This is a genomic window from Psychroserpens sp. Hel_I_66, from assembly GCF_000799465.1.
Taxonomy (GTDB): domain Bacteria; phylum Bacteroidota; class Bacteroidia; order Flavobacteriales; family Flavobacteriaceae; genus Psychroserpens.
In genome coordinates this window covers 1,153,429-1,211,099 of record NZ_JUGU01000001.1, presented here as the reverse complement: position 1 = coordinate 1,211,099, position 57,671 = coordinate 1,153,429, and the positions used below count along the sequence as shown (strand labels likewise).

Annotated in this window: 61 protein-coding genes (2 of these 61 only partly in view); 37 read left to right on the top strand and 24 right to left on the bottom strand. The window is 33.7% G+C overall.

What is annotated here, in order from left to right; genetic code table 11:
- A protein-coding gene (gene bshA, locus GQ40_RS05450; RefSeq protein WP_047546457.1) for an N-acetyl-alpha-D-glucosaminyl L-malate synthase BshA crosses the window boundary here: on the top strand, positions 1–476 show its 3' end. The gene continues 649 nt to the left of window position 1, outside the view; the window shows 476 of its 1,125 coding nt (coding positions 650–1,125); the start codon falls outside the window, past its left edge; the stop codon is at positions 474–476.
- 8 nt (positions 477–484) lie between these two features.
- Here the strand turns inward: bshA and GQ40_RS05445 are convergent, their stop codons facing one another.
- From GQ40_RS05445 to GQ40_RS05435, 3 genes are read right to left on the bottom strand one after another with little or no spacing between them, the layout of a single operon-like run.
- Complete coding sequence (locus GQ40_RS05445; protein WP_047546455.1) at positions 485–1,111, bottom strand: LysE family translocator; 627 nt, start codon at positions 1,109–1,111, stop codon at positions 485–487.
- 56 nt (positions 1,112–1,167) lie between these two features.
- Entirely contained in the window at positions 1,168–1,677 is a 510-nt protein-coding gene (locus GQ40_RS05440) for a DUF421 domain-containing protein (protein ID WP_047546453.1), read from the bottom strand.
- A complete protein-coding gene (locus GQ40_RS05435) occupies positions 1,674–2,750 on the bottom strand; it encodes an endonuclease/exonuclease/phosphatase family protein (protein WP_047546450.1) in 1,077 nt (358 codons plus the stop codon). Before GQ40_RS05435 ends, GQ40_RS05440 begins: the two co-directional genes overlap by 4 nt.
- 296 nt (positions 2,751–3,046) lie before the next feature.
- Between GQ40_RS05435 and GQ40_RS05430 the strand changes: the two genes are divergently transcribed.
- From GQ40_RS05430 to GQ40_RS05420, 3 genes are read left to right on the top strand one after another with little or no spacing between them, the layout of a single operon-like run.
- The gene (locus GQ40_RS05430; RefSeq protein ID WP_047546448.1) at positions 3,047–3,364 is read left to right on the top strand and encodes a four-helix bundle copper-binding protein; all 318 of its coding nucleotides are present in this window, start codon (positions 3,047–3,049) and stop codon (positions 3,362–3,364) included.
- Between the two features lie 23 nt (positions 3,365–3,387).
- Positions 3,388–3,891, top strand: a complete 504-nt coding sequence (locus tag GQ40_RS05425) for a pyridoxamine 5'-phosphate oxidase family protein (RefSeq protein ID WP_047546446.1) — start codon at positions 3,388–3,390, stop codon at positions 3,889–3,891.
- 2 nt (positions 3,892–3,893) lie between these two features.
- Entirely contained in the window at positions 3,894–5,423 is a 1,530-nt protein-coding gene (locus GQ40_RS05420) for a GH3 auxin-responsive promoter family protein (RefSeq protein ID WP_047546444.1), read from the top strand.
- A 1-nt stretch (position 5,424) separates the two neighbouring features.
- Here the strand turns inward: GQ40_RS05420 and GQ40_RS05415 are convergent, their stop codons facing one another.
- Positions 5,425–5,988: a hypothetical protein gene (locus GQ40_RS05415; protein ID WP_156115518.1), complete on the bottom strand. Its 564-nt coding sequence runs from the start codon at positions 5,986–5,988 to the stop codon at positions 5,425–5,427.
- A 201-nt stretch (positions 5,989–6,189) separates the two neighbouring features.
- Between GQ40_RS05415 and GQ40_RS05410 the strand changes: the two genes are divergently transcribed.
- Positions 6,190–7,452 (top strand): putative DNA modification/repair radical SAM protein, encoded by a 1,263-nt coding sequence (locus GQ40_RS05410; RefSeq protein ID WP_047546441.1) that lies wholly within the window; start codon positions 6,190–6,192, stop codon positions 7,450–7,452.
- Positions 7,452–8,225, top strand: a complete 774-nt coding sequence (locus tag GQ40_RS05405; RefSeq protein ID WP_047546439.1) for a TIGR03915 family putative DNA repair protein — start codon at positions 7,452–7,454, stop codon at positions 8,223–8,225. The genes GQ40_RS05410 and GQ40_RS05405 overlap by 1 nt, the downstream gene beginning before the upstream one ends.
- Here GQ40_RS05405 and GQ40_RS05400 read toward each other — a convergent pair whose 3' ends face one another.
- Positions 8,226–9,935, bottom strand: a complete 1,710-nt coding sequence (locus GQ40_RS05400; protein ID WP_047546436.1) for an FAD/NAD(P)-binding protein — start codon at positions 9,933–9,935, stop codon at positions 8,226–8,228.
- Between the two features lie 85 nt (positions 9,936–10,020).
- A complete protein-coding gene (locus GQ40_RS05395; protein WP_047546434.1) occupies positions 10,021–10,833 on the bottom strand; it encodes a DUF1853 family protein in 813 nt (270 codons plus the stop codon).
- An 83-nt stretch (positions 10,834–10,916) separates the two neighbouring features.
- On the opposite strand from GQ40_RS05395, the gene GQ40_RS05390 reads away from it, so the two are divergent.
- The 3 genes from GQ40_RS05390 (at position 10,917) to GQ40_RS05380 (ending at position 14,553) form a co-directional block, all read left to right on the top strand.
- The gene (locus tag GQ40_RS05390; protein ID WP_047546432.1) at positions 10,917–12,038 is read left to right on the top strand and encodes a DEAD/DEAH box helicase; all 1,122 of its coding nucleotides are present in this window, start codon (positions 10,917–10,919) and stop codon (positions 12,036–12,038) included.
- A gap of 232 nt (positions 12,039–12,270) precedes the next feature.
- Entirely contained in the window at positions 12,271–13,824 is a 1,554-nt protein-coding gene (locus GQ40_RS05385; protein WP_047546430.1) for a DEAD/DEAH box helicase, read from the top strand.
- A gap of 105 nt (positions 13,825–13,929) precedes the next feature.
- Positions 13,930–14,553 (top strand): NADPH-dependent F420 reductase, encoded by a 624-nt coding sequence (locus GQ40_RS05380; protein WP_047546428.1) that lies wholly within the window; start codon positions 13,930–13,932, stop codon positions 14,551–14,553.
- A gap of 75 nt (positions 14,554–14,628) precedes the next feature.
- On the opposite strand, the gene GQ40_RS05375 is transcribed toward GQ40_RS05380, so the two are convergent.
- The 3 genes from GQ40_RS05375 to GQ40_RS05370 form a co-directional block, all read right to left on the bottom strand.
- Positions 14,629–14,931, bottom strand: a complete 303-nt coding sequence (locus GQ40_RS05375) for a hypothetical protein (RefSeq protein ID WP_047546426.1) — start codon at positions 14,929–14,931, stop codon at positions 14,629–14,631.
- Between the two features lie 11 nt (positions 14,932–14,942).
- The gene (locus GQ40_RS17415) at positions 14,943–15,095 is read right to left on the bottom strand and encodes a YqaE/Pmp3 family membrane protein (protein WP_081990177.1); all 153 of its coding nucleotides are present in this window, start codon (positions 15,093–15,095) and stop codon (positions 14,943–14,945) included.
- A 95-nt stretch (positions 15,096–15,190) separates the two neighbouring features.
- The gene (locus GQ40_RS05370; protein WP_047546424.1) at positions 15,191–16,093 is read right to left on the bottom strand and encodes a mechanosensitive ion channel family protein; all 903 of its coding nucleotides are present in this window, start codon (positions 16,091–16,093) and stop codon (positions 15,191–15,193) included.
- A 176-nt stretch (positions 16,094–16,269) separates the two neighbouring features.
- On the opposite strand from GQ40_RS05370, the gene GQ40_RS05365 reads away from it, so the two are divergent.
- The 4 genes from GQ40_RS05365 to GQ40_RS05355 all read left to right on the top strand — a co-directional run bounded on the left by GQ40_RS05365 (position 16,270) and on the right by GQ40_RS05355 (position 18,757).
- Positions 16,270–16,704: a PepSY-like domain-containing protein gene (locus tag GQ40_RS05365; RefSeq protein ID WP_047546422.1), complete on the top strand. Its 435-nt coding sequence runs from the start codon at positions 16,270–16,272 to the stop codon at positions 16,702–16,704.
- 149 nt (positions 16,705–16,853) lie between these two features.
- Entirely contained in the window at positions 16,854–17,948 is a 1,095-nt protein-coding gene (gene ychF / locus GQ40_RS05360) for a redox-regulated ATPase YchF (protein ID WP_047546420.1), read from the top strand.
- A 143-nt stretch (positions 17,949–18,091) separates the two neighbouring features.
- Complete coding sequence (locus tag GQ40_RS17560; protein WP_156115517.1) at positions 18,092–18,256, top strand: hypothetical protein; 165 nt, start codon at positions 18,092–18,094, stop codon at positions 18,254–18,256.
- Positions 18,257–18,265: 9 nt separating this feature from the next.
- Complete coding sequence (locus tag GQ40_RS05355; RefSeq protein ID WP_316931459.1) at positions 18,266–18,757, top strand: SRPBCC family protein; 492 nt, start codon at positions 18,266–18,268, stop codon at positions 18,755–18,757.
- Positions 18,758–18,869: 112 nt separating this feature from the next.
- Here the strand turns inward: GQ40_RS05355 and GQ40_RS05350 are convergent, their stop codons facing one another.
- Positions 18,870–19,595, bottom strand: a complete 726-nt coding sequence (locus tag GQ40_RS05350) for a phosphatase PAP2 family protein (protein WP_052184158.1) — start codon at positions 19,593–19,595, stop codon at positions 18,870–18,872.
- 199 nt (positions 19,596–19,794) lie between these two features.
- On the opposite strand from GQ40_RS05350, the gene GQ40_RS05345 reads away from it, so the two are divergent.
- The 7 genes from GQ40_RS05345 to GQ40_RS05315 all read left to right on the top strand — a co-directional run bounded on the left by GQ40_RS05345 (position 19,795) and on the right by GQ40_RS05315 (position 27,892).
- Positions 19,795–21,648, top strand: coding sequence for a DNA topoisomerase IV subunit B (locus GQ40_RS05345; RefSeq protein ID WP_047546418.1), 1,854 nt, complete (start codon positions 19,795–19,797; stop codon positions 21,646–21,648).
- A complete protein-coding gene (locus GQ40_RS05340; protein WP_047546416.1) occupies positions 21,648–22,127 on the top strand; it encodes a hypothetical protein in 480 nt (159 codons plus the stop codon). Before GQ40_RS05345 ends, GQ40_RS05340 begins: the two co-directional genes overlap by 1 nt.
- A gap of 4 nt (positions 22,128–22,131) precedes the next feature.
- On the top strand, positions 22,132–24,813 hold the full coding sequence (locus GQ40_RS05335; protein WP_047546415.1) for a DNA gyrase/topoisomerase IV subunit A: 2,682 nt from the start codon (positions 22,132–22,134) through the stop codon (positions 24,811–24,813).
- A gap of 111 nt (positions 24,814–24,924) precedes the next feature.
- The gene (locus tag GQ40_RS05330) at positions 24,925–25,356 is read left to right on the top strand and encodes a thioredoxin family protein (RefSeq protein ID WP_047546413.1); all 432 of its coding nucleotides are present in this window, start codon (positions 24,925–24,927) and stop codon (positions 25,354–25,356) included.
- 23 nt (positions 25,357–25,379) lie between these two features.
- A complete protein-coding gene (locus tag GQ40_RS05325; RefSeq protein ID WP_410523952.1) occupies positions 25,380–26,348 on the top strand; it encodes an FAD:protein FMN transferase in 969 nt (322 codons plus the stop codon).
- Complete coding sequence (locus GQ40_RS05320) at positions 26,345–26,557, top strand: DUF4266 domain-containing protein (RefSeq protein WP_047546411.1); 213 nt, start codon at positions 26,345–26,347, stop codon at positions 26,555–26,557. The genes GQ40_RS05325 and GQ40_RS05320 overlap by 4 nt, the downstream gene beginning before the upstream one ends.
- Before the next feature lie 18 nt (positions 26,558–26,575).
- The gene (locus GQ40_RS05315; protein ID WP_047546409.1) at positions 26,576–27,892 is read left to right on the top strand and encodes a DUF3570 domain-containing protein; all 1,317 of its coding nucleotides are present in this window, start codon (positions 26,576–26,578) and stop codon (positions 27,890–27,892) included.
- Positions 27,893–27,926: 34 nt separating this feature from the next.
- On the opposite strand, the gene GQ40_RS05310 is transcribed toward GQ40_RS05315, so the two are convergent.
- The 3 genes from GQ40_RS05310 to GQ40_RS05300 form a co-directional block, all read right to left on the bottom strand.
- A complete protein-coding gene (locus GQ40_RS05310) occupies positions 27,927–28,715 on the bottom strand; it encodes a TerC family protein (protein ID WP_047546407.1) in 789 nt (262 codons plus the stop codon).
- A 2-nt stretch (positions 28,716–28,717) separates the two neighbouring features.
- Positions 28,718–29,104 carry a hypothetical protein gene (locus tag GQ40_RS05305; protein WP_047546404.1) on the bottom strand — a complete coding sequence of 129 codons (387 nt, stop codon included), beginning with the start codon at positions 29,102–29,104 and terminating at the stop codon, positions 28,718–28,720.
- Positions 29,105–29,190: 86 nt separating this feature from the next.
- Complete coding sequence (locus tag GQ40_RS05300) at positions 29,191–29,574, bottom strand: helix-turn-helix domain-containing protein (RefSeq protein WP_047546401.1); 384 nt, start codon at positions 29,572–29,574, stop codon at positions 29,191–29,193.
- A 305-nt stretch (positions 29,575–29,879) separates the two neighbouring features.
- On the opposite strand from GQ40_RS05300, the gene GQ40_RS05295 reads away from it, so the two are divergent.
- From GQ40_RS05295 to GQ40_RS05285, 3 genes are all read left to right on the top strand, one after another.
- Positions 29,880–31,010, top strand: coding sequence for a M14 family zinc carboxypeptidase (locus tag GQ40_RS05295; RefSeq protein WP_047546399.1), 1,131 nt, complete (start codon positions 29,880–29,882; stop codon positions 31,008–31,010).
- 73 nt (positions 31,011–31,083) lie between these two features.
- Positions 31,084–31,563, top strand: a complete 480-nt coding sequence (locus tag GQ40_RS05290) for an Lrp/AsnC family transcriptional regulator (RefSeq protein WP_047546397.1) — start codon at positions 31,084–31,086, stop codon at positions 31,561–31,563.
- A gap of 83 nt (positions 31,564–31,646) precedes the next feature.
- On the top strand, positions 31,647–32,162 hold the full coding sequence (locus GQ40_RS05285) for a DinB family protein (protein ID WP_047546395.1): 516 nt from the start codon (positions 31,647–31,649) through the stop codon (positions 32,160–32,162).
- A 51-nt stretch (positions 32,163–32,213) separates the two neighbouring features.
- Here the strand turns inward: GQ40_RS05285 and GQ40_RS05280 are convergent, their stop codons facing one another.
- Positions 32,214–32,702: a hypothetical protein gene (locus tag GQ40_RS05280; RefSeq protein WP_047546393.1), complete on the bottom strand. Its 489-nt coding sequence runs from the start codon at positions 32,700–32,702 to the stop codon at positions 32,214–32,216.
- Positions 32,703–32,830: 128 nt separating this feature from the next.
- Here GQ40_RS05280 and GQ40_RS05275 point away from each other — a divergent pair, with 128 nt between their 5' ends.
- Entirely contained in the window at positions 32,831–35,773 is a 2,943-nt protein-coding gene (locus GQ40_RS05275; RefSeq protein ID WP_231565546.1) for an FAD-binding and (Fe-S)-binding domain-containing protein, read from the top strand.
- Here the strand turns inward: GQ40_RS05275 and GQ40_RS05270 are convergent.
- Complete coding sequence (locus GQ40_RS05270; protein WP_047546389.1) at positions 35,765–36,622, bottom strand: UDP-2,3-diacylglucosamine diphosphatase; 858 nt, start codon at positions 36,620–36,622, stop codon at positions 35,765–35,767. The genes GQ40_RS05275 and GQ40_RS05270 overlap by 9 nt on opposite strands.
- A 188-nt stretch (positions 36,623–36,810) precedes the next feature.
- On the opposite strand from GQ40_RS05270, the gene aroC reads away from it, so the two are divergent.
- The 8 genes from aroC to GQ40_RS05230 are packed head-to-tail and all read left to right on the top strand — an operon-like array spanning position 36,811 to position 45,360.
- Positions 36,811–37,872, top strand: a complete 1,062-nt coding sequence (gene aroC, locus GQ40_RS05265) for a chorismate synthase (protein ID WP_047546387.1) — start codon at positions 36,811–36,813, stop codon at positions 37,870–37,872.
- A 53-nt stretch (positions 37,873–37,925) separates the two neighbouring features.
- A complete protein-coding gene (locus GQ40_RS05260; RefSeq protein WP_047546385.1) occupies positions 37,926–39,371 on the top strand; it encodes a dicarboxylate/amino acid:cation symporter in 1,446 nt (481 codons plus the stop codon).
- Positions 39,372–39,431: 60 nt separating this feature from the next.
- Positions 39,432–40,469 (top strand): glutathione synthase, encoded by a 1,038-nt coding sequence (gene gshB / locus GQ40_RS05255; RefSeq protein ID WP_081990176.1) that lies wholly within the window; start codon positions 39,432–39,434, stop codon positions 40,467–40,469.
- The gene (locus tag GQ40_RS05250; RefSeq protein ID WP_081990175.1) at positions 40,462–41,304 is read left to right on the top strand and encodes a sulfurtransferase; all 843 of its coding nucleotides are present in this window, start codon (positions 40,462–40,464) and stop codon (positions 41,302–41,304) included. Before gshB ends, GQ40_RS05250 begins: the two co-directional genes overlap by 8 nt.
- Before the next feature lie 2 nt (positions 41,305–41,306).
- Positions 41,307–41,636, top strand: coding sequence for a hypothetical protein (locus tag GQ40_RS17040; RefSeq protein ID WP_052184157.1), 330 nt, complete (start codon positions 41,307–41,309; stop codon positions 41,634–41,636).
- A 3-nt stretch (positions 41,637–41,639) separates the two neighbouring features.
- The gene (locus tag GQ40_RS05240) at positions 41,640–42,467 is read left to right on the top strand and encodes an N-formylglutamate amidohydrolase (RefSeq protein ID WP_047551513.1); all 828 of its coding nucleotides are present in this window, start codon (positions 41,640–41,642) and stop codon (positions 42,465–42,467) included.
- A 2-nt stretch (positions 42,468–42,469) separates the two neighbouring features.
- Entirely contained in the window at positions 42,470–44,311 is a 1,842-nt protein-coding gene (locus tag GQ40_RS05235; protein ID WP_052184156.1) for a flavohemoglobin expression-modulating QEGLA motif protein, read from the top strand.
- Positions 44,312–44,319: 8 nt separating this feature from the next.
- Complete coding sequence (locus GQ40_RS05230) at positions 44,320–45,360, top strand: glutathione synthetase (protein ID WP_047546381.1); 1,041 nt, start codon at positions 44,320–44,322, stop codon at positions 45,358–45,360.
- A 498-nt stretch (positions 45,361–45,858) separates the two neighbouring features.
- On the opposite strand, the gene GQ40_RS05225 is transcribed toward GQ40_RS05230, so the two are convergent.
- Positions 45,859–46,278 (bottom strand): thiol-disulfide oxidoreductase DCC family protein, encoded by a 420-nt coding sequence (locus tag GQ40_RS05225; RefSeq protein WP_047546379.1) that lies wholly within the window; start codon positions 46,276–46,278, stop codon positions 45,859–45,861.
- A gap of 34 nt (positions 46,279–46,312) precedes the next feature.
- Entirely contained in the window at positions 46,313–48,481 is a 2,169-nt protein-coding gene (locus GQ40_RS05220) for an endonuclease MutS2 (RefSeq protein ID WP_047546377.1), read from the bottom strand.
- 170 nt (positions 48,482–48,651) lie between these two features.
- Here GQ40_RS05220 and GQ40_RS05215 point away from each other — a divergent pair, with 170 nt between their 5' ends.
- Positions 48,652–49,317: a uracil-DNA glycosylase gene (locus tag GQ40_RS05215; protein ID WP_047546375.1), complete on the top strand. Its 666-nt coding sequence runs from the start codon at positions 48,652–48,654 to the stop codon at positions 49,315–49,317.
- A gap of 3 nt (positions 49,318–49,320) precedes the next feature.
- On the opposite strand, the gene GQ40_RS05210 is transcribed toward GQ40_RS05215, so the two are convergent.
- The 6 genes from GQ40_RS05210 to GQ40_RS05185 all read right to left on the bottom strand — a co-directional run bounded on the left by GQ40_RS05210 (position 49,321) and on the right by GQ40_RS05185 (position 53,720).
- Positions 49,321–49,506, bottom strand: coding sequence for a hypothetical protein (locus tag GQ40_RS05210; RefSeq protein WP_047546373.1), 186 nt, complete (start codon positions 49,504–49,506; stop codon positions 49,321–49,323).
- Positions 49,507–49,673: 167 nt separating this feature from the next.
- On the bottom strand, positions 49,674–50,531 hold the full coding sequence (locus tag GQ40_RS05205; RefSeq protein ID WP_047546371.1) for a substrate-binding domain-containing protein: 858 nt from the start codon (positions 50,529–50,531) through the stop codon (positions 49,674–49,676).
- Between the two features lie 17 nt (positions 50,532–50,548).
- Positions 50,549–51,424, bottom strand: coding sequence for a nucleoside phosphorylase (locus tag GQ40_RS05200; protein ID WP_047546369.1), 876 nt, complete (start codon positions 51,422–51,424; stop codon positions 50,549–50,551).
- Entirely contained in the window at positions 51,414–52,361 is a 948-nt protein-coding gene (locus GQ40_RS05195; RefSeq protein WP_047546368.1) for a DUF1835 domain-containing protein, read from the bottom strand. The genes GQ40_RS05200 and GQ40_RS05195 overlap by 11 nt, the downstream gene beginning before the upstream one ends.
- Entirely contained in the window at positions 52,358–52,690 is a 333-nt protein-coding gene (locus tag GQ40_RS05190) for a translation initiation factor (protein WP_047546366.1), read from the bottom strand. The genes GQ40_RS05195 and GQ40_RS05190 overlap by 4 nt, the downstream gene beginning before the upstream one ends.
- 82 nt (positions 52,691–52,772) lie before the next feature.
- Positions 52,773–53,720 (bottom strand): isopenicillin N synthase family dioxygenase, encoded by a 948-nt coding sequence (locus GQ40_RS05185; RefSeq protein WP_047546364.1) that lies wholly within the window; start codon positions 53,718–53,720, stop codon positions 52,773–52,775.
- 153 nt (positions 53,721–53,873) lie between these two features.
- Here GQ40_RS05185 and GQ40_RS05180 point away from each other — a divergent pair, with 153 nt between their 5' ends.
- Genes GQ40_RS05180 through GQ40_RS05165 form a run of 4 tightly spaced genes read left to right on the top strand, consistent with a single transcriptional unit; the run spans position 53,874 to position 57,574 of the window.
- Positions 53,874–55,874 carry a thiamine pyrophosphate-dependent enzyme gene (locus GQ40_RS05180; protein WP_047546362.1) on the top strand — a complete coding sequence of 667 codons (2,001 nt, stop codon included), beginning with the start codon at positions 53,874–53,876 and terminating at the stop codon, positions 55,872–55,874.
- A gap of 16 nt (positions 55,875–55,890) precedes the next feature.
- Positions 55,891–56,838: a tetratricopeptide repeat protein gene (locus tag GQ40_RS05175; RefSeq protein ID WP_047546360.1), complete on the top strand. Its 948-nt coding sequence runs from the start codon at positions 55,891–55,893 to the stop codon at positions 56,836–56,838.
- Between the two features lies 1 nt (position 56,839).
- Positions 56,840–57,151, top strand: coding sequence for a hypothetical protein (locus tag GQ40_RS05170; RefSeq protein WP_156115516.1), 312 nt, complete (start codon positions 56,840–56,842; stop codon positions 57,149–57,151).
- Positions 57,152–57,163: 12 nt separating this feature from the next.
- Positions 57,164–57,574: a 3D domain-containing protein gene (locus tag GQ40_RS05165; protein ID WP_047546355.1), complete on the top strand. Its 411-nt coding sequence runs from the start codon at positions 57,164–57,166 to the stop codon at positions 57,572–57,574.
- A gap of 84 nt (positions 57,575–57,658) precedes the next feature.
- On the opposite strand, the gene GQ40_RS05160 is transcribed toward GQ40_RS05165, so the two are convergent.
- Positions 57,659–57,671, bottom strand: the end of a protein-coding gene (locus GQ40_RS05160; protein WP_047546353.1) for an ExbD/TolR family protein. It continues 554 nt past the right edge of the window; only the last 13 of its 567 coding nucleotides appear in the window; its start codon lies off the right edge, out of view — the gene reads right to left on this strand; the stop codon is at positions 57,659–57,661.

Below are 57,671 nucleotides of genomic sequence, written 5' to 3'. Positions count from 1 at the left end.
TTAAGATTTTTGATAAGATCCAAAAACAAATTCCTGCAAAACTTATGATGGTTGGTGAAGGACCTGAGCGTGAGCCAGCAGAGCGTCTCTGTAAAAAATTGGGAATTAGTGATAAAGTGGTTTTCTTCGGAAACAGTAACGAAATAGATAAAATACTCTGTTTTAGTGATTTGTTTCTATTACCATCATTAACCGAAAGTTTTGGGCTTTCAGCGTTAGAAGCCATGGCATCTGGAGTACCTGTTATTTCAAGTAATACAGGTGGAATACCAGAAGTTAACGTACATGGTGTTTCTGGGTTTTTAAGCGAAATCAATGATGTTGATGATATGGCAAAAAATGCACTTCATATTTTAAGTGACAACGATCGATTGAATACATTCAAGGCTGGAGCTGTTACCATTTCAAAACATTTTGGAATTCATGAGGTAGTACCTCAATACGAAGCTATTTATGAGCAGACTTTAAAGAAATGAATGACGTTTTAAGAGCCTTGTAATAAATATATTAAATTACCAATTCCAACAATACCAGTTAAGCATCCAATTATAAAATTCATTTTATTGGCTATAAAGGTTAATTTATGTTCGATTTTACTGGCAACTATGGCGTACAATCCATATAGCGTAAATGAACCAATTGTGGAGCCAATTGAAAAATAAAAACCATTCAAAAAAGAATATTCAAAATACTCTAAGCCAATTAAAAATGATATGGCTGTGAAATAGAAAGGAATGGCTATTGTATTGAGTAAAGACAATCCAATACCTTGAAAATAGGCTTTGGATTTTTTGATTTCAATTTTCTTTAATTGCTTTTTTGACTTAAAATGTAATCTAAAAAAATTGATAGATAGTAGAATAAGAATACCTGTCCCAATTTTTTGAATTGTTGTAATATATTCCGAGTTTTCCATCAACACATTTGATAGATACGCGCCAATATTGGCTTGAAAAAACAGCACTGTAGCAAAACCTCCAATCAAATAAAAAGCAGATTTCCTACTTGATTTTAAACTGAATTTCACAACCGTCATATTTAAATAACTTGGCGTGATACTGCCAGAGGCAGCAATAACAAATCCTAAAAGTATACAGATAAGAAAATTCATAGTTATTTTTGTTCAAAAAATGATAAACCCTTTAGTTGGTAAAGTTATGGTAAGTTTTAAAAGTCCATAATCCAATCATCTAAAACTTTATCACTAGAACCATGAAGTACAGAAATATCTCCAGTAGATTCAAAAACAACAGCTTTAACCTCGCTTAATTGGATAACATTGGCTTCTCGTAATTTTGCTTTTAAGTCAGATTCGGTAACCTTACATTTTTTAAGACTGCCTTCAATAATCTTCCCGTCTTTCATAAGTAGTGTAGGTTTGTTATCCATTATTTTTCTTACGAACTCCCATCTTCTGGCATACGCTACAATCATTTGTATCACATAAAGTATAAACAACCCGATGATGCCTTGTAGTAACGATACAGATTTTGATATGATTACAGTAGCCATAATAGAACCTATAGCTACAGTGATGGCAAAGTCAAAACTGGATAATTTAGAGAAACTTCGTTTCCCGCTTATTCTTGTGACTATTACTAATGCTATATATATCCCGATGCCTGTAAGTATAATGGCTATTAAACTTTCCGAAGTAATTGTAAACCATTCTTTCATCTGTTATCTTTTTCTTTAAATTTTTGTATTTGGTCTTCTGCAGATTTTAAATCTTCTTTTGAAGGATAAGGTGGTTTTTGACTGTCACGATCTCTGGGTTCAAAACTTAAATCTGTAAATAATGGAAAATGATCAGAATTCATATCCTCACAAAGTTCTACGTTATTAAGTTTAAAATCACTTGAAATAAAAATATGGTCTAAAGGCCATCGCATCAAATAACTATCTGCATTGTAGGTATTGTATAATCCTCTCCCTTTTCTTAGGTCTAACAATCTGCTCACACGCTGAAATAGTTTTGAGGTTTGTGACCAGGCTACATCATTAAAATCCCCAATAACGACAACTGGATATTTTGAGTCCAGCGCTAATTTTGCAATCATCATCATCTCCGCATCCCTATCTGTAGATTTCGGGTTTTCCTGAGGCATTGGTGGAGTAGGGTGAATGGCGTATAATTGTATGGTGTCATTGCTGCTCAATTTGACTTTTGTATGAATTGAGGGCACGCTATCACTAACCATATATTTGACCTCTGTGTCAAACAACTCTAATTTAGAATATAAAAGCATCCCGTAAGTGTTGCTTAAGGGCACTTCTACTTGGCTTTTGTAAGATGGATCTAAAGCGTTTTTTATCGCTCTCATCCAATCTCTGTGAGTTTCTGTAAAAAGCATGATGTCAGCATCCTTATCATTGAACATTGATGTTAAAAGATCAAATTCGTCATTTTTTTGTAACACATTAGACGTGAAAATGGTGAGCTGAGATTCTTTTTTTTCTGAATTTAGAACCTCAAAATCAGCAAACTTGGTGTAAGGATAAATTTTGCTAAACTGAAAAATTGAACATAAAATCAAGATTCCTATAAATATATAATCTTTCCAGGCTTTAAAATCAAATTTGAAGATGTAGAATAAAATAGCAGCAAAAGTAATAAACGTAAGCTGTAAATGAGGAAAATCAAACATGCGAATCCACCAATAATCAAAAGGTACAAAAGGCATTAATGTTAAGATAATGGCTATAATGCCAAAAATAATTAAGGCGGTTTTTAATTTTGATTTTTTCAAGTTGGTTGGTTTTGAGGTTCCAAGATACGGTTATTATCTTATTTTTCTTAAAATATAAACAATTGGGTTAAAGGTTTTTTGTTTAGAAACCTTATTTTTTAGTTCGTTTCTTTTATTAGAAATTAAAATTCAAAAAATCACTACTTCGGAAATTTTAGTCATCAAAAATATACCATAAAAACATGAAATGATAAAAGGGTTTTATAACTAAACGAGTTAATTTTTTTTGTTTTCGCATCATATAAATCAATTAGATTTTTAGACCTTCAAAAAGTATAATTTAAACACAATTAATTATGAATATCAAATATGAATCATGTATAGAAGCATGTCAAACCTGCTTAGTAGAATGTCAAAATTGCTCAACCCAAATGGCAGGAAAAGAAAGCATGAATGATTGTCCAAAATGTTGTGTACAATGTATTGATGCTTGCTATATCTGTATTAAAATGATGGCTTGCGATAGTGCTTTTGTAAAACAATATGCGCTATTATGTGCCGAGTTATGCGATTACTGCGCAGACCATTGTGAAGCTCACGATCATGACCATTGTAAAGCTTGTGCAGAATCTTGCAGAAAATGTGCAGATGAGTGCCGAAAAATAGCAGCATAATAAAATCAAAAAAAATAAAATATATGGAAAAACAACAAAATTTAATAGGACAAGAAGCTATCGAAAAAATTAGAGGGTTTTTAGACAATAATAAACTGGCAATGATGGCAACAAAATTGGACAGTCGGCCATTTTCAGTATGTCCAATGACCACACAAGAAATTGACGAAGATGGTAAGCTATGGTTTTTCACGGGAAAAAATAGCGAGCATTACAGACAATTAGAAAAAGATAACAGACTTCATTTGACCTATGCAAATCAAGGTGATCAAGAATATTTATCGGTATATGGTGTCGCTCATATTTTAGAAGACAAACAAAAAATTGACGAGCTTTGGTCATCCATCTTAAAAGTGTGGTTTAGCGGTAAAGATGATCCAAATTTAGCCCTACTTTGCGTCACCATTAAAGATGCATACTATTGGGACCAAAAATACAACAAAGCGGTTACCATATTTAAAATGGCTAAAGCAGCAATTATTGGAGAACAGGATGACACTAACGATCAAGGAGAATTAAAAGTATAACTATGGCAATTTTAGGGAATATCATTAAAGGATTTATCCAATTAAAAGATACATTTTCTTCGGAAATATCTCATATTGAGGCTCAAGCAGAAGTCTTAGAGAACATGCTTGAAAAAGCAAAAGACACACAATTTGGAAAACATTATAAATTTTCAGAATTATTAGATTCCGAAGACATTCAAAAAAGATTTTCTAATACTATTCCCTATTTTGATTACAATAAAATCAATGATGAATGGTGGTACAAACTTCATGAAGATGAGAGTGATGTGACATGGCCTGGACAGCCTTCTTATTTTGCATTAAGTTCTGGCACAACAGGTAAAACCAGCAAGAGAATTCCTGTAACAGATGATATGATCGAGTCTATTAGACAAGAAGGAATCAAACAGGTTTTTGCTTTAAATAATTTTGACTTACCAGCAGATTTCTTTGAAAAAGAAATCATGATGTTGGGAAGTTCTACAGATTTAGTTGAAAAAGAAGACCACAAAGAAGGTGAAATTAGCGGTATTACAGCTAGTAATATCCCAACTTGGTTTAGAAGTTATTATAAGCCAGGAGAGGAAATCGCAAAAATTGATGATTGGGACGATCGCGTTCAGCGTATTGCAGAGCGAGCAAGAGATTGGGATATTGGAGCCTTAAGCGGTATTCCTTCTTGGATAGAACTTATGATCAAAAAAGTAATTGAACACCACAATCTTAATAATATCCATGAAATCTGGCCAAATTTACAGGTTTATACTTCTGGTGGTGTGGCTTTTGGTCCTTACGAAAAAAGTTTTCAAGCGCTAATGGGTAAACCGGTTACTGTAATTGATACTTATTTGGCTTCCGAAGGATATATTGCAACCCAAGTTCGTCCAGAAACCGACGCTATGCAACTTAATACAGATAATGGTATTTATTTTGAGTTTGTCTCATTCAAACCTGAATATATCAATGAAGATGGATCACTCACAAAAGATGCTCCAGCATTGACCTTAAGTGAAGTACAGTTAGATCAAGATTATGCTCTGGTTATAAGTACAGTAAGTGGTGCTTGGCGTTATTTGATTGGTGATACCATTGAATTTAAGGATATTGAGCGTGCAGAAATTAAGATTACAGGACGCACAAAATTTTTCTTGAATACCGTTGGGTCACAATTATCTGTGAACAAAATGGATGATGCGATGAGCGATTTGGAAGAGAAATTTGGGATTAAAATTCCAGAATATACCATTTGCGCAAAACGTGCAGAAGACAATGAGTTCTATCATTTTTGGTACATTGGATCTGACGATAAGGGTCTGGATGAATCTAAAATTGCAGATGCCTTGGATGAAAGTCTTAAAAATGCCAATAAAAATTATAAAGTGGCACGAAGTAAGGCTCTAAATGGCGTAAAAGTTAAAATAATTTCTCCGGAAACCTTTTATGACTGGAACGCTAGAAATAAGAAAAAAGGTGGACAGGTTAAAATGGAGCGCGTGATGAACGAAGAAAAATTTGCAGATTGGGAAGGTTTTGTTTCCGAGAACTCGTAGATTAATCTAATATAAGTTTCTCTTCACGTTCTTTTACCAACTCCATAATTTCCTCTGGAGACAGATAATATTTCTGAATCCTATTTTTATAAGAGGGTGTGATTTTGGCGTGATTTAAAATAAAATCCTTGGTTTTTAAAATATAATCTTCCATACCGTGTGTCACTGCAAATCCATCTGCAGCACGCTCTGCTTCAATAATATGATTATCAGATAAAAGATATTTTATTCCAAACCAAATTAAATTCAATTTGCCTCGATCTTGGTAATCCATGATATGACCGAGCTCGTGACCAATCCATCCAATAAAAATATCTGACGGGATATGCCTTGTCAAAAAAGTCGTATCAGAAATTTTAAACGTTTCACTAATTAAAATAATATACCGACGATTTTTCTGTCTTCGGAAAAAACTTCCAAACGTTGGTCGAGCCTGCATGGTCGATTTCTTTATGTTTTTCTTGAATTTGAATGTAATATTTATAGAATCTAATTCAGGATAAAAACTTAAAGCTCTATTGACTTCTGTCTCTATAGATTCTGGTATAATATGTTGTGAATTCATAAATAGGCTAGATATAAAAATTAAAATTTGAAACGGTAATTTCATGAATTATAAGTTTACCAAAATTTATTCATAGTTATTAGAATATTTAATGCAATTGTTACCTCATATCAAAACAAATTAAATTTTATAACATATGTTTAAATTTTGTTAGTATTATGTTTAATTATTTACGAAATTTGTAATCAATCCATTCTACTTATGTCTTTTGAACGTACCCAAGAAAAATTAAAGATCTTAGCAGACGCTGCAAAATATGATGTGTCCTGTTCGTCGAGCGGAAGTAGCAGAACTAATAAAAATAAAGGCTTAGGTGATTCTTCGGGTATGGGAATTTGTCATTCTTATACTGAAGATGGTCGTTGTGTCTCACTTTTAAAGATATTATTGACCAATCACTGCATTTTTGATTGTGCGTATTGTGTTACCAGAAAAAGCAATGACATTAAACGTGCAGCCTTTAAAGTTCAAGAAGTTGTGGATTTGACCATTAATTTTTACAGAAGAAATTATATTGAAGGTCTGTTTTTAAGTTCTGGTATTTTTAAAAATGCCGATTATACTATGGAAAGGCTCGTTTCCGTAGCAAAAAAATTGCGTTTAGAAGAGAATTTTAACGGTTACATTCATTTAAAATCAATTCCGGGAGCGTCAGACGAATTAATGCGGGAAGCGGGATTATATGCAGACCGATTAAGCGTTAATATTGAAATTCCTACGGAAGCAGGCCTCAAAAAATTAGCGCCAGATAAAAACCGTGCAGACTTTATAAAACCAATGTTGAAAGTCAAAAATGAGATTGTTCAATATAAAGCGGAAAAGAAAATCATCAAAAGCACACCAAAATATGCACCTGCTGGTCAAAGTACCCAAATGATCATTGGCGCAAGTGGTGAAAATGATTTTCAAATTATGCAAACCTCCAATTATTTCTATAAATCCTATAATTTAAAACGAGTATACTATTCGGGTTATGTGCCAATTAGCTATGATGAGCGTTTGCCACAAATAGGTAGTGCGGTCCCAATGATGCGAGAAAATAGATTATATCAAACCGATTGGTTGATGCGTTTTTACGGTTTTGATGTGAGTGAAATTTTGAACTTACAGCACCAAAATCTGGATTTGGATATTGATCCTAAATTGAGTTGGGCATTGCGTAACCTTCATGAGTTTCCTGTAGATGTCAATACAGCAGATAAGAGGATGTTAGCCAGAATACCTGGATTGGGTATGAAATCGGTTTATAAGATTTTAAATGCAAGACGCTTTAAAAGATTAAATTGGGAGCATCTCAAAAAAATTGGTATTGCATTAAATAGAGCCCAATATTTTATGGTTTGTGACAGTAATCAATTTGAGCGACGGGATCTTTCCGCAGAAAAAATCAAAGGATTGATTTTGCAAAATTCTACAAGTAAATACACAAAAACATTAAGTAATCAATTGAGTTTATTTGGATGATGAGTGATAAAAAATTGATTTATGATGGGACTTTTGATGGATTTCTAAGTTCAGTTTTTTATGTATTTGAAAATAAAATCAAAGCTGCAACTATTGAGAACGAGTTTGTGGCTCAAAGTGGTTTATTTTCTAAAGAGATAAACATTATTACTGAAGAAGAAAAAGCAAATCGAGTGTGGGCAGGTTTGAAATCGAAACTATCTGCTAGAGGTAGTTATCAATTATACTATGCCTTTTTGAGTGAGCAAAATGGTGTGGAGAATGTGCTTTTGGATTATATAAGATATGCGTTTTCAAATGCTTTAAACGTAGATAAGGATTTTTCCCATCCTTCGGTTTTAAAAATTGCCCAAATTGCAAAAATGGTTGGGAGGGAAAAGCATCGTATGGAAGCTTTTGTACGTTTTAGATTAACTAAGGATGCTATTTATTTTGCTAGTGTAGAACCAGATTTTAATGTGCTACCATTAATCTCAAAACATTTTAAAGGCAGGTATGCAGATCAAAAATGGATCATTTACGATATTAAGCGCAATTACGGATTGAGTTATGATCTAAAAAAGGTTGAAATTATAAATCTCGACTTTCCAGCAAAATTTGATTTTACAAAAACTGATGATAACTTTTTTGCAGAACAGGAGTTTGAGTTTCAAAAACTGTGGCAAGATTACTTTAAAAGCACAAATATTAAATCACGCAAAAATATGAGACTTCATATTAGGCACGTACCAAAGCGCTATTGGAAATATTTGAGCGAGAAGCAGCCAGATTGATCAATCGAGCTGACGTACAAATTCATCTGCCCAATATTCTATGCGCTCACCAAAACATTCTAAAATAGCATCAACGCCAATAACACTGCCTTTTACAAGACGACCTAAAACGTAAATTGGCACTTCTTTGTTTTGAGAAATGACTTTTCCGTCTTTTGAGGTTTCAATCCCTAGCTTAGAATGTACGGGCTGTATCAAATCATCATTTAATAATTCTTTAATGAGCTTAGAATTTATTTCGGTAACATTAGGTGAAGCTAAAACGGAATTAATCATCACTGTTGCCACATGAGATTCGTGATCACGATTTTTAAGTTCCCAGCCTTTTTTTGTGAGTTCAATTTCAGGATCATTAATAAAGTCAAGCGTTAAAATGTTGGCGTCTACCAAAGCCAAAACTTGTTGCATGCTCTCAACTGGAGGCCCATACGTATAACGTTTACTGCTGTCGTCTAACGAAATAATATCTTTTATGATGTCATCATCTAATGTAGAATGCGATAATGATTTATATAATGTGGGTTGGCAATGTCTCCAGACTTGACCAATACAAAAATCTAAAGTTATAGCTCTTTTGCCCAATGCCATTTCAATATTCACCTTGATGAGTTCGTAGGTTGGTATTGTATTATCTTGTATAAGTTGATGTTTAAATTCATCGCTTTTAAGCCAAATTAAAATAATAGTTTCCAGATGATCTTTCTCCAGATCGTGCTCTAATGCTTTATCCTTTAAATCGAGGAATATTCTAGAAATAATTTTAGATATTGGTTTTAATAAAAAATCTAAATTTTTCACAGATTTTTCACCATTTGCTGTACGCTCAATTTTGCTTTTAAAATTTTTTATTTCTTCGGAGGTAGGCTCAAACCAAGAATCAATTTCCGGAGTCAACGGTTTTGGGACCAATGGCAATCCGTCGAGTGAGAAGGGAATGAGTTTTAAATGCTGTTGCTTTTTCTGCTCATATTTACTTTTAAAGGTTGAAGTGTCTAGAATTTTAAAGTTTCCGAAGTTATTAATTACCAGAGCTCGCATCACGTCAATCATCGCCAATCCAAACCCTCTCATGCCAATATTTAAATGGGTTTGATTTTTAATATCATCAAATTTTGAAACGGGATAAGCATTGTCAAATACGATGAAATCTTCATTTTTTTCTTCATGTTTATGCCATGAAATAAGTTGTTTTGACCGTTTTGTAGGTTGGTGGCCAATGGTTAATAATACGTAATCCACTTTAATGTTTTTAGGTTTTGTAAGTAGATTTAGCTGTCTATTTTTAAAACTTATTTCATTTACTTTCGAGGTTATAAATGTGAAGTAATCTTGAGTTCTTAAAATTTTGACAATAGAATTAAATCGCTCGTTCAAGTAAGTCCCGATTTTGTGACGAGGCGGAAAAGTATCGGGTTGTGATGGGCTCTGTTCAAAATGGGACCATTTATGATAAGATGGAAAGGATGGAAACCTCACGCCTAAATATTCAATTTCCGGTCTTCCGTTTAGGTCTTTGAGCGCGCGCTCAGTGATGTTTATCCAATTAGAATCGGGCTGTTTGGTGTCCCAAACGGTACCTGCTCCTGGCGTTGATGACGACTCAAAAATGATGATATTAAGCTCTTTTTTGGAAGTTGCCAAGTTGAAAATTAAATTTTCCAGTGCATATAATCCTCTGGGACCAATCCCAATTATGGCGAGTGTTTTCAAGTGTTATTATTTATTTATGTGTAGCAAAAATAGGTTCTTATAAAATGGTTTCTTGACTTAAAATACATTTTTACTAGCCTAAAGTCTACCACCAAACCAAAAAACATTTAATTGGAAGTTCTCTTTTATTCTTCATCCAAAAAAGTGGTGATTGCTTATTGTTCAAAAATGTATTTGATTCACTTCGGAAATTTAAAAAATCCAACCACTCCACATCGTCGTGAGGATTCAGAAACCAATCCAGTTTTGGTGGAATATAAAATTGATTCTGTTTAAAATCATCAATTTGTTTTAAGTTGAAATAAAATCCTAAAACACATGTTTTATTTAATTGTTTAAATTCTATAGTTTCTTTATATGGTACAAATAGTTGCGCTTTAAATATAACCCTTTGCTTGAAACTGTAATGATCTAATTGTAGCTGTTGCAAAGTGTTCTTACAATCTTGAGTGTAGAGCAGTGGTAGCTGTTTTGTTTTTAGCTTCGTGAGTTTTTCTACGAGACTATCCTTTCGGTTTGGCCCAATCCATCGCTCGATTGCTTTGTCGCCTAAAGACTTATCGTACACATAAAATTTGTAAACAATTTCTAAATGCACAGGTTCATTATTTTGGATAATTAAAGTGTCGAGCTCTCCTAGGGTGATTCTGTTTTTTTGTACTTGAATGTTTTCTGCTAAGATTTCGGTTGCAGGATGTGCTTCTAATTGGTTAAACACAAATTGTTCTGCCAATTGACCTAAACGGAGTTTACGGTTCAATTTCCGAAGAAAAAAAGTAGGTTCTAAAACTTCTAAATGTAATTGGTAGATATCAAATAATGTAGTGTCCTCCCATAAAGCAGGAGTGTTGCAATAGCCCTGGTAAAGGTCTTGAAGGTGTTTTTGGTTATAAATCATTACAAAACTAAATTACAAATATCTTTTTGGATAATTCTTGAAAACCTACGGAATAACAATACCTTTGCAAATATTTAATTATTATGGAGACTACATTTTTTGACTTAGGAATTTCTAAATCTTTAATAAAAGGATTGAAGGAACTCAATATAAAAACACCAACCCAAATACAGGAGCAGGCAATCCCGGTTTTGCTAAAAAACGATAATGATTTTATTGGTTTAGCGCAAACGGGTACTGGAAAAACCGCTGCTTTTGGGTTGCCAATTCTTCAGAATATCAATCCTAAAAAAGAACACGTACAAGCTTTGATTTTGGCACCTACGCGAGAACTGGTGCAACAAATTCAAAAACAGCTTTTTAAATTCACTAAGTATTGTGATGATGCTATTTTTGCTGAAGGTGTTTACGGAGGGGAGAAAATGGATATCCAATTAAAACGTTTACAGCGTAAAACACACATTATTGTTGCGACTCCCGGACGCTTACTTGATTTTATTGAACGTGGGGAAGTGGATATCAAACAAATTAATACACTCGTTTTAGATGAGGCAGATGAAATGTTGAGTATGGGCTTTAAGGAGGATTTAAATAAAATCTTGAAGTACACAAAAGGGTCTAGACATACTTGGTTGTTCTCTGCAACCATGCCTGAGGAAATCCAAAAAATAGTAAAAACCTATATGTCCCCAAATGCCATTCAAATTGAAATAGATAAAAATAGCTTGGTAAATGCCAATATAAGTCATCATTATATTGTAACGTCCATTAAAGAAAAAGTGAATATGATTACGCGATTGTTGGATAAATGCAATGATGATCGTGGGATTATTTTTGTAAGAACAAAAGCTGGAGCAATGCAACTCACCGAAACCTTAAAAGGTGAAGGTTTTTCTATTGATTGTCTGCAAGGCGATATGCAGCAAAAAGAGCGTGATAAAGTCATGAGAGCTTTTAAAAATGAGTCTTTACAGTATCTTATTTCTACAGATGTGTCTGCTAGAGGCATCGATGTTAATAATTTAGCGTTTGTGATCCATCATCAACTACCAGACCAGATGGAATATTACACACACCGTAGCGGAAGAACCGCAAGAGCAGGCAAAACGGGAGCTTCTATTGCTTTGATAATTTCTGGTGAAGAGCAAGACATTCAAAAAATGCAAAAAGATTTAGATATTAAGTTTAAACAAATGACACTTTAAAATATAATCTATAAAATCAATCAAGTAATCATTTAATTAGGTTACTTTTGCAGCCACTTAAGTAAGTAGCAATACTTGTTTAGGTATTACACAAATAGAACTCCTTAGTATGGTCACTAAGGAGTTCGCTTTTTTATAATAGTTTGTGTTTTTTACTTTTATTCAAAATTCTATAAAATTTATTCGCTAAAAAAAGCCAAAGGCTTTAATTTTGCAATTCTTAAAACAAACTATGAGCAACAATAATTTAGCACTTCAAGACAAAAAAACCGACAAAGAATTATACAGTTATCAAAAAGGGGCAATTGATCAAATATTCGAAAAATTTGAAACAGCACCAGACGATTATCACTTACTCTACCAATTGCCAACAGGAGGTGGTAAAACGGTTATTTTTTCTGAAATGGTGCGTCAATACCTAAAAACACACAAAAAGAAAGTGTTGGTAATGACCCATAGGATTGAACTTTGCAAGCAAACATCTGTCATGCTTACAAGTTTTGGAGTTACAAATAAAGTTGTTGATAGTAAGGCAAATCTTGACGATCAAGAAGATTATAGTTGCTACGTAGCAATGGTTGAAACGTTAAACAACCGACTCAATGATGATAAATTGGATATTTCAGATGTTGGTTTAGTGATTATTGATGAGGCGCACTATAATTCATTTACTAAACTCTTTAAGTTTTTTGAGAACTCTTTTATTTTGGGTGTTACCGCAACCCCTTTGAGTTCTAATAAGGATTTGCCAATGAAAGGCAATTATAATGAGCTTATTGCTGGAGAATCTATAGAGTCACTCATAGAAAATGAGTTTTTGGCAAGGGCAGAAGTGTACCAATATGATATGGGACTAACGTCTTTAGAGGTTGGTAGTAATGGTGATTATACGGTAAAATCTTCCGAAGACTTATACTCAAGTCCTGCCATGCTGGACAAGTTGCTAGAAGCATATAAAAAACACTCAAACGGTAAAAAAACCTTGATTTTCAATAACGGAATCAATACGTCTATAATGGTTTATCATACGTTCAGGGAAGCAGGTTTCCCAATAATGCACCTCGATAACACAGCAACAAAAAAGCAGCGAAAACAAATTTTAAAATGGTTTAAGGATACGCCAGATGCTATTTTAACATCGGTAAGTATCTTGACCACTGGTTTTGATGAGCCAACTATCGATACCATTATTTTAAATAGAGCCACCAAATCGCTTACACTATATTACCAGATGATTGGTCGTGGTTCTCGTATTTTGAATAACAAATCAAAATTTACGGTCATTGATTTAGGAAATAATAATTACCGTTTTGGACCTTGGGGAGCAGATTTGGATTGGAATACGATTTTTAGATCTCCAGATTATTATATGGATAAATTGATGGATGATGAAGCCATCGAAGACCAGTTTAAACATGAAATGCCCGAAGAGATTAGAAAAGAATTCTCAAAATCTGAGGATGTTTATTTTGATGTCAAGCAGGTCTATAAGGATGCGACCTTTGGAGGCGAATCTTCAAAAGTAGTGTTAGAGCGCTCTATAGAGCAACATGCAAAAATTTGTATTGAGAATAGTGAAGATGTTTACGATGCACTTGCTCTGGCTAAATTATTAGGTGATGACATTGATGTGAGAATTGATGTTTATGCTAAATGTATTAGCAAGAGTACCTATAATTTTCTAAAATGGCTTAGAGATGACTATCGTAAAAAACTCAATAGTTATTTGCGCTCTAATTTTGACGAGGTCTATGAGCAAATTCACGGACATCCACCAGAGGAATAAACCAATTTCATTTGAGTTAAGACTTTTTTTATTTGAGTTGACAAGTGTCGTTTTATTTATTGATTTTTATTCTGAAATAAGAGTTTAACATTAAAACGAAATAAAATGAAAATAGGAGTAATAGGAAGTGGAAACATTGGAGGAAATTTAGGAAAACATTGGGCAAAGGCAGGCCATGAGGTATTATTTAGCTCAAGACATCCAAATGAGCTTAATGATTTGGTGAGAGACGCTGGAGGGCAATCAAAAGCAGTAAGTCTTGATGAAGCCTTTGAGGCAAAAGCAGATGTGTATTTATTGGCAACCCCATATATGGCCATTGATCGACTATCAGAATTATATGCTGGAGAATATGGTAATAAAGTTATCATTGATGCTACAAACCCATATCCAGAACGTGATGGTGAAATGGCAAAAGAAGTAAAAGAAAGTAATAGAAATGCTTCGGAATATACTGCTATGAAATTCAATACAGCAAAAACAGCTAAAGCTTTTAACACTATTAAAGCAGAACATTTAAAAGATAGGGCTTGGAGAGATCAAGATAAATTGGCAATTCCATATGCAGCTCAAGATCAAGACAGTAAGGATATTACCCAAAAGCTTATAGAAGATATTGGTTTTGATGCGGTTTACGTTGGTGACTTAACCAAAACTAGTATAATGGATCCAGACCAGAAATTATATGGAAAATCTGTAAATAGAAAAGAATTGGAATCATTAATGTAATTAATGAAAATAGTATAATACAAAAAATGGCTGCTATTTTAATAGCAGCCATTTTTTTCAGAAGTAAAATTTAATTTATTTCTTAAGATGTTCCGTTGTTTGTTCTAAATCTTCATTAGACTCACCGCCTTGACTGTAAAGTTGATTTTCCTCATCCTTTAAATTGAGTTTAGTTCGGTTTTTTGGTAAATCCCTTCCAGGTACGTCTAAATCTTTTCCTGTAAAATCTACAGGTTTTTCCCTGTTCTTTAAAAGCTCATCATCAGTTAGATCTGTTTTTAAATTTCCTGCTTTATCTCCTAAAGCTTTTTTATCTTCTTTGGTTATTTCAGGATTATAATCGAGTTTCTCTTTTTTATTATCATTTGTCTTTTTCATAATCTTTATTTTTAGTTATTAACAATAAGTGCATGTATCACTCCAGGGACCCATCCTAATATGGTAAGAATGACACTTATTAAAAATTGCTTTCCTATACCATGTTGTAAAAAAACTGCGAGTGGTGGTAAAAGCACACTCAATATTATTGTAAGAATTGACATATTTTGGTTTTTATGATTATACTCTCAATATAAGTTGTAATAAGAGAAGATGTTATCGATATTGAATGAACTATTAATGCATATCAAAAATACTCTTATTCTTTAGGTTTAACTTGTTGTGCAAGACGAACAGGAAATTCTTTCTCATCACCGCCATATAACTTAATTTCCTGAATATCTGCAGGCATATAATACCCAGCATCTTCAAGCGCTTCTTTTACGTTACGTACGACGTTACCTTTTGTGATCAATGCCATGCGTCTAAAATCTTTTGTATCTACCCAAAAGAATACTTTAAGATTTACGGTACTCGTTGCCAATTCATCCTCAATGACGAAGTTTTCATGTTCTTCATCTTCAATTACATTGGGTTCTTTCTTTAAAGCTTCCATAACAGTTGCTTTGGCACCATCAATGTTATCTTCATAGGCAATACCAATTATAAACGTCCAACGGTAAAAACCATCTTCGGTATAATTTGTAACCGGTTTTGTTAAAACATCACTATTTGGGATGTAAACATCCTTTCCATCAAAGGTTTTTAATTTTGTATAACGAAACTCCATGGTTTTTACTTTTCCGAAGTTCTCACCTATTTCTACGGTATCGTTCACATTAAAAGGTCTGTTAAACGCGAGAATAATTCCCGCAATAAAGTTCTCTCCAATATCTTTAAAAGCAAATCCAAGAACCACAGCACTGGCACCTGCAGCAGTGAGTATTCCTGTTGCTATAGAACCCAATCCAGCAGCATTGAGGGCAAGCATAATGGCGATAATTATTAGGATGTATTTAATAGATTGACCTAAAAACCGACTCATTAGAGGGTCTTCGGTTTGTGCTGAAATTCGCCTGCGGGCAAACTGTCCTATCCAGGAAGCTATTAGAAAACCTAAGATTATTATTAATAAACCAATCCCTATACCAGGTAATTGTTCTATTAATGAATCGTAGAAATTAGTGAAAGATTCAGATACTGTTGTTGGGTCGTTATCCATTAATGTAAAATTTTAGTCCTCAAAATAGGGTTTTCATATAATGATTATTATCTCAAAAGCATTAAAAACTAGCCTTTTCAAAATAGCTGAGATATGAATTACGCTATATTTTTTATTTATTAAGATAAAGTTTAAGGTACACGTAGTCTAAATTGCGGTAAATTAAAAAAGATAATATGAAATCATTTAAAATAAGTTACTTAATAATTATATCTGTAATTTTCTTTAGCTGCGGAAAAAAAGCAAAGGCCCAAGCTCCAGATGCTGTAAAGGCTACTTTTCAAAACATGTATCCTGGTGAGGATGATCCTGATTGGCATAAGGACGATCATGGTAATTACGAATCTAATTTTAAGATCGACGGAATTAAATATAGAGCAGACTTTTCCGAAGATGGGAAATGGATAGAGACAGAAACCAGTATCGATGTAAAGGATTTGCCAAAAGTGATTAGAGATCGTATAAAAGAAGATTATGGAAGTGAGGACATTACCGAAGTGGAGAAAGTGGAGCATCACTCAAAAGGATTGTTCTATGATGTGGAGTTCAAACAAAAAGGAAAAAATATGGATGTTGAATTTAAGGCATCTGGCGAGATCATAAACAAATAATAATTAGCACATATATTTTAAAAATCCTGAGCTTTAGCTCGGGATTTTTTTTGTTAAGAACTGTTTAATCTATTGAACTAATTAACTACATTTGCACTCGCAAAAAAGAGGTTTCCGTCACTTCGGAACTATCAAAATAAAATTACTCGATGAAAGCTGGAATTGTAGGATTACCAAACGTAGGAAAATCAACCTTATTTAATTGTCTGTCTAACGCAAAAGCGCAGAGTGCAAACTTTCCGTTTTGTACAATTGAGCCTAACATTGGTGTGGTTAATGTGCCAGATCCAAGACTTCAAAAACTAGAATCTTTGGTAAACCCAGAGCGTGTGATACCTGCAACTGTAGAGATTGTGGATATTGCTGGGTTGGTAAAAGGAGCGAGTAAAGGAGAAGGTTTAGGAAATCAATTTTTAGGTAATATTCGGGAGACAGATGCAATACTTCATGTATTGCGTTGTTTTGACAATGATAATATCGTGCATGTTGACGGTAGCGTAAACCCTATTAGAGATAAGGAAACCATCGATATGGAATTACAGCTTAAAGACCTTGAAACAGTAGAAAAGAAACTGGATAAAGTCAAGCGCGCGGCAAAAACGGGAAATAAGGACGCTCAAAAAGAAGAAGCGGTTTTATTAAAACTCAAGTCAGGACTGGAAGCTGGAAAATCTGTTAGAGCCTTAGAATTTAGTGAAGAGGAACAAGAGGAATTTGTAAGACCAGCACAATTGATTACAGCAAAACCGGTAATGTATGTTTGCAACGTAGATGAGGATAGTGCAGTTTCTGGTAACAAGTATGTAGATCAAGTAAAAGAAAATGTAAAAGATGAAAATGCAGAAGTACTTGTTTTAGCAGTAGGTACAGAAGCAGATATTACAGAACTGGATGATTACGAAGAACGCCAAATGTTTCTTCAGGATATTGGTTTGGATGAACCAGGATCTGCAAAATTGATTCGTTCTGCTTATAAATTATTAAATCAACAAACGTATTTCACTGCAGGTGTTAAAGAAGTTCGTGCTTGGACGGTTAATGTTGGAGCAACAGGACCTCAGGCAGCTGGCGTAATTCATACCGATTTTGAAAAAGGGTTTATTAGAGCAGAAGTAATTGCTTATGATGATTATGTAAATTTTGGTAGTGAATCCAAAGTCAAGGAAGCTGGTAAAATGCGTGTTGAAGGAAAGAATTATATCGTAAAAGATGGCGATGTGATGCATTTCTTATTTAATGTGTAAAAGGTAATGATCTTCGGTTATATTAAGATAAAAATTGTGATCGAAACTTTTTTAGCAATAGATTTTACAGAATTTATTTTGCTGATTTTTGATTAAAATCTCAAATAAAAAAACTAACTTTAATTATAAATCACAGTATTACCATGGGAAAAAAATTGATACTTTTTATAGTTATTGCAATTGTAGCATTTGTTGTTTTATTCTACGTATTTAAATTTGTACTTATCACAGCTTTGATTATTGCTGGAGTAATCGTAATTGCACCCTTACTTTATTTTGCATTTCTTGCAGGAAAAGCTCGGGATTAACTGGTTTAATTGGCTAGAATTTTATTGATTATCCTCAAATTAGCCATGCCAACACTACAGATCAAAACCCAAATCAATGCAGATATCCAAACGTGTTTTGACTTAGCCCGCAATATAGATTTCCATAAACTATCCATGACCGATTCCAATGAAAAGGCAGTCGCAGGAAAAACCTCGGGATTGATCAATATTGGAGAGTGGGTAACTTGGGAAGCGACTCACTTTGGTGTAAAACAGCAACTGACTTCAAAAATTACAGAATTTGAGAACCCTAACCGCTTTGTTGACGAACAGGTGAAAGGAGCGTTAAAAAGCTTTAGACATGAGCATATTTTTATTTCCGAAGAAAAAGAAAAAACGCTTATGATTGATATTTTCGACTTTAAATCACCTTTTGGTATCTTCGGAAAAGTAGCCAATCAATTGTTCTTAAAACGTTACATGACAAATTTACTTAATGAAAGAAATGCAATACTTAAGCAAGAGGCCGAAGCTATTTAAGTTTCCGAAGTATTAAAACGTATATCGTAAACTAAATCCGTCATAACGTTCACCAATTGGTGTAAATCCTGACGTTGTAGAAAAGCCAATTTGAGTGTCTCCAGATTTCTTTTTATGCAATTCTGGGATATAATAACCAGCCAATGCCCCCTAAAGTATACCCTAAAAGTACATCGGTCAAAAAATGTTGACCAGCTTCTATTCTATAATATCCCACAGCTGCAGGTAGTAAAGCTGCACCAGCCCAAACGTAAGGAATGGCTCTGGAGTCTGGGTTAAAATCCTGAAACACTTTCGCTGCAAAAAACGTAGCTGTTGAAGTCGCAGCAACATGACCTGAGTAAAATGATCGTGTTGCAGATGTGCTTAAGCGTCTATTAAGTGGTGCCTCTTCGCTATATGCATAAGGTCTGGCTCTATTGGTCAATCCTGCGGAAATTGTAAATAGTGTTGACGTTGTTGCAAGACTCTCTATATAAATACCAAATAATTGTCCTGCGTGATCATTAGCCTTACCATCCAGCAAAAGTGCAAAAGGTGCAGCAAAGGATATTGCAAAAGGGATATCACTTATTTTACTGGCATCTTCTGAGAAGTTTCCTGCAGCCCAACGGTCAATACCGTTTATATCATCAATATTATTTCTAAAATTTTCAAGTTCAAGTTCGGTAAACGGTTCTTTATTTTGAATAATCAAAAAACCACCAGCACTACCTGCTAAAGCAGCACCTGTCCAAATACCATCACGCGTCCAATCCCATTCATAAGGAGAGGTACTTTGTTGCGCATTAATATTTAATGATAATAAGATTAAGATTATAACAAGTATTCTTTGCATAACTTTTTTCGCAAAAATATGTACAGATTGTATTAATGATTAATCTTTTTAAAGAATAAGTTAACTCAATTGAAACATTTTAAAAGGTTAGGTAATCAACAATATTGGGCATTTATTGTTAATTACTTTATACAAACCCTATTTCATTTTTTGATACCTTATGTTATATTAGCGTACTATCTAAATTATTCACTTATTTATGTCTCAAGAAACCAAATATACCGAAGAAAACATACGCTCGCTCGATTGGAAAGAACACATTCGTATGCGTCCAGGTATGTATATTGGTAAATTGGGTGATGGCTCATCTCCAGATGACGGGATTTATATTCTTGTTAAAGAAGTACTTGACAATTCTATTGACGAATACGTCATGGGAGCAGGGAAAACGATAGAGATTTCCATTCAAGGCAATAAAGTGATTGTAAGAGATTATGGTCGTGGTATCCCGTTAGGGAAAGTGGTAGATGTCGTTTCTAAGATGAACACGGGTGGAAAGTACGATTCTCGAGCGTTTAAAAAATCGGTAGGTTTAAATGGTGTTGGTACCAAAGCGGTAAATGCATTATCCAATTATTTTAGAGTAGAATCTACAAGAGATGGTAAATCGGCTTCTGCGGAATTTGAGCAAGGAAACCTTACCCACGAAGAATTGCTCGACGATACATCCCGAAGAAAAGGAACAAAAGTCTCTTTCATACCAGACGAAGCCATTTTTAAAAATTACAAGTACCGAAACGAGTATGTCTCCAAAATGCTCAAAAACTATGTGTATTTAAATCCCGGATTAACCATTGTTTTTAACGGTGAGAAATATTTTAGTGAAAATGGACTTAAAGATTTATTATCAGATAATATTAATGAAAGCGATCGCCTTTACGACATCATCCATCTCAAAGGAGAAGACATTGAAGTAGCGTTAACACACAGTAAAACACAATATAGCGAAGAATATCACAGTTTTGTAAACGGTCAGAACACAACCCAAGGAGGAACACATCTAGCAGCCTATAGAGAAGCATTGGTCAAAACCATTCGTGATTTCTACGGAAAAAACTACGAAGCGTCTGATATTAGGAAATCTGTCGTATCTGCGATTTCGATAAAGGTCATGGAGCCCGTTTTTGAAAGTCAGACGAAAACAAAACTTGGTTCTACAGATATGGGAGGTGAATTGCCTACCGTACGAACGTATATCAATGATTTTTTAAAGCGCTATCTCGATAATTATTTACATAAGAATCCTATTGCTGCGGAAAAAATCCAGCGTAAGATCCTGCAGGCAGAACGCGAGCGTAAAGAACTTTCAGGAATTAGAAAATTGGCAAAGGACAGGGCTAAAAAAGCCAGTCTTCACAATAAAAAATTAAGAGATTGCAGAGTTCATTTTGGTGATACAAAAAACGAACGTAATCTTGAGACTACATTGTTTATAACAGAGGGAGATTCCGCATCTGGTAGTATTACAAAATCTAGGGATGTCAACACCCAGGCGGTTTTCAGTTTAAAGGGAAAACCTTTAAATTGCTATGGTTTGAGCAAAAAAATAGTCTATGAAAATGAAGAATTTAATTTGCTTCAAGCAGCATTGAACATTGAAGATTCAATGGAAGATTTGCGCTACAACAATGTCGTTATAGCCACAGATGCAGATGTTGATGGGATGCACATTAGGTTATTGTTGATTACATTTTTTCTTCAGTTTTTTCCAGAAGTGATTAAAGAAGGTCATTTGTATATTTTACAAACCCCATTGTTTAGGGTGCGTAATAAAAAGGAGACGATCTATTGTTATTCCGAAGAAGAAAGAAGGGACGCCATTGAGAAATTAAAACCTAAACCAGAAATTACACGATTTAAAGGTCTAGGAGAAATTTCTCCAGATGAGTTTGTTCATTTTATTGGTGAAGATATTAGATTAGATCCAGTAATGTTGGATAAAGATATGTCTATAGAGGAGTTGTTGTCTTTCTATATGGGAAAAAACACACCAACACGTCAGGAATTTATTATTGATAATTTAAAAGTTGAATTAGATATCATTGAGGAATAATGAGAATCGATAATTCAAAAGTTAAAAATACGATCGTATCAATTTATTTCATTTTGATTGTTTCTGCAGTATCATTTTTAGCTGTTTTCAAAACGTTTACTAATGAGAATTCAAATCTTTTATTGATATCAATTGCCATAATAATAACTTTTGCTGCCTTATTTTTTATTGTTCACTATATTTCTAAATATTTTGAATATGATAGTGACGGAGTTAAAGTCGTTGTTAGAAACAAAGGTTTATTACTTTCAGACAAGATAAATTACAGGGAAAACATTTTAGAATTTGATAAAAAGAATTTCTCTGCCTATAAATTTAAGAACTACTTTTTTTATAAAACATTAACCTTCTATATAAAAGATAGAAAGGGAAAGACCAAAAAGCATACCTTTAATGTGACATTGGTAACAAAAAAAAAGAGACGGTATATTAAACAATCATTGAATAAAATGATTAAAATGAATAGAAAATCAGAATAGATTAATGAGTGAAGACAAAACGGATTTTATAGAAAATCAAGACGAACCGCAAGAAAGCATTACCAGAGTTACTGGTATGTATAAAGATTGGTTTCTTGATTACGCTTCTTATGTGATTTTAGAACGTGCAGTGCCAGCTATAGAAGACGGTTTTAAACCCGTACAACGACGTATCATGCATTCTATGAAAGATCTAGACGATGGTCGTTACAATAAAGTGGCGAACATTGTTGGTCATACGATGCAGTATCATCCGCATGGAGATGCAAGTATTGCAGATGCCATGGTACAAATTGGCCAAAAAGATTTGTTGATTGACACACAAGGTAACTGGGGAAATATTCTAACGGGAGATAGCGCAGCAGCATCGAGATATATCGAGGCTCGTATTTCTAAATTTGGTTTGGATGTGGTGTATAATCCCAAAATTACAGAGTGGCAAGCAAGTTATGATGGCAGGCGTAAAGAACCAGTAAATCTTCCTGTGATGTTTCCTTTGCTTTTGGCGCAAGGAGGAGAAGGAATTGCTGTAGGTTTGTCAACTAAAATACTACCTCATAATTTTATAGAGCTTATAGATGCCTCTGTAAAGCATCTCAACGGAAAACGTTTTACCATTTACCCCGATTTCCCGACAGCAGGTATTGCAGATATCTCTAATTATAATGACGGATTAAGAGGTGGAAAAGTAAGAGTTCGCGCCAAGATCTCACAATTAGATAAAAACACGCTAGTTATTACTGAAATTCCCTTCGGAACAAATACCTCTTCATTAATTGATTCTATCCTAAAAGCGAACGATAAAGGGAAAATTAAGATTAAAAAAATTGAAGATAACACTGCTGCAGATGTAGAAATATTAGTGCATTTACCTGGCGGAATTTCTCCAGACAAAACCATTGATGCACTCTATGCATTCACAAATTGTGAGTCTTCAATATCACCTTTAGGATGTGTGATTGAAGATAATAAACCCCTATTTGTGGGCGTAACCGAAATGTTGAGACGCTCAACAGACCATACAGTTGAGCTACTTAAAAGTGAATTGGAAATTAAATTAGGCGAGTTTGAAGAACAATGGCATTTCGCATCTCTTGAGCGAATTTTTATTGAAAAACGAATCTATCGAGATATTGAGGAAGAAGAAACTTGGGATGGCGTAATCAATGCAATTGATAAAGGTCTACAACCACACATCAAGCACTTAAAACGTGAGATTACAGTTGATGACATTACAAGACTTACCGAAATTAGGATAAAACGTATTTCTAAATTTGATATCGATAAGGCCCAACAAAAAATTGACGCTTTAGAAGATCAAATTGCTGAGGTGAAACATCACTTGGCAAACTTAATTGCATATGCGATTGCTTATTTTCAACGTCTCAAAAAAGATTATGGAGCAGGAAGAGAACGCAAGACAGAGTTAAGAGCTTTTGAAGATGTTGATGCAACAAAAGTGATTATTAGAAACACTAAACTTTATGTCAACAGAGCCGAAGGTTTTATTGGCACCTCTCTTAAAAGAGATGAATATGTTTGTGATTGCAGTGACATTGATGACATTATCGTATTTACCAACGATGGTAAAATGATGGTGACCAAAGTAGATAGCAAAACCTTTATTGGCAAGGATATTATTCATGTTGCAGTCTTTAAAAAGAAAGACAAGCGTACAATTTATAATATGATTTATCGTGATGGCTCTAAAGGAGCGACTTATGTTAAGCGTTTTGCGGTGACATCAATGACAAGGGATAAAGAATACGATTTGACCAATGGCACCAAAGGTTCTAAGCTATGGTATTTTTCTGCGAATCCTAATGGAGAAGCAGAGGTTATTACAATTTATCTGCGTCAAGTTGGAAGTATTAAAAAATTAAAATGGGATTTGGATTTTGCTGAGGTCTTGATTAAGGGACGAACATCAAAAGGAAACCGAGTCACAAAACATCCAGTTAAAAAAATCGAACTTAAGGAAAAAGGGGTTTCTACTTTAAAACCTCGTAAAATATGGTTTGACGATACAGTTCAACGACTTAATGTTGATGAAAGAGGTGATTTAATAGGAGAGTTTAGAGGAGAAGACCGATTGCTAATTATTTTACAGTCTGGTGTTGTAAAAACAATTTTACCAGAGCTAACGACACATTTTGATGATGACATGATTGTTTTAGAAAAATGGATTCCTAAAAAACCAATATCTGTAATCTATTATAATGGAGAAAAGGAAATGTATTATGTGAAACGTTTCTTAATAGATAATGAAGGTAAAGAAGAATTATTCATTTCTGAACATCCAGATTCCCAACTGGAAATCGTATCTACAGATTGGAAGCCAATGGCAGAGATTGAATATAAAAAGGAGCGTGGTAAAGACCGTAAGGAAAACGAAACGGTAAATCTTGAAGAATTTATTGCAATTAAAGGGATTACTGCTTTAGGTAACCAATTAACTAAAGATAAAATAAACCAAGTGAGCTTATTAGACCCTTTACCTCATGAAGAGCCTGAAGAGGTGCCAGCAGAAGAAATTGAAGTAGTTGACGAGACTGTTGAAGGCGAAACCGAGGACACTGAAAAAAGCTCAATTTCCGAAGTGAATAAAAACAAATCAACTTCATCAAATAATGAGGATGATGACGATTTGGATATTGATGACAAAGGACAAGTCACTTTATTTTAATACTTCTGAAGAATACAAAAGATATGACTATTAATTTAATAGTATTTTAACTTAGTAAAGGTAAGTTTTAAGTCGATTTAGCGTTTACTTTGAATAGAAAATAGATTTATTATGAAAAAAGGACTTCTTGTTTTGTTTTTATTAATTTCTGTAACAGGATTCTCTCAAAATTGGCTTACAGATTTCGAAATGGCAAAAAAAAATGCCAAAAATGATGATCTAAATATAATTTTAGTTTTTCAGGGATCAGACTGGTGCGCACCTTGCATCAAATTAGACAAAGAAATTTGGGATACTGAAGAGTTTAAAACATATTCCAAAAATCATTTTGTTATGCTTAAAGCAGATTTTCCGAAGAGAAAAAAAAATGCATTATCTGTTGATCAACAAGCACATAATGATAAATTGGCAGAGGCTTACAATAAAAACGGATATTTCCCTTACGTTGTTGTTTTAGATGAAAATGGAAACGTTTTGGGATCTACCGGTTATAAAAAATCATCTCCCAAAGAGTACATAAAAATATTAGAATCATTTAAATAAAAGTGATCGTGAAAGTCTTTTCAATCCACTTGCTTGTTTTATTGATTTGTGCTCAAGTAAGTGCGCAAATTACCCATAAGCGAACTTTAAAACTTATGGGAAGTAGATTTGATATCACAGTTGTGGCAAAAGATACAACGCAAGCAAATGTAGATATTGATATAGCAGTTTCAGAAATTACAAGAATAGAAAAATTGATTTCTTCTTGGGACCCAAATTCACAGACTTCAGAAATCAATAGAAATGCTGGTATAAAGCCAGTGGTTGTTGATAAAGAGCTTTTTGATTTAATCGCTAGAGCGATTTCAATCTCTAAATTAACAGATGGTGCTTTTGATATTTCATACGCTTCAATGGATAAGATTTGGAAGTTTGATGGGAGTATGAAAGAGATGCCTTCCGAAGAAACCATAAAAGCTTCCGTAGAAAAAGTAGGCTATCAAAATATAGTGCTTGATGTTGCTAATTCTTCGGTTTTTCTTCGGAAAAAAGAAATGAAAATCGGTTTTGGAGCCATTGGTAAGGGTTATGCAGCAGATAAAGCTAAATCACTTTTAATCGAAAAAGGAGTCGTTTCAGGAATTATAAATGCTTCTGGCGATATGAATACCTGGGGAAAACAGGTTAATGGTGAAGAATGGAAAGTGGCAATTACCAATCCGTTAAACAAAAATAAAGCATTTGCATTGTTACCAATTACAAATGGAGCTGTTGTGACTTCTGGTAATTATGAAAAACAAGTCACTTTTAATGGTATAAGATATACACACATTATTGATCCCAGAACTGGTTATCCTTCTTCTGGGCTTATAAGTGTTACTGTTTTTGCTCCAAAAGCAGAACTGGCAGATGCTTTGGCAACATCTGTTTTTGTAATGGGCAAAGAGGTTGGCTTAAATAGAATTAATCAGTTACCAAATATAGAATGTATAATAATTGACGAAAAAGGAGATCTATTTACGTCTAACAATATTGAAATCAATAAAATATGATCAAGCAAATAATAGTATTAATCATGGTTTTGTCATTGGCGACATCATGTGTAGCGGTGAAAGAGTACGAAAAAGTGAACTTAAATGATCCAGATATGGTGTTGGCAGATAAAAAATCTGACCGAAATATTTCAACTGCACACTCTTACAGAGAAGCAGCATCTGGAGCTAATGGAGGAAAAACTGGAGGTGGTTGCGGTTGCAACTAATTATTTAAAAAATATAATTTGAAACAAATAAGTTTATTAGTTATCGCTTTATTATCCATACAGTTTGTTATCGGACAAACACAAGATTCTACTCAAGTTTATAAAAAAAGAGTTTTAGAATCAACAGAAGTTGACTTTTTATCGAGTTATTATTCCCAAGATGGTGATAATGCTGCTGTAAGTGGAGGTATAGGTACAGAAGAGTTAACAGATGTTACCGCAACATTTATTGTATCCATCCCCTTAAATGATGATGATATTTTGACGATTGATGCAGGAGTTTCAGCATACACCTCTGCATCGTCAAGTAATGTTGGCCCTTTTGATGGAAGCAGTCCTGCAGATCCTTTTGTTGCGAGTTCTGGAGCCTCAGCATCTGATTTATGGTCGAATTTAACAGGTTCTTTCAGTCATAGTTCCGATGATAGAAATGATATCTGGTCTGCAAAAGTTTCAGTCTCTGCGGAATATGATTATTTCTCGGTTGGAGCTGGTGGTAGTTATACCAAACTCTTCAATGAAAAGAATACCGAAATCAGCATTAATGGAAATATCTTTATTGATACTTGGAACGCTATTTATCCAACCGAATTAAGACCTTTTGAACAGGGAGGGGCAGGGTTAGATAGTAATTTGTTTTCTCAATACACGATTACTGGTAATACGAATTATAATCCTAATTTCACATTTTTTGATAATGAGGGAAGAAATACTTATGCCATAGGTTTTGGCTTTTCGCAAATTTTATCTAAAAAATTGCAAGGTTCATTGGCATTAGATTTAGTGCAGCAGGAGGGTTTGCTCTCAACTCCGTTTCAAAGAGTATATTTTAGTGATATTGCAGACTCGTTTATTGAGGATTTTCAGTTAGCAGATGATGTTGAGCGCTTACAAGATACAAGGTTTAAAATTGCTGTAGGTGGTCGATTAAATTATTACATAAATGAAACCTTTGTTGTAAGAACATTTTATCGCTATTATACAGATGATTGGGGAATTAAATCGCATACAGCAAGTGTAGAAGTGCCTATTAAAATTACAGATAAATTTACATTATATCCATCATATAGATTTTACAATCAAACAGCAGCAGATTATTTTGATGTGTACGAAGGTCATTTGTCTACAGAAGAGTTTTACACCTCAGATTATGATTTATCTAAGTATTCTGCGAATCAATTTAGCTTTGGGGCATCTTACACAGACATTTTTACAAAATTTCATATTTGGAAATTAGGACTTAAAAGCATCGACTTAAAATACACACTGTACGATAGGGATAACACTTTAAGTGCAAATATTATATCTGCAGGATTTAAGTTTGTAATGGATTAATATCAATTCTAATTGATATATCATTTGTAATATCTCATTTCATTTTTTTACTGATCTTATAATTAAGAAACTCTACAAACAATGAGAACGCAATTGCAAAATAAAGATAGCCTTTAGGTATTGCACCTACTTTATTTCCAAAAAATGCGGTATGTGATAGGTGAGCAGCTTCAGTAATCAACATAAAGCCAATTAAGATTAAAAAGGCTAGTCCTAACATTTGAATACTAGGGTTGTTGTTGATAAATTTACGAATTGGGTTAGCAAAACCTATCATAATACCTATAGAGATCATTACTGCAATAATCATTAAAATCAAAGTATAGTTATGGTTGGGATGCAATCCGTTGGTCATCCCAACAGCAGTAAGAATAGAATCTATTGAAAAAATAAAATCAATAATAACAATTTGAACAATTGCGTTTGAAAGAGATTTGATTTTCTTTCCCTTCATTTCATCTTCATCATGATTTGGATGCGTTGCCTTTTCTCTAATCTCAGAGGTACTTTTGTATATTAAAAATAATCCACCAGCAAACAAAATGATTGCTTGCCAACTAATATGAAGTTCGATCCAGCTTGTTTCCAAGCTGTAAAATGGTTTTGATAATCCCACTAAAAAAGATACAAAAAACAGCAAGATAATACGCTGTACCATGGCTAGTAACAATCCAATATTAGTGGCTTTGCCCCTTTGGTTTTCAGGTAATTTGTTTGCAGCAATAGAGATAAAAACAATATTGTCTATACCTAGAATGATTTCTAAAAAAGTTAAGGTTAATAAAGCTAAAATAGCATCACCCGATAATAAAAATTCTAACATATCTATTTAATTTTTCTTGCTGTTCCTCTCTCAACACGTTTCTTTTTGTAAGCATCTTTTGCTGCCAATTGGTATTCAAACGTATAGGAATCTTGAGAGGTGCTCAGGATTTTCATATGGATCGCTTTCTCTTCGCTTTGACTTTTTGGGTTTATTTTCTTCTGAATAAACTCACAATCATTAATCCACCTAATAGAGGCAGAGTCAATCTTGTTCTCGTAATAATCGATATTATAATCTTTTGTACGCACAAAAGTCCCTTTTTTTTCTATGCCATTAACAGTGTAGGTAAATTCAAAGGTTCCAGTCTTAAAACTGGCACAATCTCTTTTTACTTCATAGCAATTTAAGAAAATCAAAGGTGTGAGAATTAGGATGAGGCGACGCATAGTATTTATTTTATGCAAAATTACGAAACCGCTTACTAATTATTACAAATATTCAAATTATGATGAACACATTTAAAAAATAGAATTTACTGTTCAAAATTCTTAAAACTACCATCGGTATAAAAAATCACGATGCGCTCAATCTTTTTTTCTTCGGAAACATGAGAATTCGAAACCTCTTCCTTTTTTGGATTATCGATCTTTTTAGCTTCAGAAAATTTTTCAACTTTATGTTCATCCTTCGCAGAAGGAAATTGTCCCTTTCCGTTCATCAACCAATACAATTCTACTTCGGGAAAGGAGGAAAGCACTTTCAAAACAAAATCTAGACTTGGCTTATTTCTACCCGATAAAATGTGTGAAATACTTGAGCGCTGCACACCTATTTTTTCAGCAAAAGAAGAAGCTGATTCACCATAAAAATCGATGACTTTTTGAAGTCGTTTTGTAAATTGCTCGTTGTTTATCATTGTAAACTTGTAAACTGTGATTTTGTAACGTTACAAATGTAAACATATTGTTTGAAATAGTGCAAAACAATGTTGAATAAGATTTATTATATTAAATTATAGATTTATATAAATATAAGTATATTACTGATTATAAATTATTTGATATTAAATTTTAAAATACATTGCATTATTTTCAATTCGTAATTTAAGCCTGAAGTACATTCGTATACAAATGTAACTAATTGCGTTAATTTAACAGGTAATTCAGTGTTTACATTTGTAAATTATCAATTGTTTACCTTTGTAATATTCAATACAAATCCATGCAAATAGAATTTTTAAAATCGCTATTTAGTTCATCAAAAGAATCGTCACTTTTTGGGCGCTACATTCATTATGAACACATTGAGCATCTGCTTAAAAAATTAGATAAAAAATGCATTGTCGAGAAAGTTGGTGAGTCTGTAAATAGACTTCCGGTTCATACTGTCACTTTTGGTTCTGGTGAAAAGAAAATATTAATGTGGTCGCAAATGCATGGCAACGAAAGCACAACTACAAAAGCTATTTTTGACTTATTAAATCTCATTTCCGAAAAGAATGAAATATCAGATACAATTTTAAAGCGCTGTACAGTAAAAATTATTCCTATTCTAAATCCTGACGGAGCAAAAGCTTACACCCGATTGAATGCCAATAATGTGGATTTAAATAGAGATGCCCAGGATTTGACCCAGCCAGAAAGTTTGATTTTACGAAAGGTTTTTGATGATTTTGATCCTGATTTTTGTTTTAATCTTCACGGTCAGCGCACAATATTTAGCGCAGGTAGCTCAAATAACGTGGCTACGGTTTCTTTTTTGGCTCCTTCTCAGGATAAAGAGCGTTCTGTGACTGCAACACGAAAAAAAGCAATGGAGATTATTGGGGTAATGAATAAAAACCTACAGCAACAAATAAAAAATCAGGTCGGTATTTACGATGATGGTTTTAATATTAATTGTGTTGGTGATACATTTCAATCTGCAAATGTGCCAACAATTTTATTCGAGGCTGGTCACTTTGATAATGATTATGATAGGGAATTGGTGAGATTTTATATATTTCAGTCGTTATTGGTCTCGATTAATTTTATTGCAAAACATGATATTACGGGAGATGCTTATGGATCTTATTTTGAGATTCCGAATAACGACAAACTTTTTTATGATATCATAATAAGGAATTCAAAAAGAGGTGATGTTGCCATTCAATATTTAGAAAAGCTGGTGGACGAAAGCATAAAATTTGTACCTAAAATTGAAAAAATATCTGACTTAAATCTAAATTTTGGTCACAAAGAGATTGATGCTAATGGAAATGAGGTATTTGATGATGATAACAAATTGATAATGGAGGGGAACGAAATCGATTTCGTAATGATAAATAATGAAAAATTCTCATTATTATTATAAAATAATAGGGTTTTAGTACATTTTCTTTAAAGAAAATGCTTTATTTTTGCTTTAAATTTAATAATAATTAAAAATGGCAAAGTTTAAATTAGACGAGATTGATCACCAAATATTAGATATGTTGATTGATAATACTAGAATTCCTTTCACTGATATTGCTAAAAAATTAGTGATTTCTGCTGGTACAGTTCATGTTAGGGTAAAGAAAATGGAAGAGGCAGGAATAATTCGTGGGTCTTCTTTAACATTAGATTATTTAAAGTTAGGATATTCTTTTATTGCATATGTTGGTGTGTTTTTAAATAACACGTCTCAAACTAAATTTGTTTTAGAGCGTATACAAGAGATTCCCTATGTAACAGTTGCTCACATTACAACTGGTAAATTTAATATTTTCTGCAAGGTGAGAGCTAAAAATACATCTCACGCAAAAGACATTATTTTTATGTTAGATGATATTGAGGGCATCTATAGAACAGAAACCATGATTAGTCTTGAAGAGAGTATTAACGATAAAAAACGTCTAATGCATACGATTTTTAACGAACTATAAAAATATTGATATAGTATAAGTTAACCCTTCATTACAATGGTATTGAAGGGTTTTTTATTACTTTTAATTTTTAAAATTTGATTATGACAAAAGAAGATTTATCAATCAACGAGTACAACCCATATTACCAGCAATATATTCAAAAAGCTGGAGATGCGAGTATTTCAAAAGGTTTAAAGGAAAATGGAGATGTTACTATAGCTTTTTTGGAGTCTATTCCAGAAGATAAATTAGACTATAGATACGAAAAAGATAAATGGACCATCAAGGAGATTATCCAGCATTTAATTGATACAGAGCGCGTTTTTGCCTATAGGGCTTTGTGTATCGCGAGAAAGGATAAAACATTATTTCCAGGATATGACCAAGATCAATATGTTCTTTCCTGCAATGCAAGCGACAGATCGATAATTAGTTTAATGAACGAATATAAAGCTGTAAGGCTGGCAAGTATTATGTTGTTTGAAAGTTTTTCTTTAGAAATGCTTACAGAAATAGGAATTGCAAGCAGCAGTAATTTATCTCCAAGAGCTGTGGCGTTTATTATAATTGGTCATGAGAATCACCATTGCGAGATTATTAGAGAACGGTATTTGTAAAAAAAAAAGCTACTTCAAATGAAGTAGCTTTAATTAAATTGTTCTCTATAGTTAGAATCTGTATCTAATCCCTAGTGCGATATCAAAATCCAAATCATCTCTAAAATCACCAAAACCTAATTCAGGTCTAGCATCAAGTGATAATTGTAAAGGGAAATCAAAATTGTACTCAATACCAATGTCACCAGCAGCAAAGAAAAAAGTTTCGCTGTCATCATTATTGTCATTAAAAGGTTTGTCAAAGCTGTATGATCCAACACCTCCACCAACACCTGCGTACCAGTTAAAGCCACCTTCAATATTCCAAACCCATTGGTAGATACCAGCAAGTTTAAAGCCATCATAACCATTACCGCTTCTTAGGCCTAAATCAATTTCAACACGATTGTTATCTCCAAGACCTCTTTGGTAAGAAATCTCAGCTCCAAAACCATCACTATCACCTAAACGAAGACCAATCGCGTTATCCGAAATATCCTGCGCATTAGATAAAGTTGTAAATCCAATAAAAGCAATAGCTACTAAAAGTATTCTTTTCATAATTTAGAATTTTAAATTTAAGTTATATTACAGCCTATAAGCTGTAAAAATTATAACGACAAAACTATGTTAAAATTGAATACGAAATTATAATTTTAAGAAAAATTTGTGGCGTTATTAATCAAATTATGAACTCATTCAACATGGAAAATAATACAGGATCTGGACTTCGTGATTTAAAACTAAATATAGAAGGCGAGTTATATTATGATGATTTAATGAAAACGTTGTATGCGACAGATGCTTCAGTGTATCGCATGATGCCTTTAGCGGTCGCGATTCCTAAAACAAAAAGTGATTTAAAACAATTAATAGCGTTCTCAAAAGAGTACGAAACATCGTTGATTCCTCGTGCAGCGGGAACATCGTTAGCAGGACAATGTGTTGGTGAAGGGATCGTTGTTGACGTCTCCAAATATTTTACAAAAATATTAGATGTCAATGAGGTTTCGAAAACGGTCACAGTGCAACCAGGAGTCGTAAGAGATGAACTCAATAATTACTTAAAACCATTCAATTTATTTTTTGGGCCAAATACATCAACCTCAAATAGATGTATGATTGGAGGTATGGTTGGAAATAATTCATCAGGTACCACATCCATAAAATATGGCGTTACTAGGGACAAAGTTTTAGAACTTCGAGCCATTTTGAGCGATGGAAGTGAAGTGGTTTTTAAAAATTTGTCTTCGGAAGAATTTCAGCATAAAACAAAACTCGATAATTTAGAAGGGGAAATCTACAGAAGTATTTTTTCTGAATTGTCTCCGGAAAGCGTCCAGCAACAAATAATATCAAATTTCCCAAAACCTGAAATACACCGCAGAAACACAGGTTACGCTATTGACGAATTAATTAAAACCAGCATATTTTCCGAAGAAAAAACGGAATTTAATATGTGTAAACTACTTACAGGTAGTGAGGGAACACTAGCGTTAACGACTCAAATTACGTTACAGCTAGACGATTTGCCTCCTGTGGAAAGTGTGATGGTTGTAGCACATTTCAGCAGTATAGATAACTGTATGAATGCGGTCGCGTTTACGATGAAGCATGATTTATATGCTTGTGAAATGATAGATAAAACCATTTTGGACCTAACAAAGCATAACAAAAACCAAGAAAAGAACAGGCAATTTATACAAGGAGATCCTAAGGCAATATTGATTTGTGAACTCAAATCCAATGAAAAAGAGGATTTGCAAAAACAAGCTAAAAATCTCCAAACAGACTTACAGATCTCAAATCTAAGCTATGCGTATCCATTACTTGTTGGTGATGATATTGATAAAGCTAACGAGTTGCGAAAAGCTGGTTTGGGTTTATTGGGAAACATGATTGGTGATGAAAAAACTGCTGCTTGCATCGAGGATACTGCAGTCGCTTTAAGTGATTTGTCAGGTTATATAAAGGATTTTTCAAACTTGATGGAAACCTACAATCAAAAACCAGTGTACTATGCGCACGCTGGAGCTGGAGAGCTGCATTTAAGACCAATTTTGAATTTAAAAAAGAAAGCAGACGTTATTTTGTTTCGAAAGATAACTACAGATGTGGCGCATTTGGTAAAACACTATAACGGGTCGATGAGCGGTGAGCATGGTGATGGCATTGTGCGCGCAGAGTTCATTCCCATGATGATTGGAGATGATAATTACGAAATTCTGAAACGGATAAAATCTAAATTTGACCCACAAAACATATTTAATCCTGGCAAAATTGTAGATGCTTATCCAATGGATAAATCGCTACGCTATCAGCCAGATAGAGTGGAGCCTGAGGTAAAGACGCTTTTAGATTTTTCATCCTCTTTGGGTATTCTTCGGGAAGCCGAAAAATGCAATGGTTCTGGTGATTGCAGGAAGTTGCCAGAGTTTGGTGGTACAATGTGCCCAAGCTATCGCGCAACCAGAAACGAAAAGGATACCACAAGAGCGAGAGCCAATGCGCTGCGTGAATTTTTGACAACATCGACTAAGCCAAATAAATTTGATCACGAAGAATTAAAGCAGGTTTTTGATTTATGCCTTAGTTGCAAGGCTTGCGCAACTGAATGCCCAAGTAGTGTGGATGTAGCGAGTTTAAAGGCAGAATTTCAGTACCAATACCAAAAGACGAATGGTGTTTCTTGGCGTACTAAATTGTTTGCTTATAATAATAGTTTAAATAGCTTCGGAAGTAAAATTCCTAAACTCACAAACTTTCTGTTTTCTAATAGTGTCTCGTCTGCTTTCTTGAAAAATACCTTCGGAATAGCGAAACAAAGAAGCTTGCCTTTAATTTCAAATAAAAGTTTAGATAAAGTGTTTCAATCGTCTAAAAATAAATTAGATACAGATGATTATATAAAAGAATTGTATTTGTTCAACGATGAGTTTACCAATCATTTGGATACTTCGATTGGTGTTGACGCATTAGAGCTTTTAAAGGCTTTAAATTATAAGGTGAACTTAATCACCCATTCGGAATCTGGTCGTTCATTTTTATCAAAAGGGCTATTGGAAAAAGCTAAACATTTTGCAAACGAGAATGTATCGGCTTTTGAGGGTCTCATTTCAGAAGACAAGCCTTTGATAGGTATTGAGCCTTCAGCAATTTTGACGTTTAAAGATGAATATTTGAGGTTGGCAGATAATAAATCTTCCGCAGAAAAAATCGCAGCTCATACCTTTTTGATAGAAGAATTTATAGAAAATGAAATAAAACTGGGTAATATCAAGCCAGAGCAATTTACTTCCGCAGAAAAAACAATCAAATTTCATGGACATTGCCATCAAAAGGCTTTGGCGAACCAATCGTCAAGCTTTGCGGTATTGAATCTTCCTAAAAATTATAAAGTAACGATAATACCAAGCGGTTGTTGTGGTATGGCTGGTAGTTTTGGTTATGAAAAAGAACATTATGAGGTGAGCATGCAAATTGGCGAGCAAACATTATTTCCAGCAATTAGAAGCGCACATGATGATGTTCAAATTTCTGCAAACGGGACAAGTTGCAGGCATCAAATTAAAGATGGTACCTCACGTGAAGCATTACATCCAATAACCATACTTAGACGAGCTCTAATTTAATGATTTAGACTTTTTTTTCTTTTGCTCGATTACGGTTATAGCAGCAATTAGGTCTTTGACCTCCATATCTTTTATATCTTGATCTGCATAGAAGGCGCGTAGTTTATCTTGATCGTAATTGTAAAGTTTCCAGCGTTTGAATTGGTATTCTAAAGCTGTAAAATTCTCAATCCAATCTCCAGAATTTAGATAGGTAGTAGAGCCATATTTGTTTTCTACTGTCGTCATCTTTGGTTGATGTATATGTCCACAAATCACAAAATCGTACCCTTTTTCGATGGCAAGATCTGTCGCAACTTTCTCAAAATCATTAATATATTTAATAGCTCCTTTGACGCTATTTTTGATTTTTTTGGATAGCGAGTATTTTTCCCTTCCCATTCGTTCCAGCCACCAATTCACAAAACGGTTAAGTAAAATTAAAAGGTCATAGCCATAACCACCTAATTTTGCTAGCCATTTAGCATTTTGGATGGATACATCAAAAACATCTCCATGAAAAATCCAAGCCCTTTTCCCATCTATTTCTAAAACAACTTTGTCAACAACAGAGATATTACCAATGGTAGTGTCGCTAAATTTCCTAAGCATTTCGTCGTGATTTCCAGTAATGTAGATGATTTCAACACCATTAGCAGCCATATCCATGATTTTTTTGATAACTCTCAAATGGGATTTAGGGAAGTAGCTTTTCTTAAACTGCCAAATATCAATAATATCGCCATTTAAAATTAATTTTTTTGGAGCTATACTATTAAGATAAGTGAGTAGTTGTTTGGCGTGACAGCCATAAGTGCCAAGATGCACGTCTGAAATAACAACAACTTCTACTTTGCGCTTAGATTTCAATTGGACTACATAGTTTAGGTAGCAAAGAAATTAATATGTTTTTTACTTCGGAAATTTTCTTAATTAACAAACAATCAGCAAATTGTTAAGCAATTGTTATGAGATTTATGGTTTCAAATCCTATGCTTTATGGATTTCTGTTTTTGTTTCTCTATTTTTACAAGTACATTAGCGTAAAATCTTAGTTTATGGCAGGAAATTCCTTCGGAAATATTTTCAAATTAACCACTTTTGGTGAGTCGCATGGCACAGCAATTGGTGGTATTATAGATGGTTGTCCTCCAGGAATCAAGCTGGATTTTGACGCTATCCAAAACGAAATGGACCGTCGCAAACCTGGCCAGTCAAAAATAGTTACACAACGTAAGGAGCCTGATGCTGTTGAGTTTCTTTCAGGAATTTTTGAAGGCCAAACCACAGGAACTCCAATCGGTTTTGTTATTAAAAACACCAACCAAAAATCAAAGGATTATTCGCATATCAAAGATATCTATAGACCTAGTCACGCAGATTATACTTATGAAAAAAAATATGGTGTGCGTGATTATCGCGGTGGTGGACGAAGTTCTGCAAGAGAGACTGCATGTAGAGTAGTAGCTGGAGCTATTGCAAAACAGCTCATTTCCGAAGTGAAAATAAATGCCTACACATCTTCTGTTGGTGATCTCTTTTTAGAGAAACCCTACCAGGATCTTGATTTTTCAAAGACTGAAAGTAATGCTGTACGTTGCCCAGATGAAGCCACTGCAAAACAGATGATTGAAAAAATTAAAACCATCAAAAAAGAAGGCGATACCATTGGTGGTACGATTACCTGTGTACTACAAAATGTACCCATTGGTTTGGGCGAACCTGTATTTGATAAATTGCACGCAGAGTTAGGAAAAGCCATGCTCTCCATAAATGCGGTGAAAGGGTTTGAATACGGAAGCGGATTTTGTGGCGCACGAATGAAAGGTACAGATCACAACGATTTGTTTAATGAAGATGGTACAACTAAAACAAACCTTTCGGGAGGTATCCAAGGAGGTATCAGTAATGGTATGGATATTTATTTTAGGGTCGCTTTTAAACCAGTAGCAACGGTAATTCAAAAACAAGATGCTTTAAATAGTGGAGGAGAAATTGTTGAAATGCAGGGCAAAGGTCGTCACGATCCTTGCGTTGTGCCTAGAGCGATCCCAATTGTTGAAGCTATGGCTGCGTTGGTGATTGCAGACTTTTTTCTTCTAAATAAAATGTATAAATAATAGTAAATAAATAAATGTTTCTTCGGAAACATCTCTACGGAAAGCAATAGCTTATGAAAAAACTAGCACTACACTGGAAAATTATAATAGGAATGGTACTCGGTATCATTTGGGCGTTGTTATCAAGCTCATTGGGATGGAGTGAATTCACGATTGATTGGATTGATCCTTTCGGTACGATTTTTATCAATCTTTTAAAACTAATAGCTGTTCCCTTGGTGTTGTTTTCTATCATTAGTGGTGTTGCAAATATTGGAGATCCAAAAAGTCTCGGAAGAATGGGAGGCAAGACGCTAGGTATTTATTTGATTACTACCATTATGGCGATTTCTTTGGGATTGTTGCTAGTAAATGTTGCTGGTCCAGGAAAATTAATCGATGAGCAAAGTAGGATAGATAACCGTATCAGTTATGAGATTTGGGCAGACTCCCAAGGTTACGAAATAAAGGACGGTGTTAACTATTTACAAGATCCAGAATTTTTTGAACGTGCTCAGGAAATTTCAGAATTATCAAAAAGTGAGCTCAGAGAAGCTGCTGTTGACGATAAAATGGAAACTGTGAAAAGCAAGAAAGAGACCACGCCATTGCAACCTTTGGTAGATATCGTGCCAAGTAATTTTTTCTATTCGCTTTCAAATAACGGGTTAATGCTCCAAATTATATTTTTTGCGGTATTCTTTGGCGTTTGCCTTCTTTTTGTTCCTACGGAAAAAGCTAGACCCGTTTTAAATCTCGTTGATGGTATAAATGAAGTGTTCTTAAAAATGGTTGATATTGTCATGCAGGCTGCTCCATTTTTTGTGTTTGCTTTATTAGCTGGCGTCGTATCAAAAATGGCAGGTGATGATATAGGGAAGGTTGTTGAGATTTTCAAAGGCTTAAGCTGGTATTCTTTAACAGTATTGGCAGGATTATTAATGATGATTTTTATTATCTATCCGGTAATTTTGAAACTTTTTGTAAAGAAAATTCCATACAAAGGGTTTTTTAAAGCGATGAGTCCTGCACAAACATTAGCTTTTTCTACATCAAGTAGTGCAGCAACATTACCTGTTACAATGGAATGTGTAGAGCAAAATCTTGGTGTCAATAAAAAAATAAGCAGTTTTGTATTGCCAATTGGAGCAACGGTTAATATGGATGGTACAAGTTTGTATCAAGCAGTCGCAGTTATATTTTTGGCTCAAATGCATATGATAGATTTGACGGTAGGGCAACAAATTACTGTGGTTTTAACAGCAACTTTAGCCTCTATTGGTTCAGCAGCTGTGCCAAGTGCTGGTTTGGTAATGTTAATTATTGTTTTGGATTCTGTAGGATTAAATCCAGCTTGGATAGCCATAATTTTTCCAGTAGATAGAATTTTAGATATGTTTAGAACCGTTGTTAATGTCACTGGAGACGCAACAGTTTGTTCAATCATTGCAGATGGTGAAAACATGTTAGATTATCATGAACACGAGAATCCGTCAGAAACATTTGACTTAGATTCATAACAAGTTTTAAAAATTGTGAATTAATTTTTAACTTTAAAACACTAACAAAAAACAAATTAGATGAATATTTGCTTTATAATGTACCCTTGGGAACAAATCGATGCAGAAAACGATACAAGCTTAGCCTTAATTAAAGAATGTGTAAAACGTGATCATGGTGTTGCAATGTGTACGCCAGCAAATTTAACAATTAGAGATAGTGTGACGAATGCTTTTTGTACGGTCATCAATCGTATGGAAAAAGTTCCGTCTACACTAAAGGCGTTTTATAATAAGGCAAAACTTAGGGAGGAAATGCTGCCACTTGCTGGTTTTGATGCTATTTTTTTTAGAGCAAATCCGCCATTAGATCCTATTATGCTAAACTTTCTAGATTCGGTAAAGGATGATGTGTTTATTGTGAATTCCCTTCAAGGTATGCGAGAAGCAAATAACAAATTGTATACAGCAGCTTTTGGTGATGCACACAGTAATATTATACCTAATACACACGTATCTAAAAATAAAGAGTATTTGGTGCAGCAGATTAAAGATTCCAAAGCAGATAAAATGATTTTAAAGCCATTAAACGGTTTTGGAGGTTCTGGGGTGATCTTGATTGAGAAATCTGCAATGAGCAATATTAAATCCTTATTGGATTTTTATATTACGGGTAGTGATGGGAGTTCAAATTATGTAATTCTTCAAGATTATATCGAAGGAGCAGATCAAGGAGACATTAGAATTTTACTGTTAAACGGTGAACCTGTTGGCGCTATGAGACGCGTACCAGGATCTGATGATCATCGATCAAATGTATCAGCAGGAGGATCCATACAAAAGCATACACTTAATAAAGAAGAAAAAGCGCTTTGTAAACAAATAGGACCCAAATTGGTAAAAGACGGACTTTATTTTGTTGGCATTGATGTCATTGGAGGCAAATTGGTAGAAGTTAACGTCATGTCTCCAGGAGGCATAACATATATGAACAAAGTATATAAAACCAAATTAAAAGTTGAAGAACGTGTTATTGACTTTCTAGAGAGCAAGGTCATAGATCAATTACAAGCGTTTGATAGGCGTACAAGATTGCGCAAAACCGTTCAAGATGCTTAATGAAAGATCGCAGCATGCGATTTCAAATCTCGTTTCAGCCAAATGGCTTAATGAGAATTTGGATAATGAAGGGCTTGTAGTTTTAGATGCGACGATAAAAAAAGTTTCAGATGCTCATTCTTTTTCTTCGGAAGAATGGATCCCAAAAACGAGATATTTTGATTTAAAAGGAAAGTTTAGTGATTCCGCTGCAAAATTTCCAACAACTATTCCTTCGGAAAGTCAATTTCAAAAGGAATCCAGAAATTTAGGAATCAATACAGATTCTAAAATTATAATTTACGACACTAAAGGGATTTACTCAAGCGCAAGAGCTTGGTGGTTATTCAAGACATTTGGTTTTGAAAATGTTGCAGTTTTAGATGGAGGTTTTCCAGAGTGGAAACGCTTGGGCTATAAAACTGTTCATGAGACTATTTCCGAAGAAAATATTAAATCAGGAAATTTTATAGCGCAGTATAAACCTAAATATATGCGCTATTTTGATGATATCTTACAACTCATAGATGATAGATCCTGTATGATAATCGATGCTAGATCAGAGCCAAGATTTAATGGTCTTGAAGCAGAACCAAGGGAAGGATTGAGAAGCGGGACTATACCAAATTCAAAAAATTTGCCCTATACCAGATTATTTGATGGACATTGTTTAAGAACAAGAGAAGATCTAAATCGTATCTTTAATGAATACAACATCAATAATAAATCTTTAACCTTTTCTTGCGGATCAGGAATAACCGCATGTATTTTAGCATTGGGAGCAACCGTTTGCGATTATGGCAATTTATCGGTTTACGATGGCTCTTGGACAGAATATGGTACTTTAAAACAATAACTATGGAAAAACATAAATGGACAAAACAGGAATTGGTAGCATACACCTTACTTTATGTTGCACACTCTGATTTGGAAGAGACAAAAAAAGAACATAATTATATCTTATCTCGTGTAGATATTGATACTTATCTTCATATAAAAGAGGAGTTTGATGCAGATAACGACTATCAAAGTCTCAATAAAATTGTTGATGGTGTAAAGCATGAAAGCACCTATAATAACAATTTGGACGATTTGTTCGCAGATATTAAATTGATGGCGTTTGCAGATGGAGAGATGGATCAAATGGAATTGGCAACATACAATTTACTAAAGAAAATATTAAGCTAAATGATGCAAAAATTATCAATTGAAGATATCGTTTCTAAAATAAAAAAAGAAGAGAAATTTCATGCGGTTGCTGAGGACTATTCATTAACCATTAAAATTGATGATTATGTACATTATGCCTGTGCAGCTGTACATGACGGACATCAATTTAGAAAAGAGCTATGGGATAATTGTATACATACTCAATATGAGCGTTGGTATGAAGAGGATCCTGAAACCAAAAACATGGTACATTCAAATCCTATTGTAATTGCTGGTTGTGATTCCCGTTTTGAATATGACCTTAATAGAGATCCCGAAAATGCAGTTTTTGCCACAGCTTGGGGAAAGAAGCTGTGGCACAAGCCACTTTCCGAAGAACATAAAAATAAGAGTTTAGAGAAGCACGCCAATTTTTACAAGGTTACACATGCACTCATATCAAAACTGGAAGAGAAATTTGGAGTTGTGATTGTTTACGATATGCACAGTTATAACTGGAAACGTTGGGATAGGGAAGTGCCCACTTGGAATTTGGGCACATCAAACATAGATAATAATAGATTTGGAAATGATATTGAGTCATGGAGACAGCGTTTGAGTGAGATAAAATTTCCGGAGCACATAAAATCGACAGCTTTAGTAAACGATACCTTTCAGGGTAATGGTTATTTTTTAAAATACATCACGCAAAATTTTCAAAACACATTAGTTTTGGCAACAGAAATCGCAAAAATCTATTGTGATGAGTTGAGCCAAGTGATCTACCCAGAAATTGTATCAACGGTTAGAACACAATTACAATCTCGATTAAAGGAGCATTCTAATGCTTTTTATAAAAGACATTCATAGAAATGACAAACACAACATACCATATTAAAGCAGATATTATCACCCAAATCTGCGAACAACTTGCAGAGAAAAAACCTATAAATCAAGAACTGCCAAATAATAGTGTTTTACATATTGATAAAATGCTACCCTTTATTTGTGTATATAGGTTTAATGAGCCAGATGTTTATTTCTCAAGAGTTTTGAAGACACAAGCATCTTATCTTATTGTTGACGAGCGCGTAGATATTTCTCATTTATTGGAGGCTATTAGGTTAATCATGTCTAAAGAATTTGATACCTTTTTAATTTTGGAGTGTATTCCCAAAACTGCCACAAACAATAAAAAATTCCAAATCTCATGTCCTAAAGGTAAAGCACCAGGCACAATCAAGGCTTTAAAACAAGGATTTGCAGAATTAAAGGATTTTTACCCAAGCATTACAGTGAAGGTAAAAGATACGGTTGCAAGACATCCCGAACATTTAAAACCTTTATTAAATGTGGACGAATCTAAAAAGAAGGGGACGTTGGTCATAGGTTTGAAAATTCCTGTTTTATATAGAAACAGAGAGACCAATGAATTGTTCTCGTTGTTTTTCCGGGAGTTTTATTCGGTTTTTTCTGAAACTATAAAACGTGCGGTCTTTGAGTTTATTAGAGTACAAACGACCGATAGTTTTGAAAACTTTTTAATGCTCGGTAAAACCAATATCGATGCCATAACTATGGAGGCAGATACGCAACTAGCTCAAATTAGTGAAGGTATGTCATTTTTGCTAAGAACCACACCTGTTAACAGTAACGAAGAATGGATCAATTTTAAGAAGAACGAATTTAAAAAGATGCCTAATTTCAAATACAGGCTCATCGCTCTAGATCCCGAGCAAGAAAAACGAAAGCTCTATAATATTCCTATAGACGAAGTGGATGATCCAACGATTGCTTTTATTCTCCGCGGAAAACGTCTGGAAATAGAAAAACAGTTGACCATGTTAGAAGAGCGTGGGACGAAGAACTTCCGTTTTGTTGGAGAGAGTTTATACGGAGTAATCAAAAAGAAAGTTTTGGCCCAAGCGAAGCATATATTGAAGACATTTCCGAAGAGAGAAAATAAAAAAAGTCTCGAGCGTTTTAATTGTAAGCAATTTGCAGCACATGCCCAAATAGAGTTGGATTACTACAACACTCGATTTCCCGATATGAACTTATCTTTAGAAATTAGGGATGACGTGGCAGGAATCATGGTGTCAAAATCAAAATTATTGATCAATAAGGAAGTTGATTTAGATAAAGACCGCTGTGATGCTTTGATACAACATGAGGTTGGTACACATATTTTAACGTACTGTAATGGTAAAAGACAACCTTTAAAGCAAATGTATGAAGGTTTTGAGGGCTATGACCAATTACAGGAAGGTCTTGCGGTTATTGCAGAATATTTAGTTGGTGGATTAACAATTAACAGATTGAGATTATTGGCAGGAAGAGTTATTGCGGTAGAATCTATGGTGAATGGGTCAAATTTTATAGAAACATTTAATTTACTTTGTGACAAGTACAGTTTTAGTAACCGCATTGCTTATTATATATCAATGCGAGTCTACAGAGGTGGAGGTCTTACTAAAGATGCTGTTTATCTGGCAGGCTTGATCGATTTAATGGAGTATTTGAAAAACGGTGGTAATCTAGAAAATTTATACACCGGTAAATTTAATATCACTCACATAGAATTAATTAATGAACTTGTTTATAGAAACGTATTGAAAAAGCCAGAATTACCTCGTTTTTTAGAACGTGAGAGCGTGAAAAAAAGATTAAAGAAACTTAGAAAAGGTATTGATATAACAGAACTAGTAAATTAAACTCATCAATGAAAATAGCATTTATAATAAACGATCACAATACAGAAAAGTCAAATTATACAACTCCACTGTTGGGTTTTACAGCCTATAAACGTGGTCATGAGGTATATTTTATTGGTGTAGGAGAATTATCGTATGCATCTAAAGGCCATTTATCCGTTAGAGCAAAAACAATTAAGGACCAAAAATTTCAAAATCAGGATACTTATTTTAAAGCTGTTCAAAAACAGGAATTTACTACGGTTTCTTCGGAAAATTTAGATGTACTCTTTTTGAGAAATAATCCAGCAGATGAAATTAACGAAAGAGATTGGGCTCAAAATGCTGCCTTTATTTTTGGTGAAATAGCGATGCGAAATGGAGTGATTGTTCTAAACCACCCAAACAGTCTAGCTGGAGCGGTTAACAAAATGTATTTTCAGCATTTCCCAGAAATTCTTCGTCCAAAAACGGTAATATCAAGGGATCACAGTGAGATAAAAGAATTTTTCGCAGAACAAAAACAAAAAATGATCTTAAAACCATTGCAAGGTTCTGGAGGAACAAACGTTTTTATGATGGATAAAAAAAATGAGCACAATCTTTCTCAAACCATAGATGCCATTTGTAGAGATGGCTTTGTTATCGCTCAAGAATATTTACCAGCAGCAAAAGGTGGAGATACAAGATTATTTATAATGAATGGAGAACCTCTTAAAGTTGATGGGCAATATGCAGTAATGCAAAGAGTTAATGCTTCCGGAGAAGTAAGAAGCAACATTCACGCTGGCGGAAGACCAGAGAAAGCAAAAATGACAGACCAAATTATGGAGCTTGCAGATATTGTAAGACCAAAGCTGGTACAAGATGGAATGTTTTTGGTAGGAATAGATATTGTTGGAGATAAACTTATGGAAATCAACGTATTTAGTCCAGGTGGATTAAATGTTATGGGTGATATGTACGGTGTGGATTTTTCTGTTCCTGTTATTGAAGCCATAGAAAAAAAGGTGCATTATAAAGAAATGTACAATGATTATCTGTTTAACAGTAGGTTGGCTACCTTATAAATAAAGCCTCAAGTGCTTAACAATTCTATCAGAATTTTATCTTCGGAAACTTTAACGCTGTTAGACTTGCAGTGAAAAAGAGCTTGATGTCTTCCCAACTAACAGAAGTTAGGCTCAAGCTGAACGTTATGCCTTAAGGCTTTACGGATTATTTTTTATAAATGTAAAACTCTAAAATGGTGATTCAAACCATCATTGAGTTAACTACTGGTTTCAATTAGTTAAGTTGGTTTATGATTGGATGATTTTAAAACGTGTCACTCATAGATGTTTTTTGCAATTTTACTTTTTTAAACAAATATTTTAAGGTTTATAACGATATTTTTATGTAACATTTTAAATGTAATGTAGATTTACACTATAAATAATGTGCTATTAATCAATAATCTACAAATAGATAATCCCTCTTGATTAAAAATTATTTAGTGTTAAATTTAGTTTTAATTAGTTGTTAATTAAAAAAGTCCTTTTTTCCCGAAAGGACTTTTTTGTATGTAATTAATTGAGAAATCTGGATTTAAGTTCTGGTGTAGGGATCATACATTCTTCTTTTTTTCCATACCAGCGATAACGATTCTTTGCAATGTAGTCATACACCCAATTTCTTATAAAAGCTGGTATAATAATAAACCCAAACATTAAATTTCTTGGAAAACCGAGTTGCTTAGCAACTTTTAGTGCTGCCGAAGATTTAATTGATAATCCATTTTCATTGGAGTAGAGTAAAATAGAATCTATTTTTTTAGTATCTATGTTAAATTTTTTTATCACTAGCTCACCAACATTACTTTGTAAAGGAGCAAACATAAAACGTTCATTCTTATCGTGATTAATAACATATTGGATGGAGCTATTGCATAAATTGCACACACCATCAAAAAGAATTAATTGTTTATTTTTTGGAAGTTCGTTTATCACATTGCAAAGATACTCAAAAATCAAATCACAAAACTCATTTTTTAGCAGCCTCTACCAATTCCAATTGTTCCATGCTAACATTGGTAGTGAACATGCCATAATTTACAACAGCTTTGTTTTTTTCAATTTTGTCAATACTGCCAACAGCTCTGCCATCGTGCATTCTAACGCGATCTCCAACTTTAAGAAATGGTTTTGGTTTTTCTATTGGTTTAGATTTTTCCTTCGCGGTTTTTTTCTTTTCACGAATGACAGCAACTTTTTGCTCAGCTTCTTTTTTGATTTGTTGCTCTTTTGTTTTTTCTGCTCTTTTTTGTTTCGCGGAAACTTTCTTGCGTTTAGAGTTTTCTATTTGAACCAATTTAAATAGCTCAGCAAGTAATTCTCGCTTTTTCTTGTCCTCAAAATACTTTTCTGAAATGTCATTGACTTTCTGCCCTAAATAAATAAGACGTTGATTACTGTCATATAATTCTTGAAAGCTCTCTAGTTTTTTTTGGACTTTTGCATTTACTTCCTCAAGTTTGTCAGCCTCAGATTGCTTTTTCTTTTCATTTTCCTTGAGAGAACGTTCCGTCTTTTCTAATTTACTGCGTTCCTTTTGAAGTTTGGCTATCGTAGCGTCAAAACGTACTTTACCGCGTTCTATTTTCTTTTTTGCACGATTTATCAAGCTATATGGAATACCGTTTTTTTGTGCGACTTCAAATGTAAACGAACTACCTGCTTGACCCAAAATTAATTTAAACATGGGTTCTAAACTCTTTTCGTCAAACATCATATTGGCATTTTGCATAAATGGCAATTCGTTTGCGAGAACTTTAAGGTTGGAGTAGTGGGTTGTTATAATTCCGTAGGCTTCACGATGGTAAAATTCTTCTAAAAATGTTTCTGCTAAAGCACCTCCAAGTTCTGGGTCACTTCCTGTGCCAAACTCATCGATCAAGAAAAGTGTGTTCTTGTTACATTTCCGAAGAAAAAAGTTCATTTGTTTTAATCTGTAGCTATAGGTACTTAAATGATTTTCAATAGATTGGTTGTCGCCAATATCACTAATGATGCGATCGAATAAACAAATATTACTCTTTTCATGAACAGGAATCAACAAACCGCTTTGCAGCATAACCTGCATCAAGCCTATGGTTTTGAGTGTGATACTTTTTCCGCCAGCGTTTGGTCCAGAAATTACAATAATTCGATTTTCTGGGTGTAAGACTATAGATTGCGGATGAGTTGTTTTGCCTTCTGCCTTGTTGGATAAATAAAGTAATGGGTGATAGGCATCTTGCGCGCTATAATATTTTTCTTCATTTATCTGCGGAAGAATCCCGTTAATGGATTGTGCATGTTTGGCCTTTGCATAAATGACATCCAGTTTTACAAGAAATTCTTGATATCGCTGTAATAATGAAGTGTAAGGTCTAATGTATTCGGTTAAATTTCTTAAGATTTTATCAACTTCTTCGCTTTCGTCAAATTCTAAATTGTTGAGCTCTCTTGAATACTGAAATGTTTGTTCTGGTTGTATATAAACAATACTTCCTGTTTTGCTACCGCCTAAAATACTACCTTTTACTTTGCGTCTGTACATGGCCTTCACTGCAAGTACGCGCTTATTTTCAACTACAGATTCTCTAATATCATCGAGATATTCTAAGTTGTGGTATTGTGTGAGTGCTGCATTGAAACTCACATTGATTTTTCCCCTAATTGAATTTATGGATTGACGTAATCCTAAAAGGGTAGTAGAGGCATTATCTTTTACATCACCAAAACGATCTATGATGGCATCAATTTCTGAAACAATATGAGAAACAACTTCAAGTTTATTTGATGAACTATATAATGACGGATAATACTCTTCGAACTTTTTGAGAAACTTTAAAATGTCACTAATAGTTAATGTAATGGAAGCAATTTTTTTAAAACTTTTGGTTTCTAAAACGGAGTTTTCAATTTTTAAAAGCTGGATCTCCTTTGTGATAGGCTCAAAACCATGATTGGGAATACGATTGTCATTATAAAATGAAGAGACATATTCATTAGTAAAATCAAGTGACTGTAGAACATGCTCTCTGGTAGATAATGGTTTTATTTTTAGGGCTTCAAGTCGGCCCAAATCTGTTATACAGCTATTTGCTACTTGTTCTAAAACAGCATTGAACTCAATATCTTTAAGCGTCTTTTCGTGAATGTTAATCATTTGTAGTCTCCCTCATAGCTTTAAGGATTACAAATTTACTTATAATGGGTTTAGTAATAAAATGTTTAACCTTTTAAGTGGTGCCAATAAGTCCTTTTTATGTTTTTAAACCGCTCATGATTTTATAGTGAAAGAGTTATTTTATATTTTAGACACAAAGAATAATAGTTATGAATGTTAATATTCACGATAGTTGGAAAGCAAAACTAACACCCGAATTTGAAAAACCATATTTTAAGGATTTAGTGAAGTTTATAAAAAAAGAATATGAGACTACTCAATGTTTCCCGCCAGGATCACAGATCTTTTCTGCATTTGATTTATGCTCTTTTGAGGATCTTAAAGTTGTTATTATTGGACAAGATCCCTATCATGGTTTAGGGCAGGCCAATGGTTTGTGTTTTTCTGTTGCAGATGGTATCCCACATCCACCATCATTAATAAATATTTTTAAAGAAATCGAAAATGATATTAGTCGGCCATACCCTAAATCTGGTAATCTAGAATATTTGGCCAAACAAGGCATTTTGCTTTTAAATGCAACATTAACAGTAAGAGCGCATCAAGCTGGAAGCCATCAAAAAAAAGGTTGGGAACAATTTACAGATAAAGTGATTGAAGTAATTAGCAACGAAAAAAAAGATATTGTGTTTTTACTTTGGGGTGGTTTTGCGAAGAATAAAGCAAAATTAATAGACAGCAAAAAACATGTCATTCTTACCTCAGGACATCCATCACCTTTAAGTGCAAATAGAGGTTATTGGTTTGGTAATAAGCATTTTAGTAAAACGAATGAACTATTAAAATCAAAAAATAAAAAGGAAATAGTTTGGTGATTTTTAACTTCCTGTTGGAGCTAATACATTTGTAGAAAGTTGTTTTGTCTCAGCGATTGGTTTTGGTGATTTGATTAATTTTGGCTTTTCTTGTGAAACTCTTCTTGTTGGTTTATTACAGCTAAAAATCAATAACAAGAAGTTTAAAGCGACTAAAGTAGAAAGCGTTAGAGTAATTGTTATTATCATAAAAATAGTTTTTTATCAAAGTAGTTCACGGATTTGGTTTAGCTAAAGTAATTAAAATTTTGATAAATAGAAAGTTAAAAATAAAAAACAGGTGTTTTTACGTGGTAAATAAACCTGTTTTTGATTAGAAAACCATCAGAATAACTTTCTTTTTAAAGGAATGAAAATCACTCGATCTTCATTACTAATTGATCATAAGAAACTTTTTTGTCAATGATCTCAAGCTTAAATAATTTGTCCTGGACTGTATTTACAGTTTTCTCATCCATAACGTCTTGAGACCATTCTGTTAAGGATAACCATTCTTGCACATCTTCTAATTTTTGGTCATATCTGTTTGAAATGGTTTTATCTATACTTGGTATTTCCTTAAAATCTTCCGTAGAATTATTAATAATTTGCAATATTTTTTTTACGTCATGATAATTGGTTTTCAAAAAATCTTCTCTTACTGCTATAACAAAACATGGCCAAGGTGTCAGGCAGTTACTGATTCGTCTAAACACACCCTCATCAACAATAGGTTTGGTTGTGAATTTTTCCCACATAAAATAATCTGCATCTCCTTTTGTCAATCCATCTACAGCACCATCTAGATTTTTAATTACCTCAAAGTCTAAATCTTTTTCCAGATCCCAGTTATTATTTTCAGCATTTATATAAGCCATGAGGTGAGACCCAGAACCAAATCTACTAATAGCAGCTTTTGTGCCTTTTAAATCTTCTACGGTTTTAAATTTTGAATCATTCGCCACATGAATTCCCCAAATTAATGGCGATTGTACAAAGGTTTGAACAATTTTAGATGGATTTCCCTCAATGATGTCTTTTATAATACCTTCGGTCAAAATCACAGCCATATCAATTTCACCCTCACGAAGTGCTTTGTTCATTGCACCAGTTCCTCCAAAATAATCTTTCCAGCGTAGATTGATTCCTTCGTCTTTATATTCTCCATCTTTTAATGTGAGATACCATGCGAGATTAAAATGCTCTGGAACACCTCCTATTTTTACTTTTTTCAATACTTTTTTCTTAAAAATTAATCTTTATCTATAATCTTATTTAAAGTGTATGTAATGAGATTTTCCACAATTGTTTTTGGGTCTTCACTAAATTCACCAGTTGCTCGATTTGCTATAATAGCATTCATTGATAGGGAATGATGCCCTAACAAGTTGGAAATCCCATATATTCCTGCAGTTTCCATTTCAAGATTTGTTATGTTTTTGTCCTTAAAATTAAAATTGGCAAGCTTATCGTTTAGATTTTTGTCTTGTATTGCCAGTCTTAAAATACGTCCTTGAGGTCCATAGAATCCAACATTAGTCGCGGTAAAACCATTTATTGTTTTATTACTTGACAATTTTTTCAATAAGCGCTCACTGCATTTTACAACATAAGGATCAGATTTCTTGTTAAACCAATTGGTTTGTTTTTTTAATGCTTCGGAAATTTCAAAATACTGCACATGTTCGCTATCATAAAAATGGAGCAAACTATCAAAACCTGCAGCATACTCGCTTATGACAAAAGAATTTAAAGGAATCTCCTTTTGTATGGAGCCTGAAGTTCCAATTCTAATGATATCTAATGAGGTGAGTTCTGACTTGATTTCTCTTTTCTCTAAGTCAATATTTACTAAAGCATCTAATTCATTAAAAACAATATCTATATTGTCTGTTCCTATACCTGTAGAAATTACTGTTATTTTTTTTCCTTTATAAGTCCCTGTTTGTGTATGAAATTCTCTCTTATGGGTTGAGAACTCAACAGTATCAAAATGTTTGGTCACGGTATCTACTCGGTCTGGATCGCCAACTGTAATGATTGTATTGGCAATATCCTCTGGACGCAAATTGAGGTGGTAAACACTTCCGTCTGGATTTAATATTAATTCAGATTCCTTAATTGGCATTAAATACTGTTTTTATGAGTTTGTTTTTTTCTTTATCAAATTTATAGTCCAAACTTTTTATGCCACCAAATGCAATCGTATTATTCATTTCCTTTTGGTAATTATGTTGATGCTCAAGAGCTAAAAATCCTTTTCTATTCAAGGTTAGAGTGTTTTCAGTTTCAGTAAAAAAGATAGAAAGTAGATCGACAACTCGTTCTAATTGTAAATCACCGTAACCGTAATATCCTTGGTAGTGCAAGGTGTAACCCACTAAATGATGTCTAGAGGTAATTTTGTTTTCTTTTACAAGTTTGAGAATATTATATTCTAAAGTACTAATACCACTTCTTGTATCTGGGAAACGTTTAATATGGGCTTTAAGGCAATTGCTCATATACTTAAATGAAGATGGCCTAGTTATCAAAGGTAGAATTAAATTATGATCTTTTCCGCAGTAAATTCTCCATACACGCTTTGCAAGCGCAATATCATCGATGTTCAATTTAATTCTGTCCTCGTAATGGGATTTAAGTTGTTTGGGATTTAATTGAGCTAAACCTTTTAGTCCTTTTTCTCCCTCTACACGCCCGCTACAAACTAAGTAAATTGGGAGGTGAATCCCTTTTTGCTCTAACAAGCTGATAACTGCAACCATATTGATGTGGCAAAACAAATCATACTCAAACCACAAAAGAACCTCTGTATAATCAGCAATGTCATCTAATTGGAGCAGTTCATTTGTAATTTCCTTGGTATTTAGATTTATGTCATAAAAGGTTTTAAAAAAAGAGACTCTTTTTTTCATAAATTCTTTAGAAGAGACCAGCTCTACAGTGGGCCCTACACAAAGCGTTTCTTGCCAGGTAATAATATTTGCAGCTTTGGCAATGTCTAATTCAACCAGATAATCTGTTAACGAATTTCCATTCGTGATGTGTAAGGTTTTAGGAGTCATCCGCCAACACGTTTCACATTAAACCCTTTTTCTTTGAGCATTTCCATAATCTTATCTCTATAATCGCCTTGAATAATAATTTTATCATCTTTAAAACTACCACCAACACTTAAAGTTTGTTTTAAATCTTTAGTGAGTTTTTTAAAATCACTAGTTGCTCCAGTATAACCTTCAAGAATGGTTATGGGTTTGCCTTTTCGTTTTTCGTATTTGCAAATAATTGGGTTGTCTTGAAGCCAAATGCCTTTTTCTTTACTTTCTTTTTCTTCGGAAATTTCCTCGTTCACATGCTCTGGAAAGAGGTTTTTTAGTTGGTCTTTTAAATCCATTTTTCAATTTTCAGTTCTCAGTCTTCAATTATTAGTAATGGGCTTGAGTACAACTGCAAACTGATTACCTTTAACCGCCTAACTACTTCTTAAGTCCGAGTTCAATTAAACGCTCATTTAAAAACTCCCCAGCTGTAATATCGTCATATAGTTTAGGATTTTCTTCATCAATACAACTTTCTAAAACATCCAATTTCATTTCACTTATTGGGTGCATAAAAAACGGAATTGAATAACGTGAAGTTCCCCAAAGCTCTCTTGGCGGATTTACAACTCTGTGAATTGTAGATTTCAATTTGTTGTTTGTATGTCTCGATAACATATCACCAACATTGATCATAAGTTCATCAGGCTCTGCCATGGCATCAATCCATTCTCCATTATGATTTTGAACTTGTAACCCACGACCTTGAGCTCCCATCAATAATGTAATTAAATTGATATCACCATGAGCAGCAGCACGAACCGCGTTTTCAGGTTCTTGAATGATAGGAGGATAGTGGATAGGTCTCAAAATTGAATTTCCATTATGGATGTAATTATCAAAGTACGTTTCATCTAAATTTAGATATAATGCTAAAGCCCTTAAAACATATTTTGCAGTTTTTTCAAGCATTTGGTATGTTTCCTTGCCAATTTTGTTAAACTCAGGTAGTTCTTCAACCTGTACATTTTTAGGATATTCCTTGGCGCGCTCTGGATCATCTTCAACATATTGTCCAAAGTGCCAAAATTCTTTTAAATCGCCTTCTTTTTTTCCTTTCGCACTTTCTTTTCCGAAGGAAATATAACCACGTTGACCACCAATACCTTCTATTTCATATTTTCTTTTGGTTTCTACCGGTAGGCTAAAAAAGTTTTTTACTTCGCTATATAAATTATCGACAAGTTGATCATCCAAAAAATGGCCTTTTAACGCTACAAATCCTATTTCTTCGTATGCTTTACCTATTTCGTCAATAAATTTTTGTTTTCTATTTGAGTCTTCAGAAAGAAAATCCTGAAGATTAACACTTGGTATTCTATTCATTTTAAAATGGATTTAATATTATGTCAAGATAACAAAAATAGCGAAAATTGTCCTAAAATCACAGATTTCACTTACACTTAAAAAAAAGCAACTAAGCCTAAATAAAACTCAATTTTTATTTACATTTGATTTACTAACAAAATATTGCAAATAATGTTGACCTCACCTAAGAGTCTAATCACCTACGACAAAAAAAATCTAGATAAAACTATTCTCTTAACGCTCTACAAGAACATGCTTAAACCTCGCATGATAGAAGAGAAAATGCTCATTCTATTACGTCAAGGCAAAGTGTCGAAATGGTTTTCTGGGATTGGTCAAGAGGCCATTTCGGTTGGAGTGACCATGGCCATGGAAAAAGAAGAATATATCTTACCAATGCATCGCAATCTTGGTGTATTTACAACTAGAGAAATTCCTTTAAATCGCTTATTTAGCCAATGGCAAGGTAAGGCAAATGGGTTCACCAAAGGGCGCGATCGTTCATTTCACTTTGGTACGCAAGAGTTTAATTTGGTTGGGATGATTTCACATTTGGGTCCACAATTGGGAGTTGCAGATGGCATTGCCTTGGCAAGTCTTATAAAAAATAAAAAGCAAGTCACAGCGGTGTTTACAGGAGAAGGAGGAACAAGTGAAGGTGATTTTCACGAAGCTTTAAACGTAGCTTCAGTTTGGCAATTACCAGTCTTGTTTTGTATTGAGAATAATGGTTATGGTTTGTCAACACCAACAAGTGAGCAGTACAATTGCAAGGATTTAGCAGATCGTGGCAAAGGTTACGGAATGGAATCTTTTATTATCGATGGAAATAACATAATCGAAGTTTATACTACAATTCAAAAATTGGCTGAAAGCATTCGCAAGCGTCCAAGACCTATTTTGATCGAGTTTAAAACCTTTAGAATGAGGGGTCATGAAGAAGCGAGCGGTACAAAATATGTGCCAGAAGACTTAATGATTGAGTGGGCAAAAAAGGATCCTGTTGTTAATTTTAGAGCCTATTTGATGGAGCTAAATTTGCTTACAGAAAAAGAGGATAATGTTTTAAGAGGCTCAATATTAGATGAAATCAACGAAAATTTACAAATCGCTTATGATGAGGACGAGATTGTACCAAATATGTCTTCGGAATTAAGTGATATCTATAAACTATTTGAGTTTAAAGAGAGTATTCCAAGTTCTAAAACTGAAGAGATAAGACTAATTGATGCCATTTCACAAGGACTGAAACAATCAATGGAAAAACATGATGACCTAGTCATTATGGGACAAGATATTGCAGAATATGGAGGTGTTTTTAAAATAACCGAAGGTTTTGTTGAAGCTTTCGGGAAAGAACGAGTACGTAACACACCAATTTGTGAATCTGCAATTATAGAAACTGCTATGGGATTATCTATTGCAGGAATGAAATCTGTAGTAGAAATGCAGTTTGCAGATTTTGTAACCTCCGGATTTAATCCTGTTGTAAATTATCTTGCCAAATCCCATTATCGTTGGAGTCAAGAAGCAGATGTGGTAGTAAGGATGCCATGTGGTGGAGGCGTTGCTGCAGGACCATTTCATTCACAAACAAATGAAGCTTGGTTTACAAAAACACCAGGTTTAAAAGTGGTTTATCCAGCATTTCCTTATGATGCAAAAGGTTTATTGGCAACAGCTATTGAAGATCCAAATCCTGTATTGTTTTTTGAACATAAAGCATTGTACCGAAGTATTCGTCAAGAAGTACCTATTAATTATTATACACTTCCTTTAGGAAAAGCCTCATTACTTAAAGAAGGAAATGATGTAACTATCGTAACTTATGGAGCAGGAGTACATTGGGCTTTGGAAACTCTAGAGAATAACCCACAAATTAGTGCAGATCTTATTGATTTAAGAAGTTTACAACCTTTAGATACCGAAGCAATTTATGCATCGGTCAAAAAAACAAATAGAGCAATAATTTTACAAGAAGACTCACTTTTTGGAGGCATTGCCAGTGATATTTCCTCGTTAATTATGGAATATTGTTTTGAGCAGTTAGATGCACCTGTAAAACGTGTTGCCAGTATGGAAACACCTATCCCTTTTATTGGGCAATTGGAAGAGCAATATATGGCAAAAGGCAGGTTTGAGGAAGCTTTATTGGAGGTTTTAAGGTATTAGTTGAAAATTGATCATCATGAAAAATCTTCTTTTTATAATAACTATTCTTTCAATCCCAATCGGAATTATCTTCAACCTTTTTGATATAGTCGGAGGTAATATTTTTTTAGCATTAGGTTTTTTAGGTGTTTTTGTATTCTATCTAATAAGAGTTATTAAAGACTTTTATTCTATTGCATATAAGAAAATTATAGTTTTAAAAGTTATGATAATCTTAATGTCATTCTGCCTATTTACAAAATATTTATATCATCTCTTTGGAGATTATCCAAGTTTAATAATAGTCCCAGTTTTTTTACTTTCTTCAATAATATACTTATTGACAGAAAGGAGGAAACAAACTAAATTGTCTTTAGTTACTATATTATATCTCTTATTGTCCATACCTTTATTTGGATTTGAATTTAACAATTCACCTAGGCATTATATACCTCAATCTTGGTATGACAGATATGGTGAAACTTCTCATTATATCGTGTCTTTTGATTTCAAATTTGACTATCCAGAAACAAAACTCTTAAATGAGAAAGCCTTTGATTTAAAAGAAAAACAACTTTACTATGATGCCATCGAAGTGTATGAAGAAGCAAGAAAATTAGAACCGAAAAATCTAAGTTTGTTATTTGAATTGTCTGAAGCATATGCTAGGACAAATGAATTAGAAATTGCAGTAGAACTTCTTGATAAAGCTATAATTGTAGATAGTAGTTATTCTGAATTCTATAATAATAGAGGGTTACTTTTTTATAAATTAAAAAAGGATGAAAAAGCGATTATTGATTATGAAAAAGCCATTGAATTAGATCCAAATCAACCAGTTTATCACGCTAATCTGGCTTTAGTTTATTTTTACCAAGACACATTCGATAAGGCTTGTGAGGAAATTCAAATAGCAGAATCACGAGGATTTAACCTCAGTGACTCTAAAATTCTACGAGAATTTAAGGATGAACAGTGTAATTAAAATGAGCTCAAACTTTAACTCCAAAAAACCCTTCCAATTCGCTATAATCTCAATAGTTTGTCTTTTACTGTTTATTCTTTTTCAGGTTTTGGCTGCGAGTAATAAAATTTCCGAAGAAATCTATACATATGTGAGCGGTTTTTCTATTTCGGTGATTTTTGTATCTTCAATCATTGGTTTTATATTTAGCATGAAAGGACTAAATGAGCCTTTTTCGGTAAAAAAAATTATTGGATTATTAGTGAATTCTATTTTTATACTATTGCTAATTGCTTTGATTACTGCCAATACTATTGATTTTAAAACGTTTTAAGATGCGTTAAACATGAATTCAAAACTCGTCATCGTTCTCGCTTTTTTAACTTTGTTTAATTGCAAGGAAAGAGAAGAGAATGCTTACGAGTGGAAAACGATTAGGGTGACTGCAAGTGCTTATAATTCTTTAGCGTATCAAACGAGTTCTAATCCGCATATTACAGCTTTTGGAGATAGTTTAAAACCTGGTTTACGCTATATCGCTGTTTCTAGGGATCTATTAAGAAATGGTTTGGACCATAATACTTTGGTGAAAATAGAAGGATTGGAAGGTACGTATTTGGTAAAGGATAAAATGAATAGTCGGTTTAAAAATAAAATCGATTTATATATGGGAACTGATGTTAAAGCTGCGAAGAAATGGGGCAGGCGCAAAGTTAACATCAGTTATAGAGTTGAGATTGAAAAGGATTCTATTTGAGTTTTATCATACTGTATTTGATGGAAATCTTAACAGTTATCTATATTTTTTGGAGTCCTGCCTTCTTGAGAATAACTCTTTTTATTATTTTTTTATC

Bases quoted from the DNA above. Each gene is read 5' to 3' on its own strand.
- GQ40_RS05235 (WP_052184156.1), top strand. From the start codon at position 42,470: ATGACAAACACAACATACCATATTAAAGCAGATATTATCACCCAAATC.
- GQ40_RS05215 (WP_047546375.1), top strand. From the start codon at position 48,652: ATGAATGTTAATATTCACGATAGTTGGAAAGCAAAACTAACACCCGAA.
- GQ40_RS05175 (WP_047546360.1), top strand. From the start codon at position 55,891: ATGAAAAATCTTCTTTTTATAATAACTATTCTTTCAATCCCAATCGGA.
- GQ40_RS05405 (WP_047546439.1), top strand. From the start codon at position 7,452: ATGAGTGATAAAAAATTGATTTATGATGGGACTTTTGATGGATTTCTA.
- GQ40_RS05345 (WP_047546418.1), top strand. From the start codon at position 19,795: ATGTCTCAAGAAACCAAATATACCGAAGAAAACATACGCTCGCTCGAT.
- GQ40_RS05370 (WP_047546424.1), bottom strand. From the start codon at position 16,093: ATGGATAACGACCCAACAACAGTATCTGAATCTTTCACTAATTTCTAC.
- GQ40_RS05260 (WP_047546385.1), top strand. From the start codon at position 37,926: ATGAAAAAACTAGCACTACACTGGAAAATTATAATAGGAATGGTACTC.
- GQ40_RS05195 (WP_047546368.1), bottom strand. From the start codon at position 52,361: ATGACTCCTAAAACCTTACACATCACGAATGGAAATTCGTTAACAGAT.
- GQ40_RS17040 (WP_052184157.1), top strand. From the start codon at position 41,307: ATGGAAAAACATAAATGGACAAAACAGGAATTGGTAGCATACACCTTA.
- GQ40_RS05410 (WP_047546441.1), top strand. From the start codon at position 6,190: ATGTCTTTTGAACGTACCCAAGAAAAATTAAAGATCTTAGCAGACGCT.
- GQ40_RS05190 (WP_047546366.1), bottom strand. From the start codon at position 52,690: ATGGATTTAAAAGACCAACTAAAAAACCTCTTTCCAGAGCATGTGAAC.
- GQ40_RS05290 (WP_047546397.1), top strand. From the start codon at position 31,084: ATGGCAAAGTTTAAATTAGACGAGATTGATCACCAAATATTAGATATG.
- aroC (WP_047546387.1), top strand. From the start codon at position 36,811: ATGGCAGGAAATTCCTTCGGAAATATTTTCAAATTAACCACTTTTGGT.
- GQ40_RS05380 (WP_047546428.1), top strand. From the start codon at position 13,930: ATGAAAATAGGAGTAATAGGAAGTGGAAACATTGGAGGAAATTTAGGA.
- GQ40_RS05220 (WP_047546377.1), bottom strand. From the start codon at position 48,481: ATGATTAACATTCACGAAAAGACGCTTAAAGATATTGAGTTCAATGCT.
- GQ40_RS05230 (WP_047546381.1), top strand. From the start codon at position 44,320: ATGAAAATAGCATTTATAATAAACGATCACAATACAGAAAAGTCAAAT.
- GQ40_RS05185 (WP_047546364.1), bottom strand. From the start codon at position 53,720: ATGAATAGAATACCAAGTGTTAATCTTCAGGATTTTCTTTCTGAAGAC.
- GQ40_RS05375 (WP_047546426.1), bottom strand. From the start codon at position 14,931: ATGAAAAAGACAAATGATAATAAAAAAGAGAAACTCGATTATAATCCT.
- GQ40_RS05305 (WP_047546404.1), bottom strand. From the start codon at position 29,104: ATGCGTCGCCTCATCCTAATTCTCACACCTTTGATTTTCTTAAATTGC.
- GQ40_RS05395 (WP_047546434.1), bottom strand. From the start codon at position 10,833: ATGATTTATAACCAAAAACACCTTCAAGACCTTTACCAGGGCTATTGC.
- GQ40_RS05310 (WP_047546407.1), bottom strand. From the start codon at position 28,715: ATGTTAGAATTTTTATTATCGGGTGATGCTATTTTAGCTTTATTAACC.
- GQ40_RS05390 (WP_047546432.1), top strand. From the start codon at position 10,917: ATGGAGACTACATTTTTTGACTTAGGAATTTCTAAATCTTTAATAAAA.
- GQ40_RS05350 (WP_052184158.1), bottom strand. From the start codon at position 19,595: ATGCAAAGAATACTTGTTATAATCTTAATCTTATTATCATTAAATATT.
- gshB (WP_081990176.1), top strand. From the start codon at position 39,432: ATGAATATTTGCTTTATAATGTACCCTTGGGAACAAATCGATGCAGAA.
- GQ40_RS05335 (WP_047546415.1), top strand. From the start codon at position 22,132: ATGAGTGAAGACAAAACGGATTTTATAGAAAATCAAGACGAACCGCAA.
- GQ40_RS05210 (WP_047546373.1), bottom strand. From the start codon at position 49,506: ATGATAATAACAATTACTCTAACGCTTTCTACTTTAGTCGCTTTAAAC.
- GQ40_RS05250 (WP_081990175.1), top strand. From the start codon at position 40,462: ATGCTTAATGAAAGATCGCAGCATGCGATTTCAAATCTCGTTTCAGCC.
- GQ40_RS05340 (WP_047546416.1), top strand. From the start codon at position 21,648: ATGAGAATCGATAATTCAAAAGTTAAAAATACGATCGTATCAATTTAT.
- GQ40_RS05445 (WP_047546455.1), bottom strand. From the start codon at position 1,111: ATGAATTTTCTTATCTGTATACTTTTAGGATTTGTTATTGCTGCCTCT.
- GQ40_RS17560 (WP_156115517.1), top strand. From the start codon at position 18,092: ATGGGAAAAAAATTGATACTTTTTATAGTTATTGCAATTGTAGCATTT.
- GQ40_RS05430 (WP_047546448.1), top strand. From the start codon at position 3,047: ATGAATATCAAATATGAATCATGTATAGAAGCATGTCAAACCTGCTTA.
- GQ40_RS05300 (WP_047546401.1), bottom strand. From the start codon at position 29,574: ATGATAAACAACGAGCAATTTACAAAACGACTTCAAAAAGTCATCGAT.
- GQ40_RS05420 (WP_047546444.1), top strand. From the start codon at position 3,894: ATGGCAATTTTAGGGAATATCATTAAAGGATTTATCCAATTAAAAGAT.
- GQ40_RS05385 (WP_047546430.1), top strand. From the start codon at position 12,271: ATGAGCAACAATAATTTAGCACTTCAAGACAAAAAAACCGACAAAGAA.
- GQ40_RS05415 (WP_156115518.1), bottom strand. From the start codon at position 5,988: ATGAATTCACAACATATTATACCAGAATCTATAGAGACAGAAGTCAAT.
- GQ40_RS05285 (WP_047546395.1), top strand. From the start codon at position 31,647: ATGACAAAAGAAGATTTATCAATCAACGAGTACAACCCATATTACCAG.
- GQ40_RS05280 (WP_047546393.1), bottom strand. From the start codon at position 32,702: ATGAAAAGAATACTTTTAGTAGCTATTGCTTTTATTGGATTTACAACT.
- GQ40_RS05320 (WP_047546411.1), top strand. From the start codon at position 26,345: ATGATCAAGCAAATAATAGTATTAATCATGGTTTTGTCATTGGCGACA.
- GQ40_RS05295 (WP_047546399.1), top strand. From the start codon at position 29,880: ATGCAAATAGAATTTTTAAAATCGCTATTTAGTTCATCAAAAGAATCG.
- GQ40_RS05170 (WP_156115516.1), top strand. From the start codon at position 56,840: ATGAGCTCAAACTTTAACTCCAAAAAACCCTTCCAATTCGCTATAATC.
- GQ40_RS05180 (WP_047546362.1), top strand. From the start codon at position 53,874: ATGTTGACCTCACCTAAGAGTCTAATCACCTACGACAAAAAAAATCTA.
- GQ40_RS17415 (WP_081990177.1), bottom strand. From the start codon at position 15,095: ATGTCAATTCTTACAATAATATTGAGTGTGCTTTTACCACCACTCGCA.
- GQ40_RS05425 (WP_047546446.1), top strand. From the start codon at position 3,388: ATGGAAAAACAACAAAATTTAATAGGACAAGAAGCTATCGAAAAAATT.
- ychF (WP_047546420.1), top strand. From the start codon at position 16,854: ATGAAAGCTGGAATTGTAGGATTACCAAACGTAGGAAAATCAACCTTA.
- GQ40_RS05165 (WP_047546355.1), top strand. From the start codon at position 57,164: ATGAATTCAAAACTCGTCATCGTTCTCGCTTTTTTAACTTTGTTTAAT.
- GQ40_RS05365 (WP_047546422.1), top strand. From the start codon at position 16,270: ATGAAATCATTTAAAATAAGTTACTTAATAATTATATCTGTAATTTTC.
- GQ40_RS05275 (WP_231565546.1), top strand. From the start codon at position 32,831: ATGAACTCATTCAACATGGAAAATAATACAGGATCTGGACTTCGTGAT.
- GQ40_RS05440 (WP_047546453.1), bottom strand. From the start codon at position 1,677: ATGAAAGAATGGTTTACAATTACTTCGGAAAGTTTAATAGCCATTATA.
- GQ40_RS05200 (WP_047546369.1), bottom strand. From the start codon at position 51,424: ATGCCAATTAAGGAATCTGAATTAATATTAAATCCAGACGGAAGTGTT.
- GQ40_RS05330 (WP_047546413.1), top strand. From the start codon at position 24,925: ATGAAAAAAGGACTTCTTGTTTTGTTTTTATTAATTTCTGTAACAGGA.
- GQ40_RS05240 (WP_047551513.1), top strand. From the start codon at position 41,640: ATGCAAAAATTATCAATTGAAGATATCGTTTCTAAAATAAAAAAAGAA.